Genomic DNA, 56,624 nt, shown 5'->3' with positions numbered 1-56,624 from the left:
CGCCAGGTCGTCTCGGGCGCGCAGATGCTCTTCGTGGCATTCGGCGCGCTGGTGCTGATGCCGCTGATCACCGGCCTCGATCCTAACGTGGCGCTGTTCACCGCCGGCATCGGCACCCTGCTGTTCCAGCTGGTGACCGGCCGGCAGGTCCCGGTGTTCCTGGCATCGAGCTTCGCCTTCATCACCCCGATCATCCTCGCCAAGGGCCAGTTCGGCCTGGCCGAGACCATGGGCGGGGTGATGGCCGCAGGCTTCGTCTACACCTTCATGGGCCTGATGGTGAAGATCAAGGGCACCGGTTTCATCGACCGCATGCTGCCCCCGGTGGTGATCGGCCCGGTGATCATTTCCATCGGCCTTGCCATGGCGCCGATCGCCGCCAACATGGCCATGGGCAAGGGTAGCGACGGTGCGGCGCTGATGCCGTACAAGACTGCGATGCTGATCTCCATGCCGGCGCTGCTGACCACGCTGATCGTGGCGGTGTTCGGCAAGGGCATCTTCCGCCTGGTGCCGATCATCGCCGGCGTGCTGGTGGGCTTTGCCCTGTCGTTCGTCTTTGGCGTGGTCGACACCGCCAAGATCGCTGCCGCGCCGTGGCTGGAACTGCCCAACTTCACCGCACCCGCTTTTAACTGGCAAGCCATCCTGTTCATCGTTCCGGTTGCCCTGGCACCGGCGATCGAGCATATCGGCGGGGTGATCGCAGTGGGCAGCGTGACCGGGCGCGACTACCTGAAAAAACCCGGCCTGCACCGCACCCTGCTGGGTGACGGCCTGGCGACCACTGCTGCCGGCCTGTTCGGCGGCCCGCCCAACACCACCTACGCCGAAGTGACCGGCGCGGTGATGCTGACCAAGAACTACAACCCGAAGATCATGACCTGGGCGGCGATCTTCGCCATCACCCTGGCCTTCATCGGCAAGTTCGGCGCGCTGTTGCAGAGCATCCCGGTACCGGTGATGGGCGGCATCCTGTGCCTGCTGTTCGGTTCGATCGCGGCGGTGGGCATGAACACCATGATCCGCCACAAGATCGACCTGGCCGAGGCGCGTAACCTGGTGATCGTCTCGGTGACGCTGGTGTTCGGTATCGGCGGCGTGCTGATCGGCAGCGGCGACGGCCCGGACGACTGGGGCCTGAAGGGCATCGCCCTGTGCGCCGTGGTGGCCATTGCCCTGAACCTGATCCTGCCGGGCAACGATGGCTGGAAGAACAAGACACTGGATGACCAGTTGCCTTGATCCGGCTCTAGCCTGATCTGACCTCTTCGCGGGCAAGCCCGCTCCCACAGGTTCAGTGAGAACCCTGTGGGAGCGGGCTTGCCCGCGAAGAGGCCGGGACAGGTCAACTAACCATCAGACCTTTTCACACATCCCCGCCAACACCCTCACCCACTCTGGGTGATCGTTCAGGCACGGCACCAGCACCAGCTCCTCTCCCCCCGCCTCGACGAACTGCTCGCTGCCCCGCATGCCGATCTCTTCCAGCGTCTCGATGCAGTCGGCGACGAACGCCGGGCACATCACCAGCAGCTTCTTCACCCCCGCCTTGCCCAGCTCGTCCAACCGGGTTTCGGTGTAGGGCTCGATCCACTTGGCGCGCCCCAGGCGCGACTGGAACGACACCGACCACTTGCCGTCCGGGATACCCATCTTCTGCGCGAATGCCTTGGCCGTGGCCAGGCACTGGCCGCGATAGCACACCGCACGCATCTCGGCGCTGGCGCCCGCGCAGCAATCGGCGGCCTGGAAATCATGGGTGCCAGTGGGGTCGAGCTTCTTCAGGTGGCGCTCGGGCAGGCCGTGGAAGCTCAGCAGCAAGTGATCGTAGCCCTGCTCCAGGTGCGGCCGGGCGCTGGCCACCAAGGCGTCGATGTAGTCCGGGTGGTCATAGAACGGCTGCAGGATACGGGTCTGCAGCGAAAGCTTGCGCTCGGCGATGGTCTGCTTCGCCAGCTCCACCACCGTGGTCACGGTGCTGTCGGCGAATTGTGGATAAAGTGGCGCCAGCGTTACCTTGGTCACGCCCTGCGCAGCCAGGCGCTCAAGTACCTCGGGCAAGGCCGGCTGGCCATAACGCATGGCAATCTCCACCGGGCCATGGGGCCAGTGGGCGGCCATTGCCTGTTGCAAGCGTCGGGTCAGCACCACCAGGGGCGAGCCCTCGTCCCACCAGATCGAGGCGTAGGCGTGCGCCGACTGCTCCGGGCGCTTGACCAGGATCAGCGATACCAGCAAGCGTCGTACCGGCCAGGGCAGATCGATCACGTACGGGTCCATGAGAAACTGGTTGAGGTAACGGCGCACGTCGGCCACCGAGGTGGAAGCCGGCGAGCCCAGGTTGACCAGCAGCAGAGCGTGATCGGTCATGCAGCGTCCTATGTCAGAGGCGGTTGGACAGGTTGTCCAGCGCCGATTGCAAATCGTTGAAGCGGAACGTGAAACCCGCCGCCAGCAGGCGCACCGGGCGCGCGCGCTGGCCACCTAACAGCAGGGTGGACAACTCGCCCAGCCCGGCTTTGAGCAGCAACGCCGGCATTGGCATGAACGCCGGGCGATGCAGGGTGCGGCCCAGACGCCTGGCGAACTCGCGGTTGCGTACTGGCTCCGGGGCGCAGGCATTATAGGGACCGCTGGCCTCGTTGTGCTGCAAGAGAAAATCAATCAGGGCGACCTGGTCGTCTATATGAACCCAGGGCATCCACTGCCGACCGTCACCCAAAGGCCCGCCCAGCCCCAGCTTGAACGGCAGGCGCAGGCGCGACAAAAAGCCGCCGTCGCTGGCCAGCACCAACCCGGTGCGCACCAGCACCACGCGGATGCCCAGCGTCTGGGCGCGCTGGGCGGTTTCTTCCCAGGCAATGCACAACTGGCTGGCGAAATCTTCTTTCACCGGTTGCGAGGCCTCGGTCAGTTCGCGTTCGCCACCATCGCCATACCAACCCACGGCGGAGCCGGAAATCAGTACTTCCGGGCGCTGCTCACGGCTTTCCAGCCAGGCCAGAAGTTGCTCGGTGACGGTGACCCGGCTGTTCCACAGCAACGTGCGCCGGGCACCGGTCCAGGGCCGATCGGCGATGGGGGCGCCTGCCAGGTTGACCACCGCATCGACCGGGTCATCGTTGGCGATATCTTCCAGCCGGGCCACGCCGCGCACGCCGCTGCCGCATTTTTTCGGCACATCCTGGGGCGTGCGGCTCCACACCGTCAGGCGATGGCCCTGGCCCCGCCACAACTGGCAAAGGTGTTGGCCAATCAGGCCGGTACCGCCGGTCAGCAATATATGCATGGCTGTGCCCTCACAGTTGGCGGCGGTGGTCTATTTTTAAGATCAAGGCACTTTTTTGACCGACCGCTCTCGGATTAACCATAGGCGAACCTGCCTTAATCGAGCGGAATAACCTTATACAAACTTTGTGTATTGTACAGGTTTGTCTGGCAGCGTACGCTGCGCCCAGCGAGGTTCAAAGAGGCCATCATGACAGTCCCTATTGCCATCATCGGTGCCGGTATCGCCGGCCTGTCCGCCGCCCAGGCCTTGCAGAAGGCCGGGCAGACCGTCCACCTGTTCGACAAGGGCCACGGCAGCGGTGGCCGCATGGCCAGCAAACGCAGCGACGCTGGCGCACTGGACCTGGGTGCCCAGTACTTCACCGCCCGCGACCGGCGTTTCGTCGAGCAGGTGCAGCATTGGGTGGAAGCCGGCTGGGCCGCACAATGGAAGCCGCAGTTGTACAACTACCGCGATGGCGAACTCACCCCCTCCCCTGACGAACAGACCCGCTGGGTCGGCGTGCCGCGTATGAGCGCCATCACCCGCGGCCTGCTCAAGGACGTGACGGTGAACTTCGGCTGCCGCATCGCCGAAGTGTTCCGTGGCAAGCAGTACTGGCACCTGCAAGACACCGAAGGCTGCAGCCACGGCCCGTTCAGCCGCGTGGTGATCGCCGTGCCGGCCCCTCAGGCCACGCAGCTGCTGACCGCCACCCCAAAGCTTGCCGCCGTCGCCGCCGGCGTGCAGATGGAGCCGACCTGGGCGATCGCAGTGGGCTTCGACACCCCACTCGATACACCAATGCAAGGCTGCTTCGTGCAAGACAACCCGCTCGACTGGCTGGCGCGCAACCGCAGCAAGCCCGGCCGTGACGAACACCTCGACACCTGGGTGCTGCACGCCACTTCCAGCTGGAGCAAGCAGCACATCGACCTGCCCAAGGAAGAGGTCATCGAGCAGTTGTGGGGTGAGTTCGCCGAACTGGTCGGTTGCGTGGTGCCGCCGCCCACATTCGCCCTCGCCCACCGTTGGCTGTATGCCCGCCCGGCAGGCAACCACGAATGGGGCGCGCTGGCCGATGCCGACCTGGGGCTGTACGCCTGCGGCGACTGGTGCCTGTCCGGTCGCGTGGAAGGTGCCTGGTTAAGCGGCCAGGAGGCCGCCAGGCGCTTGCTGGAACATCTGGAATAACGGCCCGACGAAAACCTATACAGAAAAGATTACTTGTATAAGTTTCTATCTGTGCTGGAATACACCTGTACAAAACATGAACCCTGTACAGGTATTCCGGAGTCCTCGATGAACGCGCCCTCCCTCGACGGCAAGCCACGCCTGGCCATCAGCGCCTGCCTGGTCGGCCAGAACGTGCGCTACAACGCCGGCCACAAGCATTCCGACCTGTGCCACGACGTGCTCGGCGAGCATTTCGAGTGGCTGCCGTTGTGCCCGGAAATGGCGATAGGCCTGGGGGTGCCTCGCGACCCCATTCGGTTGGTGGGTAATCCCGACGCGCCCATGGTCACCGGCAGCCGCGATGGCAGCTTCGACCTGAGTGGCCCGTTGCGCGCCTATGGCGAACAGATGGCCGACGAACTCGACGATATCTGTGGCTATGTGTTCATGCAGAAATCACCCTCCTGCGGCCTGGAGCGGGTCAAGGTCTATCAGGAAGACGGTCACCCGGCCCGCCTGGGCGGCCGGGGTGCCTACGCCGCCGCCTTCTGTGCGCAGCGCCCGGACCTGCCGGTCGAAGAAGAGGGGCGCCTGCACGACCCGGTGCTGCGGGAAAACTTCATCAGCCGCGTCTATGCCTACGCCGACTGGCAGCAACTGCTGCGCCAGGGCCTGAGCCGGGGCGCACTGGTGCGCTTCCACTCGCGCTACAAATACCTGCTGATGGCGCACAACCCCCAGGCGTACCGCAGCCTCGGCAAGCTGCTCGGTGGCATGACCCGTGCCGATGACCCCACGACGTTCGGCCCGCGCTACTTCAGCCTGTTGATGCAGGCACTACGCCGCTGTGCCAGCCGTGGCAACCACGGCAACGTGCTGCTGCACCTGAGCGGCTACCTGCGCAACGACCTGGGCCAGGCCGACAAGGCTGAGTTGCGCCAGGTCATCGGCCAGTACCAGCAGGGCGTGGTGCCACTGGTGGTGCCGCTGACCCTGTTCAAGCATCACCTGCGCAAGCACCCCGACCCTTACCTGCTGCAACAGGCCTACTTGCAACCCCATCCAGAGAACCTCGGATTACGCAATGCCATCTGATGACCTGCTGCCCATCGGCGAAGTAGCCCGCCTGACCGGCGTCAACCCGGTCACCCTGCGCGCCTGGGAACGCCGTTACGGCTTGATCAAGCCCCAGCGCACCGCCAAGGGCCATCGCCTTTATCCACAGGACCAGGTGCAGCGCGTGCAAGCCGTATTGCGCTGGCTGGAACGCGGCGCGGCAGTGAGCCAGGTTCGCGCGCTGCTGGACAATGCCGTGGACGTCAGCACACCGGTCGACGGCGAATGGGGGGAGCGCATCGAGCAACTGGTCGAAGCCATCGCTCGCCTCGCCCAGCGCACGCTCGACCAACTATTGAACCAGGCCATGGCCCTGTACCCCGCCGTGACCGTCTGCGAACGCTTGCTCCTGCCGCTGCTCGATGTCCTCGCCCAACGCTGGCAGACGCACTTCGACGCCGACCTGGAACAGGCATTCTTCCACACCTGGCTGCGCAGCAAGCTCGGCGCCCGGGTGTACCACGACAGCCACTCCCTCAGCGGCCCCTGCGTGCTGCTCGCGCGCACCGATGACACCCCCTTCGATGCCGAGTTCTGGTTGTGCGCGTGGTTGCTCAGCAGCAATGGCCAGCCCTTGGAAGTACTGGAGTGGCCCGTGGGCCCAAGCCAGCTGCGCCGCGCCGTCGAGTTGCTGCAACCGTGCGCGCTGCTGCTGCACCTGGGCCGGCGCCCCGACTTCGCCGCCCTGGAGCGTGCCCTGCGTGACACCGACACATTGAAACTGCTGGGCGGCCCCGGCGTCAGTCTTCATGAGCGCGAACTCCAGGCACTGGCATTGCCCGGCCTGGAACTGTTCGACAGCCCCCAGGCGGCCTTGCGCTGCCTTCAACACGCCAAAGGCCACTGATCCATGCAACTGATCTGGCTGCGCAACGACCTGCGCATCGACGACAACACCGCACTGACAGCCGCCAGCCAACGCGGACCGACCGTCGCCCTGTGGATTGCCAGCCCTGGGCAATGGCAGGCCCACGACGATGCCGCCTGCAAGGTCGACTTCTGGCTGCGCAACCTGCGCCAGCTGCGCCCTGCGCTGGAGGCCCTGAACATTCCGTTGCTGGTGCGCACCACCGAAACCTGGGATGAAGTACCCCAGGTGGTGCTGGACGTTTGCCGTCAGCTGCGGATCGAAGCGGTGCACTGGAACGACGAATACGGCGTCAACGAGGCCCGCCGCGACCAAACCACCGCTCGGCGGCTGGAGCAGGCTGGCATCGCCAGCCACGGCTATATCGACCAGTTGCTATTCCAGCCCGGCAGCGTGCTCACCCGTGCCGGCCACTACTTCCAGGTATTCAGCCAGTTCAAGCGCGTCTGCCTGGAACACCTGCACCGCAGCCTGCCGGCCCGAGCTGATCGTGTGCGGGCGCAACAGCCGCTGGCGATCAAGAGCGACCCCATACCGCAGCATTTCCCTGGCTTCGACGGTACACCGCAAACCCTGCGCGAACACTGGCCTGCCGGGGAAGACGAAGCCCACCGGCGCCTGGCCCGCTTTGTCGATGAGCGCATCGATGACTATCCGCAACAACGCGACCTGCCGGCCAAGCCCGGTACCAGCGAGCTATCGCCCTACCTGGCCGCCGGCGTACTCTCACCGCGCCAGTGCCTGCACGCCGCCCTGGCCAGCAACCACGGCGAATTCGACAGCGGCAACCCAGGGGTGCAAACCTGGGTCAACGAGTTGCTTTGGCGTGAGTTCTACAAACACATCCTGGTGGGTTATCCACAGGTCTCGCGGCACCGCGCCTTCCGCGCCCACACTGAAGCCCTGCCGTGGCGCCACGCGCCCGAGGACCTTGAAGCCTGGAAGCAAGGCCGCACCGGTTTCCCGATCATCGACGCGGCGATGCGCCAGTTGCTCCACACCGGTTGGATGCACAACCGCTTGCGCATGATCGTCGCCATGTTCCTCAGCAAGAACCTGCTGATCGACTGGCGCGAAGGTGAGCGGCATTTCATGCGCCATTTGATCGATGGCGACCTGGCCGCAAACAACGGTGGCTGGCAATGGAGCGCGTCCACGGGAACCGACGCGGTGCCCTATTTCCGCATCTTCAACCCGGTCACCCAGGCCCGGCGCTTTGACCCTCACGCAATGTTCATACGCCAGTGGTTGCCAGAACTGCGTGATTTGGATGATAAATACATTCATTACCCGGTGAAAACCGGCGATCTATTTGCTACAAATTATTACGCAAGTCCTATAGTCGATCTCGAAAGCAGTCGCCAGCGGGCACTGGAGGCCTTCAAAGGCTTGTCCAGCTGGCAGGATCAGAGGGCAACAATTTGAGCAATCCGCGTAGTTTCTGGATTACGGGGGCCACCAACGGACTTGGGTTGGCCCTGGTGGAACGTCTGCTCGATCAGGGGCAGCGGGTCGCCGCCAGTGGCATGGACAGCCAGGAACTCGACGATTTGGATGGGCAACTGACGCGCCTGCCCGGGCAACTGCACGAGATGAGCCAGGCCGAAGTCGCCGCCCAGCGCTTACAGGCGCAATGGGGCGCCCTAGATACCCTGATCATCAATGCCGGGACGTGCGATTACCTCACCAACGATGTGGCGGACACCGAACTGTTCGACATGATCGTCAGCAGCAACCTGCGCGCCACCGAGCACTGCCTTGGCGCTGCAGTGCCGCTGCTGGCCAGGGGGCAGAAGCCACAGGTGATGGTGATCCTCAACCGATACTCGGCACTGCAACGCTTCGAGCCAACCCAGCCCCCCAATGGCGAGAACAGCCTGCCGCAGTGGTTGCGCGATCAACGCACGAGCTTGCAGACGCTGGGTATCGACCTGACGGTGGTCGCTCCACAGTCGCTAAGGGATCCGGTAACCCTGGCCCAGGCCGTTCCCGAGGACTGGACACCTCAGACCGCGGCCGCGGCATTGCTGGCCCGCCTGGAGCAGCGCCAGCCGGAACTGGTGCTCGAGGCCTTGAGCCTGAACAGCCTCTGGCCGCTTTCGCGCTGAACAGCACAGCCCCGTTCGCCGGCAAGCCGGCTCCTACAGTTGAGGATCTGTAGGAGCCGGCTTGCCGGCGAACGGGACCTGCACCGCCTATACACAGTGAAACGCCCGCCCTGGCTACAGCGCCATTCGGTAGTGCAACGAATAGCTTTCCACCCCATCGTTGGGCTGCTTGAGGCCGGCATTGGAATAGTGAATCGCGCGGATCCCTACCTCGTGCCCACCGGCAAAGCGCAGGCCGAAACCGATGCGGTCTTCGAACTGGAAGGATGAGCCCAGCTCGTTGTCTTCCAACTCGGTGCTCGAGAATGCCGCCACACCGATGCCGGCCTCGATGTAGGGCTTGACCGACTCGCCAGCAAATTCGTAGACGAACACCGGCGCGAACGAAAGGCTGTGATTGCTGGCCGTCTCGTCGCCCTGCCAGTAGCTGTATGCCCCGTCCCAGTAGCCGGTCAGGCGCCCGACGCGAGTCTGCCACCAGCTCGCATCCCAGTTCGCTTGCAGCCCCAACCGGTAGACCATGGTCGAGTCACCGGTCTGTCCCACCGAAAACGCAATGTCGGCAGCCTGAACAGCCGCCACCGGCCCCCCGCAAACAGCGGCAAACGCCGCCAACGCACAGAGTTTCTTCATGAGAAACACCCTTCTTCCTGATGTTGTTTTCAGTGTTCGCCTGGCCCCCAGGCTGATCGGTAGAAATCGGCGGTGAAACGATAGTTCCAATCGCGACTGCCACTTCTCACACTCTTCTTACATCGGAAAGCTTTGCACGCTGTCGGCGTTATTCCACAGAATCGGCAGGATTTTTTCCAGGCTGGCGGGGTCGGCACTGCTCCAGAAGCGAGCCGGCTGTGCCGGCCCCTCAGCCAAAAGCTTGCGCGCCTCCAACAGCCGCTGCAGCTGCCGCGCCACGGCGGCGCCGGTATCGATGATCGCCACATCCGCCGGGACCATGCCGGCCAACAACGGGCGGAGGAAGGGGTAGTGGGTACAACCCAGGATCAGCGTGTCGCACCCGGCGGCCAGGAGCGGCTGCACATAGCCCTCCAGCAACTGGCGCAAGGCAGGGCTACCGAGGTCACCGGTTTCGATGCATTCGACCAGCCCTGGGCAGGGCCGGGTGATCACCTTCACATCGCTGGCGAAGCGGTCGAGCAAGGCGGCGAACTTGGCGCTTTGCAGCGTGCCGGTGGTGGCCAGCACCCCCACCACCCCGGAGCGGGTGGCCGCAGCCGCCGGCTTGACCGCCGGCTCCATGCCCACCAAGGGCCAGTCCGGGTACAGCTCGCGCAGGTCGGCAACCGCCGCCACGGTGGCGGTATTGCAGGCCAGGACCATGGCCTTGGCACCCTGCTCGCGGAAGAAACCGGCGATATGCCGCAGTCGCTGGCGGATGTAGTCGGGCGACTTTTCGCCGTAGGGCACGTGACCGCTGTCGGCCACGTACAGCAACGACTCGTAGGGCAGCAGGCGTTGGATCTCGGCGAGCACCGACAAACCGCCGACCCCCGAGTCCATCACGCCCACGGGCGCCGCGCGTTCAGCCATGGCGATGGGCGCACACGCTGCAGGCGGGGTCACGCTTGACCCGCAGCTCACGCATGCGCGTGCTCAGCGCATCGATCAGCAGCAGGCGGCCCACCAGCGGCTCGCCGAAGCCCGCCAACAGCTTCAGCGCCTCGAGCGCCTGCAGGCTGCCAACCAGGCCCACCAGCGGGCCGAGCACACCGGCCTCGCTGCAGGTCAGCTCGGCTTCGCTGCCATGGCCGTACAGGCAGTGGTAGCAGGGGCTGTTGTCGCGGCGCGTGTCGAACACCGACAGCTGGCCTTCCAGGCGAATCGCCGCGCCGCTGACCAGCGGTTTGCCCGCCGCGACGCAGGCGGCATTGACCGCCTCGCGGGTGGTGAAGTTGTCTGAGCAGTCCAGCACCACGTCGACCGCCGTGACAGCGGCGGCCAGCGAATCTTCGTCCAGCGCCTGGCGGTGGGCGACCACGGTGACCTCGGGGTTGATCGCCTGCAAGCGCTTGATGGCGGAATCCACCTTGCTCATGCCGACGCTGTCGCTGTCGTGGATGATCTGGCGTTGCAGGTTGGTCAGGTCGACGCTGTCGAAGTCGGCCAGGTGCAGCTCACCGACACCGGCCGCACCCAGATACAGCGCCACCGGCGAGCCGAGCCCGCCGACCCCGACCACCAGCACCTTGCCCTGCTTCAGGCGCAGCTGGCCATCGATGTCCACTTGCGCCAGCAGGATCTGCCGGCTGTAACGCAACAGTTCGAGGTCGGTCAGCATGGCAGGCGCCCTAGGGAGATGCGCTCGTGGCCGCCCAGGTCCTGGCGGCTGGCAACGTCGGTGAAGCCGGTCTGAGTCAGCAGCTCGCGAACGTCAGCGGCCTGGTCGTAACCATGTTCGAGCAGCAGCCAGCCGCCAGGCAGCAGGTGCCGTGGCGCCTGGCCAACGATCACGCGCAGGTCGTCCAAGCCATCCTCACCGGCCACCAGGGCACTGCTCGGCTCGAAGCGTACATCGCCGGCCACCAGATGCGGGTCTTGCGCGCGAATGTACGGCGGGTTGCTGAGGATCAGGTCGAAACGCTCATCGGCGAGGGCGTCGTACCAATGGCTCAGGCGCACCTGGGCATTGCTCAGGCCGAGGCGCTGACGATTGCGTTCGGCCAGGGCCACCGCTTCGTCGATACGGTCAACCGCGGTCACCTGCCACCCCGGGCATTCGCTGGCCAGGGCCAGGGCGATGGCCCCGGTACCGGTGCCCAGGTCGAGCACCCGCGCGGGCTTGGGCGAAACCAGCTCGAGGGCGGTTTCCACCAGCAGCTCGGTGTCCGGGCGCGGGATCAGCGTGTGTGGTGCGACTTCCAGGTCGAGCTTCCAGAAACCCTGCTGGCCGAGGATGTAGGCCACCGGTTCACCGGCGCGACGGCGTTCGAGGTAACCGGCGAAGGTCTCGGCCGCTTCGCTGCTGACGATGCGCTCGGGCCAGGTGTGCAGGTAGCTGCGCGACTTGCCCAGGGCGGCGGCCAGCAGCAGCTCGGCGTCCAGGCGCTCGGTGGGCGACTCCGGCAGCTGCGCGTTGCGCAGCAGGCTGGCGATGATGGTCATTCAATCCCCCAGGGCGGCCAGCTGGTCGGCCTGGTATTCGGCCAGCAAGGGTTCGATCACGGCGTCCACGCCACCGGCGAGGATATCGTCCAGGGAGTAGAGGGTGAGGTTGATACGATGGTCGGTGACCCGGCCCTGTGGATAGTTGTAGGTGCGGATGCGCTCGGAGCGGTCACCCGAACCCACCAGCAGCTTGCGCTCGCTGGCGATGGCGTTCTGCGCGGCACTGGTCTGCATGTCGTTGAGCTTGGCCGACAGCCAGGACATGGCGCGGGCGCGGTTCTTGTGCTGCGAGCGCTCTTCCTGGCACTCGACCACGATGCCGGTGGGCAGGTGGGTAATGCGGATCGCCGAATCGGTCTTGTTGACGTGCTGGCCGCCAGCGCCGGAGGCGCGGTAGGTGTCCACCCGCAGGTCGGCCGGGTTGATCTCGATGGCCACCTGCTCGTCGGGCTCGGGCAGTACCGCCACGGTGCAGGCCGAGGTGTGGATGCGGCCCTGCGATTCGGTCTCGGGCACGCGCTGCACGCGGTGGGCGCCGGACTCGAACTTCAGCTTGCCGTACACGCTGTCGCCCTCGACCCGGGCGATGATCTCTTTGTAGCCGCCGTGCTCACCCTCGTTCTCGGAGAGGATTTCCAGACGCCAGCCGCGTTTTTCGGCATAGCGCGAATACATGCGGAACAGGTCGCCGGAGAAGATCGCCGCTTCGTCACCGCCAGTGCCGGCGCGGATTTCCAGGAACACGTTGCGCCCGTCGTTGGGGTCCTTGGGCAGCAGCATGCGTTGCAGCTGCGACTCCAGCCCCACCAGCGCCTCCTTGGCCTCGCGCACTTCCTCGACCGCCATTTCGCGCAGGTCGGGGTCGGCATCCTTGAGCAGCGCCTGGGCACCCTCCAAGTCGTCCTGGACCTTGCGCCACTCTTTATAGGCGCCGATCACCGGCTCGACTTCAGCGTATTCGCGCGAATAGGCGCGAAAGCGTGTCTGGTCGGAAATGACTTCGGCGTCACCGAGCAGCGCGGTGAGTTCCTCGAAGCGGTCCTGGAGCGTGTCCAGTTTGTTCAGCAGCGACGCTTTCATTGCGGGAATTTGTCCGTCGAGCCCTCATGGAGGGCGAAGAGTTCCTGGGCCATGGCCAGCGCATCGAGGCGGCCTTCGGCGGAGAGCTTTTTCAGTTGCACGCTGGGTGCATGCAGCAATTTGTTGGTCAGGCCCCGGGCCAACTGCATCAGCACGTCTTCGGGGTTGCCGCCGTTGCCCAATGAACGCAGGGCTTTTTGCAGTTCTTCGTCACGCAGGCGCTCGCTCTGCTGGCGGTAGGCCTTGAGCACATCCACCGCGGCCAGCTCGCGCAGGCGCACCATGAAATCGTCGGCACCGGCCGAAACCAGCTCCTCTGCGGCCTGGGCTGCGCCCTGGCGGCTTTTCAGGTTTTCCGCGACCACTTCGTGAAGGTCGTCGACGGTATAGAGGTAGACGTCATCCAGCTCGCCGACCTGCGGCTCGATATCCCGCGGTACGGCGATATCGACCATGAAGATCGGCTTGTGTCGGCGCTGTTTCAGCGCACTTTCCACCGCGCCTTTGCCGAGAATTGGCAGTTGGCTGGCAGTGGAGCTGATCACGATATCGCTGTTGACCAGTTCCTGGGGGATGTCCGACAGCAGCACCGCATGGGCACCGAACTGCTCGGCGAGCATGCTCGCCCGCTCCAGGGTGCGGTTGGCCACGACGATACGGCGCACGCCCTGCTCATGCAGGTGGCGAGCGACCAGGGTGATGGTCTCGCCGGCGCCAATCAGCAAGGCTTGGCTGCGCCCCAGATCGGCGAAGATCTGCTTGGCCAGGCTCACCGCGGCGAACGCCACCGACACCGGGTTCTCGCCGATGGCGGTATCGGTACGCACCTGCTTGGCGGCGCTGAAGGTGGCCTGGAACAGCCGACCCAGCAGGGGGCCGACGGTGCCGGCCTCGCGAGCGACGGCGTAGGCCGACTTCATCTGGCCGAGGATCTGCGGCTCGCCCAGCACCAGCGAGTCCAGGCCGGATGCCACGCGCATCATGTGCCTGACCGCGTCGTGCTCCTCGTGGATGTAGGCGCTGGCACGCAGCTCCTCGAGGCTCAGCTGGTGATAGTCGGCCAGCCATTGCAGCACGGCATCGGCGGCAAGGTGGTCCTGCTCTATATAGAGTTCGCTGCGGTTGCAGGTCGACAGGATCGCCGCCTCGCGGCTGGCGGTCAGTCGGCACAGCTGCTGCAGGGCGTCGACCAGCTGCTCTGGGGTAAACGCCACGCGCTCGCGTACGTCTACCGAGGCAGTCTTATGGTTGATACCAAGTGCAAGAAAGGCCATGCAAGGTCGCTGGTTGGGACGTGAAGCCGATAATTGTCCTACTTCGCAGGTTTTTGAGATGATGAGGCCCGCCTATCGGCCGCCCCGCACCCTTCCCATCCAGGCGTCACTCTTTGCCTTTGCCTATGCCGATCAAGAGATTTTCGTCGAAACCGGTGTGCGACAGCTGCGCCAGTGAAGGCGCCGCCCGTAACTTCGCGACTTCAGGAGGCTGAGCGGAGCTGTCTGTAGGGCCAGGTGCGCAGCACTCCTCGGCGCAGCCGAGGGCGCGCGGGCCCGAAAGACGCCGGAACGTAGCGGAGGGCCGCCAAGTGTTCGACGGGAGTCTTGCAGCGCTCTTGAGATCGAGCGCCGCCCGCGCGGCGCATCGCTGGCAAGCCAGCTCCCACATCTGTTTCGGGCCATTTACTCCTGATCCATCTCCACTGTCCGCTCTGTTTGTACGACGCGGTTTCTGTGGGGACGCTACCGTCACCCCACATGACTCAAGACATACACCAAGGCGGACGGTGGAGACCTCACAGGATGGATTGGCCCGAAACAGATGTGGGAGCTGGCTTGCCGAGCGCCGCAAAGTTTTCGACAAGCGCCTGGTTGCCCTCATGCGATAGCGTTGCCTGCACTATCGCGCGCTTAAGCAAAAACAACGGCAACGGCAGGATGGCGTTAAGCAGGTTGCGAACCACCCACCACCGCGCACTGTCCCTATACTCCGAAGCGCCGCTTCACACCACGACCTTCGCAGGTGGGTTTGCCACTGCGCTTGTGTCATCATGCTCCGACCGCCGGTTAGCCCCCAAAGCCTCTATGAACAAATCCTACGCATTGCTGCTTACCCTCGCCCTGCTCCAAGGCTGTCAGAGCCTTGCGCCGCAGCAGACGGACGCCCAGTCGCCCGCCGATGCCGGCAAGAGCGCGGAAAAGCCCGTGGTGTATGGATCGTTCAAGCAGGACACGCTGTACAGCCTGCTGGTGGCCGAGCTGGCCGGCCAGCGCAACCGCTTCGATATCGCCCTGAAAAACTACGTCGACCAAGCGCAGAAGACCCAGGACCCAGGCGTCTCCGAGCGCGCCTACCGCATCGCCGAGTATCTAGGCGCCGACGAACCGGCCCTGGACACCGCGCTGATCTGGGCCCGCAACGATCCGCAGAACCTCGACGCACAACGCGCCGCCGCCATTCAGCTGGCCCGTGCCGGTCGCTATGACGATTCCATGAGCTACATGGAGAAAGTGCTGCAGGGCCAGGGTGACACCCACTTCGACTTCTTGGCGCTCTCGGCCGCCGAAACCGACCAGAGTACCCGCGACGGCCTGATGCAGAGCTTCGACCGGCTGCTGGTGAAGTACCCTGACAACAGCCAGCTGGTGTTCGGCAAGGCCCTGCTGCTGAACCAGGACAACAAGCCCCAGCAGGCGCTGGACCTGCTCGAAAGCCACCCGCCGCAGAACGGCGAAATCGCCCCGGTGCTACTGCGCGCGCGCCTGCTGCAAGCGCTCGACCGTGGCCCGGAGGCCCTGCCCTTGCTACGCGGGGCGATCCGCGACAACCCCGATGACAAGCGCCTGCGCCTCACCTACGCCCGCACCCTGGTCGAGCAGGACCGCATCGAGGACGCCAAGGCCGAGTTCGAGAACCTGCTCCAGCAATACCCGGAAGACGACGAGATCCGTTACTCGCTCGCCCTGGTGTGCCTGGAAACCAAGCACTGGGACGAGGCCGAAGGTTATCTGCAAGAGATGGTCGAGCGTGACGCCAACGCCGACGCCGCCCACTTCAACCTCGGCCGCATCCGCGAAGAGCGCAGCCAGCCCGCCGCCGCCCTGCGCGAATACGCCTTGGTCGGTGCCGGCCCCGACTACCTGCCGGCGCAGTTGCGCCAGGCCGACATCCTCATTGCCAACGGCCGCAGCGCCGAGGCCTCGCGCCTGCTCGCCGAGGCCCGCGAGGCGCAACCGGACTACGCCATCCAGCTGTACCTGATCGAAGCCGAAAGCCTGGGCAACAACGGCAAGGAAGCCCAAGCCGACCAGGTACTGCAACAAGCGATCAAGCGCTACCCCGACGACCTCAACCTGCTCTACACCCGCGCCATGCTCGCCGAGAAGCGCAATGACCTGCCGCAGATGGAAAAGGACCTGCGCGTCATCATTGCCCGCGAGCCGGACAACGCCATGGCGCTGAACGCCCTGGGCTACACCCTGGCCGACCGCACCACCCGCTACGCCGAGGCCAAGGCCCTGATCGACAAGGCCCACCAGCTCACCCCCGACGACCCGGCGGTGCTCGACAGCCTGGGCTGGGTCGCCTACCGCATGGGTAACCTCGAAGAGGCCGAGCGCCAACTGCGCCTGGCCTTCGAGCGCTTCCCCGACCACGAAGTCGCCGCCCACCTGGGCGAAGTGCTGTGGGCCAACGGCAAGCGCCGCGAAGCCCGCCAAGTCTGGGCCAAGGGCTTCGAAGCCCAGGCCGACAGCCCCATCCTGCGCAAGACCCTCCTGCGCCTGACCGGATCCGAGAGCCTGTAAACCATGTTCCTGCGTCATTGCATCACCTTCTCCCTCATCGCCCTGCTCGCCGGTTGCGCCGGTTTCGGCAGCAAGGAAGCCGTGCAAGGCCAGGGCAACCCGCAGCTGTGGCGTGAACACAAGCAACAGCTGGGCAGCCTCGACGGCTGGCAGATCAACGGCAAGGTCGGCATTCGCGCCCCGCGCGACTCCGGCAGCGGCACGCTGTTCTGGCTGCAACGCCAGGACTACTACGATATCCGCCTGGCCGGCCCGCTGGGCCGTGGCGCCGCGCGCCTGACCGGGCGCCCGGGTGGCGTGGTGCTGGAAGTGGCCAACCAGGGCCGTTATGAGGCCGACAGCCCCGAAGCCCTGCTGGAAGAACAGCTGGGCTGGCGCCTGCCGGTGTCGCACCTGGTGTGGTGGGTGCGCGGCCTGCCCGCCCCGGACAGCAAGAGCAAACTTACCCTCGACGGCGACAGCCGCCTGGCCAGCCTCGACCAGGATGGTTGGCAGGTGCAGTACCTGAGCTATACAGAGCAGAACGGCTACTGGCTGCCCGAGCGCCTGAAGCTGCATGGCGAGAACATCGACGTCACGCTGGTGGTCAAGGACTGGCAGCCACGCCAGCTGGGGCACTGATCCGATGGAAACGTTGGTACTCCCCGCCCCGGCCAAGCTGAACCTGTGGCTGCACATCACCGGCCGCCGCCCGGACGGCTACCACGAGTTGGAAACCGTGTTCCAGTTCCTCGACCACGCCGATGAGCTGAGTTTCGCCGTGCGCGAGGACGGCCAGATTCGCTTGCAGACCGACATCGAAGGCGTGCCCCACGACAGCAACCTGATCGTGCGCGCCGCGCGCAAGCTTCAGGAACAGTCCGGTTGCACGCTGGGCGCCGACATCTGGCTGCACAAGGTGCTGCCCATGGGCGGCGGCATCGGCGGCGGCAGCTCCGACGCGGCCACCACCCTGCTGGCGCTGGCGCACCTGTGGCAGCTGGACTGGGACGAAGACCGCCTGGCCGCCCTGGGCCTGACCCTGGGCGCCGATGTGCCGGTGTTCGTCCGTGGCCACGCGGCGTTCGCCCAGGGCGTTGGTGAACGCCTGGAGCCGGTCGACCCCGTCGAACCCTGGTATGTCGTGTTGGTGCCGCAAGTGTCTGTCAGCACAGCGGAAATTTTTTCGCATCCGGAGTTGACACGTGATTCCCTCCCCCTTAAGATGCGCCCCGTTCCCGAGGGAAACAGTCGAAATGACTGCCAACCGGTAGTAGAGCAACGTTACCCAGAAGTTCGCAATGCGCTGATTTCATTGGGTAAATACACGGAAGCTCGAATGACCGGCACTGGAAGTTGTGTGTTTGGGGCCTTCCCAAGCAAAGCCGAAGCTGATAAAGTTCTGGCCCTTCTTTCAGCGACCCAAACAGGGTTTGTAGCGAAAGGAAGCAATGTTTCGATGTTGCATCGCAAGCTGCAAAGTCTGGTCAAGAAGTCGAGCGCATAAGCGTTCGCAGCAACAGATACAGGGGCGTCGCCAAGCGGTAAGGCAGCAGGTTTTGATCCTGCCATGCGTTGGTTCGAATCCAGCCGCCCCTGCCATTTTCCTTATACTCATCCAGGTATACCCTCAGCCTTCAGGTACTGCGCGTGTCCAAGATGATGGTCTTTACGGGGAACGCTAACCCCGATCTGGCTCGGCGTGTCGTACGTCAGCTGCATATCCCTCTCGGTGACGTCTCTGTCGGTAAATTCTCCGACGGTGAGATCAGCACTGAGATCAATGAAAATGTCCGCGGTAAAGACGTTTTCATTATTCAGCCGACCTGCGCCCCGACCAACGATAACCTGATGGAACTGGTAGTGATGGCCGATGCCTTCCGCCGCTCCTCAGCGTCCCGAATCACTGCCGTGATTCCCTACTTCGGATACGCCCGCCAGGACCGCCGTCCGCGTTCGGCACGTGTAGCCATCAGCGCCAAAGTCGTCGCTGACATGCTCACTGTCGTGGGTATCGACCGTGTACTCACCGTCGACCTGCACGCTGACCAGATCCAGGGTTTCTTCGATATTCCCGTCGACAACATCTACGGCTCGCCCGTACTGGTCGACGACATCGAAGACCAGCGTTTCGAGAACCTGATGATCGTCTCCCCGGACATCGGTGGCGTGGTACGTGCCCGTGCCGTCGCCAAGTCCCTGGGTGTCGATCTCGGGATCATCGACAAACGCCGCGAGAAGGCTAACCACTCCGAGGTTATGCACATCATCGGCGACGTCGAAGGACGCACTTGCATCCTGGTAGACGACATGGTCGACACCGCCGGCACCCTGTGCCACGCGGCCAAGGCCCTGAAAGAACACGGCGCTGCCAAGGTTTACGCCTACTGCACGCACCCGGTTCTGTCGGGCCGCGCGATCGAGAACATCGAGAAGTCGGTACTCGACGAGCTGGTGGTGACCAACACCATCCCGCTGTCCGCCGCTGCTCAAGCCTGTGACCGTATCCGCCAGCTGGATATCGCACCGGTTGTCGCTGAAGCGGTACGCCGCATCAGCAACGAAGAATCGATCAGCGCAATGTTCCGCTAAGCGGAACACTCGCTGACGAAAAGCGCCCCGCCCCGACACTGGTTGTCGGGGCGGGGCTTTTTTGCCATCCCCGTTGGCGCTGGTCGCAAACGCCCTCGGGGGGCTATTTTGGAGAAGCAAAATGACTGATTTCATCCTGAACGCCCAAGCGCGTACTGACCTGGGGAAAGGTGCGAGCCGCCGCCTGCGTCACTCCGCCAACATCCCTGCCGTTGTTTACGGTGGCGATAAAGAAGCCCAATCCCTGACCATCGTGGCCAAGGAAATCGCCAAGCTGTTCGAAAACGAAGCTGCCTTCAGCCACGTGATCGAACTGAACGTCGATGGCGCCAAGCAAAACGTCGTGGTCAAGGCCATGCAGCGTCACCCAGCCAAAGGTTTCATCATGCACGCCGACTTCGTTCGCGTCGTTGCTGGCCAGAAGCTGACCGCCAAGGTTCCAGTTCACTTCGTCGGCGAAGAAGCCCCGATCAAGAAAGGCGGCGAGATCTCGCACGTCGTTTCCGAGATCGAAGTGTCCTGCGAAGCCAAGGACCTGCCAGAGTTCATCGAAGTTGACCTGGCCAAGGCCGAAGTCGGCACCATCATCCACCTGTCGGACCTGAAAGCTCCGAAAGGCGTAGAGTTCGTCGCTCTGGCCCACGGTGATGACAAAGCTGTTGCCAACGTCCACGCCCCGCGCGTTGCCGCTGAAGCTGCTGAAGGCGCTGCCGAGTAATCCACTCGCACGCCGGCGTTGATCGGGTTACAGTGCCGCGCGCACCGTAACCCACCAACTCCAAGGAAGAGCCCCTGACGTGACCGCCATCCAGTTGATCGTCGGCCTGGGTAACCCCGGCCCCGAATACGAACAGACCCGGCATAACGCAGGGGCTCTTTTCGTTGAACGCCTCGCCAGCGCCCAGCGCGTCTCGCTGTCCGCTGACAAAAAATATTTCGGCCTGACGGCTAAGTTCAGCCATCAGGGCAACGATGTTCGCCTGCTGATCCCCACCACCTACATGAACCGCAGCGGCCAGTCCGTGGCGGCCTTGGCCAATTTCTTCCGGATCAAGCCGGAAGCGATCCTGGTGGCCCACGACGAACTCGACCTGCCTCCCGGCGTCGCCAAGCTCAAGCGCGGTGGCGGCCACGGTGGGCACAACGGCCTGCGCGACATCATCGCGCAGCTCGGCAACCAGAACGACTTCCACCGCCTGCGGCTTGGCATTGGCCACCCGGGCGACGCCAAGCTGGTCTCCAACTTCGTCCTCGGCCGCGCACCGCGCAGCGAACAGGAGAAGCTCGACGCCAGCATCGATTTTGCCCTCGGCGTGCTGCCGGACGTGCTTGCCGGCGACTTCGCCAAGGCGATGCGCGAGCTGCACAGCCAGAAGGCCTGACAACTCTAGTAAGGGGAATTCCCATGGGTTTCAATTGCGGCATCGTCGGCCTGCCCAACGTCGGCAAGTCCACCCTGTTCAACGCCCTGACCAAATCCGGTATCGCGGCCGAGAACTTCCCCTTCTGCACCATCGAGCCGAACAGCGGCATCGTGCCGATGCCCGACGTGCGCCTGAATGCGCTGGCCGAGATCGTCAAGCCCAACCGCATCCTGCCGACCACCATGGAATTCGTCGACATCGCGGGCCTTGTGGCCGGCGCTTCGAAAGGTGAAGGCCTGGGCAACAAGTTCCTCGCCAACATCCGCGAGACCGACGCCATCGCCCACGTGGTGCGCTGCTTCGAAGACGAGAACGTGATCCACGTTTCCAACAGCGTCGACCCCAAGCGCGACATCGAGATCATCGACCTCGAACTGATCTTCGCCGACCTCGACAGCTGCGAGAAGCAACTGCAGAAGGTCGCGCGTAACGCCAAGGGCGGCGACAAGGATGCCCTGGCCCAGAAGGCGATCCTGGAAAAACTGATCCCGCACTTCACCGAAGGCAAGCCGGCACGCAGCCTGATGAAAAACATGGCTGACGACGAGAAAGCCGTGATCCGTGGCTTCCACCTGCTGACCAGCAAGCCGGTGATGTACATCGCCAACGTCGCCGAAGACGGCTTCGACAACAACCCGCACCTGGACGTGGTCAAGGCCATCGCCGAGGAAGAAGGCGCGGTGGTGGTGCCGGTGTGCAACAAGATCGAAGCCGAGATCGCCGAGCTGGACGACGGCGAAGAGAAGGACATGTTCCTCGAGGCCCTGGGCCTGGAAGAGCCTGGCCTGAACCGCGTGATCCGCGCCGGTTACGAGCTGCTCAACCTGCAGACCTACTTCACCGCCGGCGTGCAGGAAGTACGCGCCTGGACCGTCCGCGTCGGTGCTACCGCACCGCAGGCTGCAGGCGTGATCCACACCGACTTCGAGAAAGGCTTCATCCGCGCCGAAGTGGTGGCCTATGACGACTTCATCCAGTTCAAGGGTGAAGGCGGCGCCAAAGAGGCTGGCAAGTGGCGCCTGGAAGGCAAGGACTACATCGTCAAAGACGGTGATGTGATGCACTTCCGCTTCAACGTCTGACGACATCCGTGGACATCCACGGCGCTCGATAGATTGCAAAACCCCCGTGTTCGCCAGGCGACACGGGGGTTTTGCGTTCAAGGCGATAGCGTGCCCGCGGATGCCCAAACCCGGCCACAGGCCGTGCCAGACCTGAACCTGACGCATCTGTAATGCCCTGCTCAGTTTGCTGACAGCCCGCCCTGCCTAAGGTGAGCCCAACCCCGCACAACGCAGGCCTCGAACCGATGGCCACAACGTTGTGCGGGCTGGCGAACCTTTTGACTGACGGGACACCACGGCATGCACAGCAAATCCACGCGACGATCCTTCGTCAAAGGCCTGGCCGCCACCGGCATACTGGGTGGGCTGGGCATGTGGCGCACGCCGGCCTGGGCCTTGACCAGCCCAGGCCAGACCACGGTGCTGAGCGGCAGCGACTTCGACCTGTACATCGGTGAGTTGCCGGTCAACATCACCGGTGCCGCCCGCACGGCCATGGCGATCAATGGCTCGTTGCCCGGCCCGACGCTGCGCTGGCGTGAAGGTGACACGGTCACCTTGCGGGTACGCAACAAGCTTGCGCAGGACACCTCGATCCACTGGCACGGCATCATCCTGCCGGCGAACATGGACGGTGTGCCAGGCCTGAGCTTCCATGGCATCGCCCCCGATGGTCTGTACGAGTACCGGTTCAAGGTCCAGCAGAACGGCACTTACTGGTACCACAGCCATTCCGGGCTGCAGGAGCAGGCCGGGGTGTATGGCGCGCTGGTGATCGATGCCCGGGAGCCCGAGCCGTTCACTTACGAGCGCGACTACGTCGTCATGCTCAGCGACTGGACCGATGAGGACCCTGCCCGGGTCCTGGCCAAGCTCAAGAAACAGTCCGACTACTACAACTTCCACAAGCGCACGGTGGCCGACTTCGTCGACGACGTAAGCGAGATGGGGTGGTCGGCCGCGCTGGCGGACCGCACGATGTGGGCGCAGATGAACATGAGCCCCACCGACCTCGCCGACGTGAGTGGCCATACCTACACCTACCTCATGAACGGCCAGGCACCGGACGGCAACTGGACCGGGACTTTCAAACCGGGCGAAAAGATCCGCCTGCGCTTTATCAACGCCTCGGCCATGAGCTACTTCGACGTACGCATCCCTGGCCTGAAAATGACCGTGGTCGCCGCGGACGGGCTGCACGTAAAGCCTGTCTCGGTCGATGAGTTCCGCATCGCGGTCGCCGAAACCTACGATGTCATCGTCGAACCGCAGGACGCTCAGGCGTACACCCTTTTCGCGCAATCCATGGACCGTACCGGCTACGCAAGAGGCACGTTGGCCGTTCGTGAAGGTATGCATGCGCCGGTACCGGCAGTAGATGCCCGGCCACTGATCGCCATGGGCGACATGGGCATGGATCACGGTGGCATGGGCGGGATGGACCACAGCCAGATGGCAGGCATGGACCACAGCAATATGCCCGGCATGGACCACGGCAGCATGGCTGGCATGACGGGCGCCATGCAGTCTCACCCCGCGTCGGAAACCAACAATCCCCTGGTCGACATGCAGACCATGTCCCCCACCCCGAGTTTGAACGACCCGGGCATCGGCCTGCGCGACAACGGCCGCCGCGTACTGACCTATGCCGACCTGAGCAGCACCTTCATCGACCCGGACGGCCGCGAGCCGGGGCGCACCATCGAACTGCACCTCACCGGCCACATGGAAAAGTTCGCCTGGTCCTTCGACGGCATCAAGTTCTCCGATGCCCAGCCCCTGCGCCTGAAGTACGGCGAGCGCCTGCGCATCACCCTGGTCAACGACACCATGATGACCCACCCCATCCACTTGCACGGCATGTGGAGCGACCTGGAGGACGAGCACGGCAACTTCATGGTGCGCAAGCACACCATCGACATGCCGCCCGGCGCCAAGCGCAGCTACCGCGTGACCGCCGATGCCCTGGGCCGCTGGGCCTATCACTGCCACCTGCTGTTCCACATGGAAATGGGCATGTTCCGCGAAGTGCGTGTGGACGAATGAACCGGAGATCCAAGATGAGCCAATCGATGAAACCGAACGCCTTTATCCTTTCTGCCGCCATGGCAGGCCTGCTGGCCGTGCAGGCCGTGCTGGCCCCCAACGCATGGTCCGACGAACAGCCTGCCCCGCAAGCCACGACACCCAACGCCCCTCACAAGCCTGCCCAAGCCGAAGGCATGCAACACCCGGGCATGGATCACAGCACCATGAAAGGCATGGACCATGGTTCGATGAAGGGCATGGACCACAGCAAGATGATGGGTTCGCAAGGTGCCGACAAGGCCAAGGAAGGCCACGATGGTCACTAGGTTGGCACCCCCATCGCTGCTGGCGTTGGCAGTGTCCCTCGGCGCAATGTACGCAGCGCCGAGCGCTGCGGCCGAAACGATGGACCACTCAGCGATGGGCCATGGGAGCATGGCGGGCATGGATCATTCAGGGATGAACCATGGCGCGGCTGACAGTGCCACGACGACCAGTCGCACACCGATTCCCGTACTGACCGATGCCGACCGCGAAGCAGCGTTCCCGCCATTGGCGGGCCATCAGGTCCACGATAGCGCCATCAACAGCTTCTTCCTGCTGGACCAGCTCGAATACCAGGATGCGGACGAAGGCAGCACCCTGGCCTGGGATGCCACGGGATGGATTGGCGGCGACATCGATCGCCTGTGGATCCGCACCGAGGGTGAACGCACCAACGGCGTTACCGAGGATGCCGAGTTGCAACTGCTGTACGGGCATGCCATCGGCCCCTGGTGGGATGTGGTCGCCGGCGTTCGCCAGGACTTCAAACCTGAATCACCGCAGACATGGGCCGCGTTCGGAGTCCAGGGCATGGCGCTGTACGACTTCGAAGCCGAAGCCACCGCCTTCATTGGCGAGAACGGCCAGACTGCCGCGCGGCTGGAAGGTGAGTACGACATCCTCCTGACCAATCGGTTGATCCTGCAGCCCACCGCCGAAGCCAACTTCTATGGCAAGAACGACCCACAGCGTGGCATTGGCTCGGGGCTGGCCAATACCGAAGTCGGGCTGCGCCTGCGCTATGAAATCGTCCGTCAGTTCGCGCCCTACATCGGGGTTACCTGGAGCCGTTCCTACGGCAATACCGCCGACCTGATTCGCGACGACGGCGGGAATGTGGACGAAGCGCGTTTCGTTGCGGGCATTCGAATGTGGTTTTGAGTAGCTGATATGAAAACAACAATAAAGACAGTGGTGGCGACAAGCGCGGTAGCGGGCGCGGCGGTCCTGGCGACCGCCTATTTCGGCCTGGTCAACGTCGGCGCCGATGATCCGCATTTCCCGGCCGTGCATGCCTTTCTCGCCATGGCACGGGAGCGCTCCATCGAGGTGCGCGCCAGGGATATCGAGGTGCCGAACCTGAAGGATGAGGCCCTGATTATTGCCGGTGCCGGCAACTACAACGCCATGTGCATGGGTTGCCACCTCGCCCCCGGGGTTGAAAGGACCGAACTCAGCCAGGCGCTCTATCCCGCTCCCCCCGACCTCACCAGAACAGGCGTGGGCGGTAACCCCGCCGCCGCGTTCTGGACCATCAAGCACGGCATCAAGGCCACCGGCATGCCTGCCTGGGGCAAGAGCATGGATGACCCGTACATCTGGGGCATCGTCGCTTTCCTCGATCAGCTGCCGCGGATGAACGCCGAGCAATATGCCGGGCTGGTGGCCAGCAGCGGCGGCCACCAGCATGGCGGCGGGGAAAGCCAGCCACACGATCATGCAGGCCAACCCGCTGCGAAGACGCACACGCACAAGGATGCAAAGGCGCATCGCCATTGAAGCTGGCCATCAGGTAAGCAATCACGCGACTGACTGCCAGCAAACCTGCATTTATTTCCCTGCCACACCGGCCCAGGCTGGGTGCTTTTTCCGTGAGCAGGAGCCGCCGATGACCCAGCAAACCGCACGCCCCCAGGCAGTCCCCACCGTGCAGGTGGACACCGACGAGGTGATCGTCACCGAATGGCGCTTCGCCCCTGGCGCCGAAACCGGGCGCCATCTGCATGGCCGTGACTACGTGGTGGTGCCCATGACCGACGGCGTGTTGCTGCTGGAAACGCCCGAGGGCGAAAAGCGCGCAGCGCTGGTGGCGGGCCAGAGTTACTTCCGCAAGGCTGGGGTCGAGCACAATGTGATCAATGCCAGCGACCATGAGATCGTGTTCATCGAGACCGAGTTGAAGTAGCCCACTGCCCGCCCCTTCGCTGCACTCCCCGCGTGGGAGCCACTGCGTTGAGTTGCTCGCTCTGGCCTCATCGCCGGCAAGCCGGCTTCCACCCAAAACCTTGCACGGCACCGTGTAGGAGCGGCCTTGTGTCGCGAATGGGCCGCAGAGCGGCCCCAGCGATCTTGGGAGTACTCGAGATCCTGGGGGCGCTGTGCGCCCCTTTCGCGACACAAGGCCGCTCCTACAAATCGCATGGGCCCAAGCAACACGCTGTACCTGTGGGAGCCGGCTTGCCGGCGATGGGGCGCGAAGGTTGCGCGCGGACTTCTCCCACCACCCCTTAACGTCTACAATCCCCTCTGCTTGAACCGGGATAACCGAAGCACTGCCTCGAAACCCGATGGACCTGACCACTGCCGGTCAACCGTCGGGACAAATGGGTCCGGACCACGGCCGGCCTGTTTATCGGAGGCAACACATGACCCCGCGTATCTGGCTATTGGCCCTGGCGACGTTCGTCACCGGCATGGCCGAAAACATCACCGTCGGCATCCTGCCGGCACTGACCGACGGCCTTGCCGTACCGCTCGGTGTGGCCCAGCTGACCACGGTCTTCTCCTTGAGCTTCGCCCTCGCCGCCCCTTTCGCCCCCTTGCTGACCACACGCCTGCCGCTGCGTGGCCTGCTGTGCGCCACCCTGGCGCTGTTCGCCCTGTGCAACCTGGCGGCGGCACTGGCACCGGGCTACACGGCGCTGATGATCGCCCGCGTCGGCATGGCGGCCACCAGCGCGCTGACCTGCCTGACCTGCACCTTGATGGCCACGCGCATGGTCCCCGAAGCCCTGCGCGGGCGCGCCATCGGGGTGATCTTCATGGGTATCTGCAGCTCGCTGGTGCTCGGCGTGCCGGCGGGCATGCTGCTGTGCGATGCGCTCGGCTGGCGGGGTGTGTTCGTCGGCTTGAGCCTGCTGGCGGTAGCCGTGCTGCTGCTGGCCTGGCGCGGGCTGCCGCCGGCGCGCAGCAGCGAGCGCATCGCCTTTGGCAGCTACCTGCGCCACCTGCGTGACAGCCGCCTGATGGCGGCCCAGGGGGTGTCGCTGTTGATGATCGCCGGGCATTTCACCGTGTTCGCCTACCTGGCGCCCTATGCCCAGCACGTGGCCGCTATGCCTGCCGCCTGGCTGGCGGCGGTATTCGCGGCATTCGGCATCGCCGGGGTCTCGGGTGGCTACGTGGGCGGCTGGATGGCCGACCGCCTGGGCACCGGCCAGGCGATCCGGCTGGCCCCTTTGCTGTACCTGGCCAGCCTGCTGGTGCTGCCGTTGAGCGCAGGCACGCCGTGGTTGTTCCTGCCGGTGATGATGCTCTGGGGTGGCCTGAGCTGGACCACCTCGCCCGTGGTGCAGAGCTACCTAGCCCAGCGCGGGCCGGACACCTTCCCGGCGGGGATGAGCCTGAACATGTCGGCCATGCACCTGGGCGTGGGGTTGGGTTCGGCCATTGGTGGTGCGGTCATCAGCGGCGCGACACTGGCGGCCACGCCCTGGGCAGGCGCCGTCCTGACGACGCTGGCGGCGGGCCTGGCACTGTGGTCGGCGAGCACCCCCGCCCCACCGGGTTTTAGCGAGCGCGAACTGGCGTAGCGGCGGCCTGTTCCTGCTCGAAGGCGTCGGCGAGAAAGTCGATCAGCTTGCGCACTGCCGGCATCAGCCCGCGCCGGGAGGGGAACAGTGCCACCACCTCCCCTTCCCGTGGCGCCCAGCCGTCGAGGACGTGGACCAACCGCCCACTGGCGAGGTCGGCAGCGACCACCTCCTCCGGTAGCAGCACCACGCCGACCCCGGCCAGGGCGCCCTGGTGCAGCACCGCCAGGTCATCCGACACCACCCGCGGGCGGATCACCACGGCGGCTTCGGCGCCCTGCGGGCCTTCCAGCAGCCAGGTGAAGTCCTGCACATTGATGCCCCAGCACAGGCTCGGCAGCGCCTGCAGCTGGGCCGGCGTCTGCGGGCGGCCATGTTCGGCCAGCAAGCCTGGGGACGCCACCAGGCACTGCCGGCTCGGCGCCAACCGGCGCATGATCAGCTCGCTGCTTTCAAGCGGCTGGTGGTGCACGCTGAGCACCAGGTCGAAGCCTTCGCCGATCACATCGACGCGGCGGTTGTAGCTCTTGACCAGCAACTCGACCACCGGGCACTGCGCCATGAACCGCGCCAGCATCGGCGCCAGGCGCGAATCGAGCAACGCCGTGCTGCTGGCCAGGCGCACGATGCCGCGCGGTTCGGCGCGATTGCGTTCGACGGCGTCTTCGGCGGCGATGGCCTGTTCGAGCATGCTCAGGCAATGGCGGTAGTACTCCAGCCCCACCTCGGTGACCTGGAACTGGCGTGTCGAGCGCTGGATCAGGCGTACCCCCAGCCGCTCTTCGAGGCGCGCCACGCGCCGGCTCAGGCGCGACTTGGGCAAGTCCAGGATGCGCCCGGCCGGGGCGAAGCCGCCGTGCTCCACCACCTTGGCGTAGAGGTACAGGTCATTCAGGTCGAACATCGGCAACACTCGTCTGCGACTCACCGCCACATCATCCGTCATTCTTCGAGGATCGTCACAGTGGCGGTGGTGCCGGCACGCAGCACCTGGCCGTCCTGCGGGTCGAGGCGTAGGCGCACCGGCACGCGCTGGGCCAGCTTGACCCAGGTGTAGTTCGGGTTGACGTTGGCCAGCAGGCGGCTGCCAGGCTGGTTCTCGCGGTCGGTGATGGCGTAGGCGATGCTTTCCACCGTGCCCTGCAACGCCTCGCCGCTCATCAGCACCACCCGCGCCCGGCTGCCGACCTTGATACGCGGCAGCTTGGTTTCCTCGAAATAGCCACTGACGTGGAACGAGTCGCTGTCCACCAACGCCAACAACGCCGCACCCGGCTGGGCGAAGTCACCCTGGCGGGTCAGCAGGTTGGTGACATGGCCGTTGACCGGCGCCAGCACCTGGGTGCGTTGCAAGTCGTGGCGAGCCTGCTCGAGGGTGGCTTCGGCCAGTTGCACATTGGCCTGGGCCAGGCCCAGGCTGGATTGCTCGCGCAGCAGGTCGGCCTGGGCCACCGCCACTTCGGTGCGGGATTTCTCCCATTCTTCGGCGGAGATCGCCGACAGCGATTGCAGCTTGCGGCGCCGCTGCTCCTCGCTGCCGCGTTGCCGGAGCAACGCCTGGTTGGCGACGATGTTCGCCTGCGACTGGCCCAGGGCGGCGCGCGCCACCTCGACCGCGCGCTGGGCATGCAACACCGCCAGTTGGTAACGGGCAGGGTCGATCTGCAGCAGCACGTCGCCCTTGTGCACGAACTGGTTGTCATGCACCGGCAGGGCGATGATCGGGCCGCCGACTTCCGCTGCCAGGGTCACCACGTCGGCCCGCACCCGGGCGTCGCGGGTCCAGGGCGCACGGGTGTAATGCTGCCAGGCGAGGACTCCCAGCACGATGGCCACGGCCACCACCAGCAGGGTCAGCCCGCGCGACAGCAAGGGTTTGATCGACGGCATCTACACACTCACTCCCATCCACAACAGCAAGGCCGCACAGATCGCGGCGTACAGAGCGCCCTGGAACAGCGCCGGGTGCCAGACGAGCGCCAATACGCCCACCCGGCGCAACAGCGCATCCAGCAGCAGGAACACCGGCAGCGCCAACAGCAGTGCCTGGGCAATGGGCGGCAGGTAGACCCCACCCACTTCGAAATCAATGGGCACGGGCCACCTCCGGTACTACGGCGGGTTGCTCGCCTTCGAGTACGCCGCGATAGCGCGCCAGCAATTGCCCCGCAACCGCCAGCGCCACCCTCAAGATGAACAGCTGGCGCAATCGATCACGCCCAGCCGGCCCTGGCTCGCCGTGCAGGCCATCGAGCACATTGCCCAGCACATCGAGCTCGTGCAGCAGCGCATCGAGTTCGACATCACGTTGACCGCCGATGATGCCGGCCATGCCCCGCAGCCCCTCCAACAGCCGCTCCCGGATCGGCGCCGGCAATTCGCGTTCGCGTTCGCACAAGGTGCGCGCCTGCGTAAGGGCAATGGCCAGGGCCGGGCACACCAGGGCGCAGTCGAAGCGCTCGTGCGATGCGCTGTCGGTCGCCACCGGCAACAGGGCGATCATCGCCGACAGGCGATCGAGCTGGCGGCTTTCGAAGGCGAACTGGCCAGCCAGCGTCGTGGGGCCGGTCACCTGCCGGTGCACATCCTCGCGGGTCAGGCGGAACAGCCTGGCGATGCGCTTTTGCGGGTTGAACGGAAACACCAGGGCGAACACCGTGCTCGCCAGCACCCCGGCCAGCAGATAGCCGCCTGCGAATTCGAACCACTGGATATCGGTGTTGTGGTAAAGCCCGACGTTCTGCGGCCCGATCATCAACAAACCAATCAGGCCGATGCCCATGCCGATGCCGGCAGTCATTGGGCTGGCCAAGCCCACGGCGGCCAGGTACAGCAGCGGTGCCAGGCACACGGCCAGCATTTCGAAATCGGTGAACAGCGGCAACAGGGCGAACTGGTACAGCGCCGACAGGCCCAGGCCCACCAGCAGCCCGCGGTTGTAGTTCTGGCTGGCCAGCAAGGGCCGCGGCAAGGTCGCCATCAACGAACACATCACCCCGACCAGGATCACCGCCGAGCGGGCTCCGTCCCAGGCGCTCTCGATCCACAGCCAGCCAACCAACAGCAAGGCCAGGCAGGCGCGCACGGCGTTCATCGCCGCCAGCGGCCAGTCCAGGTGCAGGGCACTGGCGCGGCCTTGGCGCTGCGCGCAGCTGGCCAGGCGCCCTTGCTGGATCGCTTCGTTGAGCTCGATCAGCTCGTCCAGTTGCTGCAGCAACCGCGCCTGCTCCCAGCGCAGGGCCCAGGCCAGGGCACGCAGGTTCGGCGCTAAGGGCTCATTGAGGAATTCCGCGCGCTCGGCGGCGGCATCGAAGCCTTTGTGCAGGGTGCGCAAGGATTCACGGTCAGTGCCTGACAACGCCATGCCGTCCCGGGCCAGGGCCTCGAGGCTATCCAGTTCGGTGTCGCGCAGCAGTTGGATATCCGCTGGCAGCGGCCCCTGCCAGTGCGCCTTGACCAGCTCGCGCTGCTGGCGCAGCACCAGCAGCCGCGACACCAGCAGCACCAACTGGTTGGCGAACAGTTGCACCAACCCATCGCCACTGCGCAAGTGCGGGGCATCGAAGTACAGGTGCCGACGCAACCCCTCCAGGGCGCTGATCTCGACAATCAACTGGGCCTGGCGTTGACGGAACGCGGCGTCATCCTCTTCGGTGCGCACCACCTCGGCGGCATGCCGGGCGATCAGTTTGAGCAGGCTGTCGACCTTGGCGAAATAGCTGTCGGCGACCGCCTGCGGGCGCGCCGTCAACAGGCTGACCACCGCCACGCAGGCCACCGCCAGCAGGGTTTCGGTCACCCGCGTGACCGCCAGCATGAAAGTACCTTCGGGGTCCGGCACGGCCAGCATGGCCACCACCACCGCGGTGAAACCGCTGAGCACGAAGGCATGGGAATCGGTGTAGCGCAGCAACGTGCCACCAGCTGTGCACACGCCCAGCCACAGCGACAGGGCGAGCACCAGGGTGTTCGGCATCTGCGCGAACAACGCCATGGCCAGCACTGCCACTGCCGCCCCGACCACCGTGCCCAGCACCTGGGCCAGGCTGCGCTTGAGGGTCATGCCGGCCAGCGGCAGGCTGATGATGATCACCGTCATCAGCGCCCATTTCGGTTGTTCAAGATCGAACACGAACGCCAGGTAAAGACAAAGCAGCCCCGCCACCACCGTGCGCAGGGCAAACAGCAATACCTCGCGCCCGGGACGCAACGCCAGCCGCAAGTAGGCAATCAGTGGGGCCATCCGCTACCTCGCGACCGATGGAACAAACCCGAGCCCCGCCAGCGGGGCCCGGGCTCGGCGTCACTTGGCCAGCTTGCTGTAGCTGGTCATCAGGTTACGGTAGTCGGGAATGTGGTTGGAGAACAGCGTGCCCAGCCCTTCGATGTCGTTGCGCCAGTCGCGGTGCAGCTCGCAGGCCACGCCGAACCAGGTCATCAGCTGGGCGCCGGCAGCCTCCATGCGGCGCCAGGCCGAGTCGCGGGTCAGCTCGTTGAAGGTGCCGGAGGCATCCGTGACCACAAACACATCGAAGCCCTCCTCCAGCGCCGACAGTGCCGGGAAAGCCACGCACACTTCGGTGACCACGCCAGCGATGATCAACTGCTTCTTGCCGGTGGCTTTCACCGCCTTGACGAAGTCCTCGTTGTCCCAGGCGTTGATGTTGCCGGGGCGGGCAATGTACGGCGCGTCGGGGAACTGCTCCTTGAGCTCGGGCACCAGCGGGCCGTTGGGGCCGGTCTCGAAACTGGTGGTGAGGATGGTCGGCAGCTTGAAGTACTTGGCCAGGTCGGACAGCGCCAGCACATTGTTCTTGAAGCGATCCGGGTCGATGTCGCGTACCAGCGACAGCAGCCCGGTCTGGTGGTCGACCAGCAGGACGGCGGCGTTGTTCTTGTCCAGACGCTTGTATTGGAATGCCATGGTGGATCTCCTTGCGTGGATGGAAAAGCGTGGCTCAGCTGCGTTGCGAATCCAGTTGTTCGTGCTCGGTGACGACGGCCTGGGCCTTCATGTAGCTCTCGATCAGCAGTTGGTAGTGCGGGAACACCGCGCTGTAGGCCTCGGCCCATTGGGCGGCGTCCGGGCGGTTCCAGGTGCGCTGCACTTCCGAGCACACCGCGGCGGTATCCATCGGCACCACGCCAGCCTGCACCACCCGCGCCAGGGTCACTTCCTGGGCCATCTTGGAGTAGGTGCCTGACGCGTCGATGACAGCGAACACCTGGTAGCCGGCGTTCACCGCGCTGATGCTGGGGAAGGCCATGCACACACTGGTGATGGTGCCGGCGATGATCAGTTGCTTGCGCCCGGTGGCCTTCACCGCGGCGACGAACTCGGGATTGTCCCAGGCGTTGATCTCCCCCTTGCGGGCCACGTACTGCGCATGGGGCGCGGCTTCGTGGATTTCCGGGATCAGCGGGCCGTTGGGGCCTTGCGGGACCGAGGCGGTGGTGATCACCGGGATCTTCGCCAGGCTGGCGACCTTGGCCAGGGTGATGGCGTTGGCCCGCAGTTCGGTCATGGGCATGTCCTTGACCGTCTGGAACAGGCCGCTCTGGTGGTCGATCAGCAGCATCGCGGCGTTGTCGGGGTCGATGCGCGGTACCTGGCCGTCGAAGTTGGCGGTTTGCGAGAAATTGCTCATCGTTCTCTCCTCTTGGTTGGAGAACTGGCCATCCTGGCCGCTGCGGTCGAACCGCGACCCACGCATCCGCAGTGGGGATTATCAGAGTAGGCAACGCAGGCGGTGCGACACGACCATCAGTCGGTGAAGCGGCGAATCGGCCTGCGTCGAGACGAGCCCGCGCAAGCTGCTGCCTGGCGGGCGACAGCGACCACGGTAGAGGCAGGGGAGATGGGCCGGTAGGCCCAACGGTGAACCCTCAGCGTTCCACTGGGGGAACGATGCGCCAGGGATGTGTTCTCCGCCTTTCGGGCAGCGCTACCGCGCAGAGAACTGAACTCTTGAACGCCCCGCACCTTGTGGGAGCGGGTTTACCCGCGAATCAGGCGACGCGGTGGATGGCACCAGCGCCATGACATCCAGCAATCACGCTACTTGATCGGTTACTTGGTCGGTATGGCGCGCCTCATCAATGGCAAATGAAAACCGCAGTTCGAGGATCTCGCGGGGTAAAGCGAACCGTCCCATTGGTTCACAAATTCCTGAACTGATTATTTGCCCGCAGCGATTCTTCCCCTCGCCCGCCCCCACCAGAATCGCTTCACCCACAATCACAAAAACCGTGAGGCCACTCCCGTGGACCATACACATCAGGTACGGCAGGCCGCCGCCGACCTCGTCGCCGCCTTCGCCAGCAACGACACCGCCCGCTACTTCGCCTGCTTCAGCGAAGACGCCACCTTCCTCTTCCACACCTTGCCAACACCGCTGCTGTCGCGCCGCGCCTACGAAACACTCTGGGCATCCTGGCAGGCTGACGGCTTCGCCGTGCTCGGCTGCGCGTCCAGCAACGTGCAGGTGAGCCTGCAGGGTGACGTGGCGATTTTCATGCACGACGTGGCCACGCGCCTGCGCGTCGCCGGCGAGGAACTGGCGCTGAACGAGCGCGAGACCATCGTCTTTCGCCTGCACGGCGACCGCTGGCTGGCCTGCCACGAGCACCTGTCGGTGGTTTCACCCGCCTGATCACCTTTGAAGCGGCCTTGCCGCCCTGCCATCGCACCCACAACAAGGCCCGCCAAGGGCCGACAACATTCGCGCTGGAGCATCACCATGAGCCACTCGACCGGTATCGAGACCAATGGCGTCGAACAGATCCCCGACGATCAACGCGACGCCGCCCCGCTTGACCTGTTCCGCCTGATCTTCGGCGGTGCCAACACCTTCGCCACCGCCGTGCTGGGCAGCTTCCCGGTGCTGTTCGGGCTGTCGTTCCAGGCCGGGGTCTGGGCGATCCTGCTGGGCGTCGGCGTGGGCGCGCTGATCCTCGCCCCCATGGGCCTGTTCGGCGCCCTCAACGGCACCAACAACGCCGTGTCGTCCGGCGCGCATTTCGGCGTGCACGGGCGCATCGTCGGTTCGTTCCTGTCGCTGCTCACCGCCGTGGCGTTCTTCTCGCTGTCGGTGTGGAGCTCGGGCGATGCCCTGGTCGGCGGTGCCAAGCGCCTGGCTGGCTTGCCGGAAACCGACCTGACCCTGGGCCTGGCCTACGGCCTGTTCGCCGTGCTGGTGCTGGTGGTGTGCATCTTTGGTTTTCGCTTCATGCTGTGGGTCAACAAGATCGCGGTGTGGGCCTCGAGCCTGCTGTTCCTGCTGGGCATCTTCGCCTTCGCCGGGCCGTTCGACGCCGGCTTCGCCGGCAGCGTCAACCTTGGCCAGCCCGGCTTCTGGGCGGCGTTCGTGGGCGCTGCAATCCTGGCCATGAGCAACCCGGTGTCGTTCGGCGCCTTCCTCGGTGACTGGTCGCGCTATATCCCGCGCGCCACGCCCAAGTCGCGGATCATGCTGGCGGTGATCCTGGCCCAGGTGGCCACGTTGATCCCGTTCCTGTTCGGCCTGTGCACCGCCACCCTGGTGGCCAGCCAGGCGCCGGACTACATCGCCGCCAACAACTACGTCGGCGGCCTGCTGGCGATCTCGCCGGGCTGGTTCTTCCTGCCGGTGTGCCTGATTGCGGTGATCGGCGGCATGTCCACCGGCACCACCGCGCTGTACGGCACCGGCCTGGACATGTCCAGCGTGTTCCCGCGCCTGCTCAGCCGCGCCGCCGCTACCCTGCTGATTGGCGTGCTGGCCATCGGCTTCATCTTCATCGGCCGCTTCACCTTCAACCTGGTGCAAAGCGTGTCGACCTTCGCCGTGCTGATCATCACCTGCACCAGCCCGTGGATGGTGATCATGATCCTCGGCCTGATCACCCGTCGTGGCTTCTACCACGCCGATGACCTGCAGGTGTTCACCCGCGGCCAGCAGGGTGGCCACTACTGGTTCTGCCACGGCTGGAACTGGCGCGGCATGGGCGCATGGATCCCCAGCGCGGCCATCGGCCTGTGCTTCGTCAACCTGCCAGGGCAGTTCGTCGGCCCGCTGGGCGAGCTGGCTGGTGGTATCGACCTGAGCCTGCCGGTAACCCTCGGTATCGCCGGGCTGCTGTACCTGATCCTGCTCAACCTGTTCCCTGAACCGGCTGGCGTGTACGGCCCGCAAGGCCCGCGCTGGGTGCGCTGCAAAAGTACGCCCGTGAAGCCCGTGACCACTGCCGAAATGGCCTGATTGGAAAACGACCATGACCACTCCTCACTACATCGACGGCCGCTGGGTCGAAGGCCAAGGCAGCGACTGCATCGTTGTCCACAACCCGTCCGACGGCCTGCCGTTCAGCGAACTGATGGCCGCCAGCACCCGCCAGGTCGACCAGGCCGTGGCCGCCGCGCGCCGGGCGCTGACCGGCTGGAAAGCCGTATCCGCCAATGAGCGCGCCAACTACCTGCGCGGTTTCGCCGAACAGCTTGGCCAACGCCGCGACGAACTGATCGCCCTGCAGATGCGCAACAACGGCAAGCCGCGCCACGAGGCCGAGATCGACCTGGACGATGCCATCGCGACCTTTGCCTACTACGCCGACCTGGCCGATCAACTGCCGGGGAAAAACCGTGACGTGTCGCTGGCCGCCCCGGGCTTCACCGCCCGCACCCGCCTTGAGCCGGTGGGCGTGGTCGGCCTGATCGTGCCGTGGAACTTCCCGCTGGTGACCAGTGCCTGGAAGCTCGCCCCGGCCCTGGCTGCCGGCTGCACCGTGGTACTCAAGCCGTCCGAGGTCACCCCGCTGATCGAGCAGGCCTACGGCCAGATCGCCGAGCAGTTGGACCTCCCGGCTGGCGTGTTGAACATCGTCAACGGCAAGGCCGAGACTGGCGCTGCCCTGAGCAGCCACAGCGGGCTGGACAAACTGTCGTTCACCGGCAGCAACGGTGTCGGCAGCCAGGTGATGCGTGCCGCCGCCAGCCAGTGCCGGCCGGTCACCCTGGAGCTGGGTGGCAAGTCGGCCATCGTGGTGTTCGATGATTGCGACGTGGACCAGGCGGTGGAGTGGATCGTCGCCGGCATCACCTGGAACGCCGGGCAGATGTGCTCGGCCACCTCGCGCCTACTGGTCCAGGAGGGCATCGCCGATACGCTGCTGCCACGTCTGCAAGAGGCCTTGGAGAAACTGCGTGTGGGCAACCCGCTGAGCGAGGAGGTCGACATGGGGCCGCTGACCAGCCAGGCCCAGTGGCTCAAGGTCGCCGGCTATTTCGCTACCGCCCGCGAGGAGGGGCTCAAGTGCCTGGCCGGTGGCAAGCCGCTGGACCGCGAAGGCTGGTTCGTCAGCCCGACACTGTACGTGGACGTACCCGACAACAGCCGCCTGTGGGTTGAGGAAATTTTCGGCCCGGTGCTGTGCGCCCGGCGTTTCGGCAGTGAAGCAGAAGCCATCCACCAGGCCAACGACAGCCGCTTCGGGCTGGTCGCCACCGTCTGCTCGGCCGACCTGCAACGCGCCGAGCGCGTGGCCGATGCACTGGAGGTGGGGCATGTGTGGATCAACTCGGTGCAGGCGGTGTTCGTCGAGACTTCGTGGGGCGGCACCAAGGGCAGCGGGATCGGGCGCGAGCTTGGGCCCTGGGGGTTGTCGGGGTACCTGTCGGTGAAGCATGTGACGCGGTGTTTGGGGTGATTTTTTAAGCGCCCCTTTTAAAGAAAGGGGGAGGCAGGCAGGTGTTCGACGACTGCCTTGCAGCGCCTGTCAGATCGAGCGCCGTCCACACGGCGCATCGCTGGCAAGCCAGCTCCCACATTTGTTTCGGGCCAGTCTCTCCTGTGAGGTTATCGCTGCCCGCCTTGGTGCATGTCTTGAGAAAGGTGGAGCGCCGTGGTGCCCACACTGAAACCGCGTCGTACTCACAAGGCGTACAGCCGCGGCGGCGCAGGCATAACTGGCCCGAAACAAATGTGGGAGCTGCGGTTCGCCGCTGCGACTTGCCAGCGATGCGCCGCGCGGGCGGCGCTCGATCTCATAAGCGCTGCAAGACTATCGGCGAACACATGGTCGCCTTTTTGCGATATCACTTAGAACACTATCGCGGGGCCAGTCGCGTCGGCGGTACGTCGATGCGCATGGCCCCGCGATTGGCCTTATGCCGGTTCGTCGGCCTGGCGCGCGCTTTCCTGCACCAGCACCATGCTCGCCGGCGACGACAGGGCGATGCCCTCGTCGCGCAAACGCCCAAGGATGGTGAACAGCAGGTCGCTGCGGGTCCCCGACACCTGCCGTGGCGAGGCCACGTAACCGCTCACGCCGATCACCATGCCGCTGCTGGTCAGGTCCTTGAACGTCACCGAAGTGGCCGGCGCATCGAGGATCGATTCATGCTCGTGGTAGGCCGCCAACAACACTTCGCGCACCTTCGCCGGGTCGGTCTCCAATGGCAGCGTCAGGGTGATGCCCACCACCCCCAGGGCATTGGCCATGGTCACGTTGCGTACGTTCTGCGAGATGAACTGCGAGTTGGGCACGATCACCGTCGAGCGGTCGGACATCTGGATCTCGGTGGCGCGCACGTTGATCCGCCGAATGTCGCCTTCCACGCCCGCCAGGCTGACCCAGTCGCCCACCTTCACCGGGCGCTCGGTCAGCAGGATCAGGCCGGAGATGAAGTTCTGCACGATCTGCTGCAAACCAAAACCGATACCCACCGACAGCGCACTCACCACCCAGGTCAGGCTGGTGAGGTTGATGTGCAGGGTGGACATCACCAGCATGGCCAGGAACAGGAAGCCCAGGTAACCGACCAGGGTCACCAGGGAGGCGCGCATGCCGGCGTCCATGTCGGTCTCGGGCAGCAGGCGCTCGCTCAGCCAGCGCTTGACCACGCGGATGGCGAACCAGCCACCGATGAAGATGGCCACCGCCAGCAGGATGTCCTGGGGCACGATGTTCAGGTTGCCCAGCACCTTGCCACCGGTACCGTCCCAGTCCGCCAGGCTCAGCAGCAGCTCGCCGGGGCTGGTGCCCGAGGGCATGAACACCAGCAGCGCGGCGGCGAACAGCAACAGGGTGCGGCCGATACCGGCCAGGATGGTGCTGGCCTGGGCCTGGTGACGTTGCTGCAAACCGAGCGCCGAGGCCAGCGCCAGGCCACCGGGCTGGCGCGGTGACAGCAGGGTCTCGCAGAGGTCACCGAACACCGTCACCAGCAGGTAGGCGCAGGTGGTGACCACGCTGATCCACAACAGCTTGGCGGTGAGGAAGTAGGCCAGCGTCAGGTAGCCGGCCAGCAGGGTCAGCAGGATCGCCACCACCCACACCACGATCACGAACGGTATCAGCCCGGTCAGCCCCTTGGGCCGCTCCAGGTCATGCAGGCGGTGGGCGCGGCGGTAGCGAACCAGCGCGGCGACGAACAGCAGCGACACCACCAGCGCGGTCAGGCCGTTGGTGGCCAGGGTCAACGCCAGGCTGGTGCCGATCACGCTGTTGATGCGCTCCTGGGTGAGCAGCACCATCAATGTCAGGGCCAGTACCTTGGGGAACCAGCCCAGGGCGCTGGCCACTTCGTCGGCGATCGGCGGCAGGCGCCAGGACGGCCGTTGCAACATCAGCATGGCGCGGCCCAGGCCGGAAATGAAGGCACTGAACACCACCAGGGCGAGCACATGGTTGGTCAGGCTGGCCAGGTCGGTGCCCAGCTCGGCACTGCTCTCCAGGCCCCAGCGCAGCAACGATACCGAACCTGAGATGGTGCCCAGGGTCGCCAGGCTCACGCTCAAGGCCAGTGCGCTGCGGCGCAGGCGGCCTTCGGGCAGCCAGCGCACCATGGCATAGGCCAACAGCCGCTCCAGCAACCGCCGGACCAGTGTCCACACCAGCACCGCAGCCACCAGGGCACTGATGAACAGCCAGCGGTGTTCGGCGCTGAAGGCACTGGCCATGGCATCCGCCGCCTCGCCCCGCAGGTCGCGCAGGCGCGCCACGTCGTCGTCGGTCGGGCGGATCAGGCTCGACCAGAACGCCGGGCTCAGCGGGCTGGCGGCACGGCTGGTGATCTGCGAGTTGAACAGGCTGCGGCGCAGGTTGACGATCTGCGTGGACAGGTCGCGGGCCGACTGGGTCAGCGTGGTGGCGTCCTGCTGCTCGGCGAGCACCGCCTTCTTCTGGTCGGTGAGCTGCTTGCGCTGGCGCGTCAGGGTATCCGCCTCTTCGGGCATCTGCGGGCCGAGCACGTTGAGCTGGTCGTCCAGGCGCTGCACATCGGCGGTGCGCGCGGTGACCAGCACATCGGCCTGGCGCTGCACCTGCAGGGCCGACTGGCGTAGCTGGGCGAGCAGATCATCGTTGGCGTTGCTGGTGACGCCCTGGCGGATCTGGTCGAGCCGTTCGCTCAGCTCTTCCAGGCTGGCGTTCTCGTCCAGCACCTGCTGCTCGGCCACGGCCAGGCGCGACACCGGCGTGGCCGGTGCGGCCCAGGCCGGCACGGCTGCCGATAGCAGCAAAGCAAGCACCACCACATAGAATCGGTCAAGGCTGACACGCCTCATCGAATTTTCCTCTATACAACTCGATAGGGCGTGAATTCTACGCGGTCCGGGCGCTCAGGAGGGTGCCGTCTCTCGGTCCAACAGCTGGCGTTTGCGTTCAATGCCCCAGCGGTAGCCACTCAAGTCGCCGTCGCGGCGCACCACCCGGTGACAAGGGATGGCCACCGCGATCGAATTGGCCGCGCAGGCCTGGGCCACCGCCCTCACGGCCTTGGGTGCGCCAATGCGCTCGGCGATGTCGGTGTAGCTGACCCGGCAACCCGCCGGCACTTCGCGCAGGGCCTGCCAGACCCGCTCCTGGAACGCTGTGCCCTGCACGTCCAGTGGCAACGCCAGGCCCAGGGCGGGCGCCTCGACAAAACCGATCACCTGCGCGACCAGGCGTTCGAAGGCCGCATCGCCACCGATCAGGCGGGCCTTGGGAAACTTGTCTTGAAGGTCGTGCAGCAAGGGCTCGGGCTCATCACCCAACAGAATCGCGCAGATGCCGCGTTCGCTTTGAGCCACCAGAATCGCCCCTAGCGAACACTGGGCCAGGGCAAAGCGGATGGTCGCCCCTTCACCGCCCACCCGGTACTCGCGCGGGCGCATGCCCAGGCGCTCGGCGGCGCTTTCGTAGAAGCGGCTGTTGGAGTTGTAGCCAGCGTCGTAGATAGCCTCGGTGACGGTGGTGGCGGCTTCCAGCCCCTCGCGCAGGCGCCGGGCGCGGAAGGCCGAGGCATAGGCCTTGGGGGTCAGCCCGGTTTCGGCCTTGAACTGGCGGTGCAGATGGAAGGCGCTGATGTTGAGCGCGGCGCCCAGCTGGTCGAGGTTGGGGGCCGTGTCGCCGGCTTCGATCAGGCGGCAGGCGCGGGCCACCAGCTCGCTGCGGCGCGCGGCCTGGGTGCCACCTGCGCACCGTTTGCAGGCACGGTAGCCGGCGGCCTCGGCCTGGGCGGCATCGCTGAAGAACGCGACGTTCTCGCGCTTGGCCAGGCGTGACTTGCAGGCCGGCTGGCAGTACACCCCGGTGGTGCGCACGGCATAGACGAAGTGGCCGGTGGCGTTGCCATCGCGCGACAGCACGGCTTGCCAGCGCTCGGCGTCAGTGATGTAGGTGGGCTTCATGGCGCCTCTCCTGGAGTCGATGGCTTGAGCCTGACAGCGACAGCCTGTGCGATCACTCCGAATCTTGCAGGTAATCCGCTATCGACGGGATACCTCAGTGCCCCCATCGCCGGCAAGCCGGCTCCCATATCTTGCGCGGTCTCTGTAGGAGCGGTCTTGTGCCGCGAAAGGGGTGCGCAGCGCCCCCAGGGCCTCGACTACACCTCAAGATCGTCGGGGCCGCTATGCGGCCCTTTCGCGGCACAAGGCCGCTCCTACAGAGGCCCGCGCAAGACAGTTGCTCCCACAATAGGTCAGCGAAGCCCTGTGGGAGGCGGCTTGCCGGAGATAGGGCCGTCGTAACAGCACAGGGCTCACGCCCGCCACAGGTACCAGGCCGCCACTGTCCGGTGCGGGCGCCAGGCTTCACCCAGCGCCCGCATCCGCGCGGGTGTCGGCGCCTTCTCGAGGCCTTTCATCCGGCGATACCCCTCGCGCACGCCGAAATCATCCACCGGCAGGATATCCGAGCGCTCCAGGCAATAGATCAACAACATCTCCACGGTCCAGCGCCCAACCCCGCGCAGGCTCACCAGCCGTTCGACCAGCGCGTCGTCACTCATGTCCAACGCCGCCTGGCGACTCGGCACCAGGCCTTCCAGGCGGGCCTGGGCAATGCCCTGGATCGTCGCCGTCTTGTTCGCGGAAAATCCGCAGCTACGCATGGCCTCCGGCGTGACCAGCAGCAATTGCTCTGGCGCCGGAAAGCCCTGCCCGGGAAACAGCGCCAGCAACCGCCCGAGAATCGCCTCCGCTGCCCTGGCATGCAGTTGCTGGTAGGCGATCGCCCGCACCAATGCCTCATAGGGCTCGCGACCGGGCGTGGCCGCGTGCAGGCAGGGCCCGGTCGCGGCGATATGCCGCGCCCAGTCCGAGTCAAGGCTGGCGAGAAACCCAGCGGCCTGCTCGAAGGCCCGGGGCGTAAGGTCGGCAAGGATCATCGTCATCCACGAAACAGGTTGAAAATGCCCAGCCTAGCGCAACCGCTCATCGCCGCAACGCCCAATCTTGCGCAATGAGTCGCTGGTATACCATTGATTTGACAGCATCGCCTTACATAGAATTGAGAACAATTAACAATCACATTCAACCCGTAAGGCTCTCCAGACGATGCAGCTCGATGACACGCTGAAACCGGCCGAGGTCGATCTGCTCTACCAAGCCCATCACCGTTGGTTGCGCAGCTGGCTCAACGCCCGCATGGGCTGCCGGGAGAATGCCGCCGACCTGGCCCAGGACACCTTCGTGCGCCTGCTCAAGGCCCGCCAGGTTTCGCCGCTCAAGGAACCCCGCGCCTACCTGAGCAGCATCGCCCGCGGCCTGATGATCGACCAGTTCCGCCGCCGCGCCCTGGAAAAGGCCTACCTCGAAAGCCTGGCCAGCCTGCCTGAGCAGGAAGCGCCCAGCGAAGAGCAGCGCCTGGTCATCCTCGACACCCTCGAACGCCTGGACGACGCCCTGCATCGCCTCAAACCACGCGCCCGCCAAGCCTTCCTGATGGCCCAGCTCGACGGCCTGCCTCTCGCCCAGATCGCCCTGCGCCTGGACGTGTCGCGGGCCACCGTCGAGCGCGACCTGGCCAAGGCCCTGGGCGTCTGCTACCGGTTGCGCTATGCCGACGCCTGAACAGCGGCCTACCCAGGCCCAGGTCGACCAGGCCATCGAATGGCTGGTGAAGCTGCGCTACGACAGCCCCGGCCCACGCACCGAGCAGCAGTTCCAACGCTGGCTGGCCAGCCACCCGCAGCATGCCGAGGCCTGGCAGCGGGTCAGCAGCCTCGGCGACGAACTGGCCAGCCTGCCTGCCGAACTGAGCCGGCGCACGCTGGCGGGCAGCGAGCGCCAACGCATGAGCCGGCGTGACCACCTAAAGCTGCTCTCAGTGCTTGCCATCACGGGCACTGCCGGCTGGATCGCCCGCGAGCCACTGGGCCTGCCGGCCTTGATGGCCGACAACCGCACAGCCACCGGTGAACGTCGCGAGCTGCTGGGCAACGACGGCAGCCAGATCCGCCTCAACACCGCCAGTGCCATCGACCTGCGCTACAGCGCCGACTTGCGCAGGCTGACCCTGCTGCGCGGCGAAGTCAGCCTGGACGCCAATGCCAATGACAACCGCCCCTTCAGCATCGACACCCGCGTCGGCCCGCTGAGCACCCAGGGTGCCCAGTTGCTACTGCGGGAGAACGCCCAGGGCCTGCTGCTGGCGGTGCGCCGGGGCGAGGTGACGCTGTTCCCCGCCTCGGCTGCTGCGCACCGGATCAAGCCCGGTGACGTCTTGCAGGTGTCCAGCTCAGGCGACTATCAACCTGCCCGCTTGCATGGCGACCCTTGGGGCTGGACCGATGGCGTGCTCAGCGTGCAGCAGATGCCGCTCGGCGAGTTCGTCGACGAACTGTCGCGCTATCGCCCGGGCTTGTTGCGTTGCGCCCCGGACGTGGCCGGGCTGAAGGTATCCGGCACCTACCAGCTGGCCGACACCGACCAGATCCTGCTGCTGCTCGCCCGCAGCCTGCCGGTGCGCATCGACTACCGCACGCGTTACTGGGTGAGCATCGGGGCGGCGTGAAAAAAACGTGAAAATAAATGAGGTGGAATCTCATTCTCGTTCGACCTGTAGGAATTGAAGCCTCAAATCTGGTCATCTTTTCCTTCAGGAGCGGTCCATGATTCACCCGTGTTCCCCCCGCAACGACAGCCTGCGCAATGCCGTGCGCGCCGCCGTGCTTGGCCTGGGCCTGGCCACCACCAGCCTGCTGGCTGTGCCGGCCAACGCTGCCCCCGCCAGCCAGGGCCAGCAGCGCGACTGGGATATCCCGGCCGGCCCACTGGCCGCCGCGCTGGACCAGATGGCCCGCCAGGGCGGCCTGAACCTGTCGTTCGACGCGGGTAGCCTGAAGGGCAAGACCACCCAGGGTGTGCACGGCCACTACGACAGCACCCAGGCCCTGCAACGGCTGCTCCAGGGCAGCGATGTGCAGGTGCAGCAGGAAAGTGACAAGAGCTTCCTGCTGATCCCCGCCCTCGATACCGGCGACGCACTGCAACTGGGCGCCACCAGCATTTCCAGCAATCGCCTGGGCGAGACCACCGAGCACAGCGGCTCCTATACCACCGGCGCGGTCACCATCGGCAAGACCCCGCAAAGCCTGCGTCACACCCCGCAGTCGGTGACCGTGGTCACCCGCCAGCGCATCGACGACCAGAACATCACCAACCTCACCAACCTGCTGGAGCAGACCCCCGGCGTGGTGGTGAACCTCACCGACAGCGAGCGGGTGCAGTACTACTCGCGCGGCTACCAGATCGACGCGATCCAGTACGACGGCGCTACCGTGGTGCAGAGCAGTGGCGGCGGCTCGTTCATCCAGAGCGACTCGGCGATCATCGACCGCGCCGAAATCCTGCGTGGCGCCACCGGCATGTTGCGCGGCGCCGGCAACCCATCGGGCACGGTGAACCTGGTGCGCAAACGCCCCACCTATGAGTTCCAGGGCGAAGGCAGCGTCACCCTGGGCACCTGGGATGCCCAGCGCTATGTGGCGGACATTTCCGGGCCGCTGACCGAAACCGGCAACGTGCGCGGCCGGGTGATCGCGGTGCACGACGAGAAGGACCACTTCCAGGAATCGCGCCAGGAGCGCAAGGATGTGCTGTACGGTGTGATGGCGTTCGACCTGAGCGACAGCACCACCCTCACAACCGGCCTTGAATGGACCCAGCTGGACGCCACGGGCGCCTGGGGCAACCTGCCCGCCAACTACGACGGCTCGCCCCTGCCCTTCGGCCGCAGCACCTACCTGGGTGCCGACTGGAACCGTTGGAACCGCAGCAACCTGCAAACCTTCGCCGAGCTCGAGCACCGCTTCGACAATGACTGGACCCTCAAGCTGATGGCCCAGCGCACCCACTTCGAGCTCGACGACAACGGCTTCAAGCAGACCTACTTCACCCGCGCCACCGGCAGGGCCAACCCGACCAACAACCCTTACCTGATGAACTACCAGGTCACCGAGGGCGATGGTGGCGAGAGCCTGCAGAACAACCTCAGCGCCACCCTCAACGGCCCGTTCGAGCTGCTGGGGCGCAGCCACGAGCTGATGCTGGGCGTCGAGCGCATCCGCAACGACTCCTATGCCTCGGCCACCAACTTCGTCACCTCTGGCCTGTTCGACATCCGCACCTGGGACCCGAAGACCAGCCTGGCCAACCCGGACATCAACATCACCGCCCACCCGGTGCGCACCCGCACCACCCAGGAAGGTGCCTACGCCACCTGGCGCATTTCCCTGGCCGACCCGCTCACCGCGATCATCGGCGCCCGCGCCAACTGGTACGACTACGAGCAGGAGAACAACACCAAGGCCAACGGCAAGTTCAGCGTCGACAACGAGATCGTGCCGTATGCGGCGCTGATCTATGACTTGAACGAAAACTTCAGCACCTACGCCAGCTACACCGAGATCTTCAACCCGCAGACCAACACCGATGCCGCAGGCTCGGTGCTCGAACCGGTCACCGGCGAGGCCTACGAAACCGGGATCAAGGGCGAGTTCTACGATGGGCGGCTGAACACGTCGCTGGCATTCTTCCGCATCTACCAGGTGGGCAATGCGCTGGACGACATCAGCGGCCCCAACCCGTGCCTGCCCAACTACACCAGCGGCTACTGCAAGGTGGCGGCGGGCAAGAACCGCAGCCAGGGCTTCGAGCTGGAAATTTCCGGCGAGGTGCTGCCGGGCTGGAATGTCAGCGGTGGCTACACCTACAACACCACCGAGTACCTGAAGGACACCACCGGCAACAACGGCAACCCGATCCGCACCACCGACCCCAAGCGCCTGCTGCGCCTGTTCACCAGCTACCGCCTGCCAGGCGAGTTGCAGGCCTGGACCGTAGGGGGCGGGGTGCAGGCGCAGAGCGATATCTATAACCGCAGCGGCACTGCCGAGGCGTCGCAGTCGGGGTATGCGGTGTACAACGCGATGGTCAACTACCGCTTCAACGACAACTATTCGCTGCAGTTGAACGCCAACAATATCTTCGACAAGAAGTACTACCGCCAGGTGGCACCGACGCCGACCGGGTACTACTGGGGTGATCCGCGCAATGTGTCGGTGACCCTGCGCGGGACCTTCTGATTTCGGCCGTCTGAGCGATCGTATTCGCGGCTAAAGCTCCCGCCCTGGAGTTTGCACGTCACCTGTAGGAGCGGCCTTGTGCCGCGAAAGGGCTGCGGAGCAGCCCCAGGATTTCAAGTACGCTTAAAGACTGCCGGGGCCGCTTTGCGGCCCTTTCCGGCCGGTCCGGCGCTCCGGCAAGGCCGCTCCTACAGAAACCTGAGCAAGACAGTTGCTTCCACAATGCCTGCACACAACCTGTGGGAGCGGCTTCAGCCGCGAAGAAGCCGGCACAAGAGGATCAGTCCGCCACAGCCTGCAACCGCCCCACTCGCTTGTAAGCCTGCCGCGCAAAACACACGAACAACCCCGCCATCAACGCCAACGCCATCGGCAACCCATGGGGCGCCACATCCATCGCCGCGCCACTGATCAGTGGCCCGATCAGGCTGCCCACACCCCACAACAGGCCGACGCTGGCATTGGCCGTGACCAGGTCCTGGCCCTTGAAGCGCTGCCCGATCAGCACCAGCGCCAGGGTGTAGATCCCCCCTGCCACCGCGCCCAGCACCACCAGCAGCGGCCATAGCAGCCAGGTCATCTGCAGCAGCCACGGCAGGGCGATACCGATGCCCATCGCCACCAGCCCGCACACCAGGTGCAGCCCGGTGCGTTCGACCCGGTCGGCCAGCCAGCCCAGCGGCAGCTGGAAGATCATGTCGCCGGCGAACACCACGGTCACCATCAGCGCCGCCACACCCACGGCAAAACCGTGGCTGCTGGCATACACCGGCAGCAGCGACAGCACCACGGCATCGAAGAACGAAAAGAACAGCACCGCCACGCACAGCGCCGGGGCGACGCGGAAGAAGCCGGCCAGGCCAAAGCTCTTCTCGCCCTCTTCGTGCTCGACATGGTCGTTGGGCACGGTAAACAGGATGCACAGCAGGGCCAGGCCATAGCAGGCGGTGACGATGTAGGTGAGCCACGGGCTGTCGGCGCCGAGCAGTGCCAGCAGCGCCGGGCCCAGCACCTGGAAGCCGGTGAAGCTGGTGGCGTACAGGGCCATGATCTTGCCGCGGTTGTGGTCCGGGCACAGCTCGTTGACCCACGACTCGCCGAGAATGATCGCGATCCCCATGCCGATCCCCAGGCCCAGGCGCAGCAGCGCCAACCACAGCATCGAGTCGAACGCCCACTCCAGCAGGGCGATGCTCAGGGTGCACAGGCTGAAGCTGAGCAGGTAGATGGTGCGCCGGGTCAGGTGCTTGCAGCAGGCGTCGACCATGAAGGCCGAGAGCATCATGCCCGCAGCGGGGATCGCCGAGATGATGCCGATTTCCAGTGTCCCCGCCCCGCCCTCGTGTAGGCGCAACGACACCAGCGGCAGGCTCGCCCCGAGGCTGAAACCGACCACCGACACGGCGAACAACAGGCCCGCCAGCAAACGCATGTTCATGTACCACTCCTTGCAAACCGGCGCGCAGGGGCTCTGGCCCTGGCCGGCTGGAAATTCCGCTGAAAGATGTTCGAACGCAAAACGCCCGCCATCACGCCGGGAAGGCGCGAAACGCAGGGGCGCGAATCAGTTCAGGGCAAGGTGTGGCGAGAAGGTGAAGGCGAACAGCACGCTGCGCCGACGCTTGAGCACCGTGTCGCTCGGCCACGCGCGGCGCGCTGTCGGGGCGACAGGCTGGCGGGGGGAGCACAAGACATCGGTACGGCGCATCACGGGAACTACGCAGGTAAATGAAAGGAGGCGGCACTCTAGGCCAAGGTGGATGAAGTAGTCAACGCCGGGGCTACGCTCCGGCAAGCTCCCACAGGGTTCGCACAAACCCTGTGGGAGCAATTGTCTTGCTCAGATTCTAAAAAGCCTACGCGATCGATGTGGGAGCGGCGGTTCGCCGCTGCGACTTGCCCGCGAACACCGGCGCAGCCGGTGCCAGCCAGCGCGGTGGTTGCTTCGCGGGCAAGCCCGCTCCCACATCGATCGTGGCAACGAACTCAGCGTTTACCGGTGGACGGCAGGAACACCGCCAGCAAACCGAACAATGGCAGGTACGAGCAAACCCCATACACGTACTCAATCCCGCGCAGGTCAGCCACATACCCCAGCAGCGCCGCGCCAATCCCGCCGAAACCGAACATCAGGCCGAAGAAGATCCCGGCGATCATCCCCACGTTGCCCGGCACCAGCTCTTGGGCATACACCACGATGGCCGAGAACGCAGAGGCGAGGATGAAGCCGATCACCACACTGAGCACAGTGGTCCAGAACAGGTCGGCATAAGGCAGCACCAGGGTGAACGGCGCTACGCCCAGGATCGAGAACCAGATCACCGCCTTGCGCCCGATGCGGTCGCCGATTGGCCCACCGAAGAAGGTGCCGGCGGCCACCGCGCCAAGGAACAGGAACAGGTGCAGCTGGGAGCTGGCCACCGACAGCTGGAACTTCTCGATAAGGTAGAAAGTGAAGTAGCTGGTGAAACTGGACATGTAGAAGTACTTGGAGAACACCAGCAGCCCCAGTACCACCAACGCCAGGATCACCCGCTGGCGCGAAATGCCGTGGGTGGCCTGCACCGCCTTGCGGGCCTTGGCCTGGTTCAGGTGTTCCTTGTACCAGCCGCGCAGCATCAGGGTGACCGCGAAGAACAGCAGCCCCGCCACGCCAAACCAGGCCACATGACTTTGGCCGAACGGAATGACGATGGCCGCCGCCAGCAATGGCCCGAAGGCGGAACCAGCGTTGCCACCAACCTGGAACGTCGATTGCGCCAGGCCGAAACGCCCCCCCGAAGCCAGGCGGGCGATGCGCGAGGTTTCCGGGTGGAAGGTCGACGAACCGATGCCCACCAGCGCCGAGGCCAGCAGGATCATGGGGAAACTACCGACGAACGCCAGCATCACAATGCCCACCAGGGTGCACAGGGTGCCGAGTGGCAGCAGGTTCGGTGTCGGCCGCTTGTCGGTGAAGAAGCCCACCCAGGGTTGCAACAGCGAGGCGGTGATCTGGAAGGTCAGGGTGATCAGGCCGATCTGGGCGAAGCTCAGGTCGTAGTTGGCCTTGAGCATCGGATAGATCGACGGCAACACCGACTGGATCAGGTCGTTGATCAGGTGCGCCAGGGCGCAGAAGGTGATGATGCGCATCACCAGCGGGTTGGCCTGGCTGGCCGTGCTGCTGGTGCTGGAGGTCTGGGTGCTGCTGATGGCCATGGGCTGGATTTCCGTCCGCAGGTTGGGATCCGATTATCGTGAAACAAATAGATACGAAGCTAGCTTTTTATTTTGCTTCTTCTATTGGCGCTGGCTTGCTGGCCATGCAGGCACGGCGAAGACAGGACTGGCTGACGCAAGGCCCTCCTCACCCGGAACAGACGGCAGATACCGCTCACACCTGCGTACTTGCAAATGGTTCTCAATATATTTAGCATCATTGGCTCTCCCCCGTAGACGCTGGGTACAACGCCCCGCCCTTGCGAGCAGAACGATCCCATGAGCCCGATGCCCGCCTTGCAGCCCCAACCCGACCCCGAGCAGGAAGCCTTGGAATGGTTCTCCCGCCTGCGCCAGCCCGGTTGCGACGAGGCGCTGCGCCAGGCCTTCGCCGCCTGGTGCCAGGAGCCGCTCAACGCCCGGGCCTATGCTCAACTGGAGGCCTATTGGCAACAGTTGCAGGCACCGCCAGCGCGGCCAAGGCCACGGGTCGCCAAAGTGCGCCGCAACCGGGCCGGGCTGTGGCTGGCACTGGTATTCCTCAGCGCACTGGCCGCCTTGGCCTACCTCTACTGGCCCCTGCTGCAACGCTTGAGCAGCGAACTGCACACCGACGGTGGCGAGCGCCGCAGCGTGCGCCTGGCCGACGGCTCGACCCTGCACCTGGACGGCGCCAGCGCCATGAATGTCGACCTGCGCGGCCGCACCCGCCTGCTGCATCTGGTGCAGGGGCAGGTCTACCTGGAAGTGATGCTCGATGGCCGGGCCATGGAAGTGCAGGTCGATGACACGCGCATCCAGGTGTTCGGCACGCGTTTATTGATCACCCGCTTCGGTGACCATGATGAGCTGCAAGTGCTAAACGGCAAGGCTGCCGTGCTGCAGGGGGGCGACCAGCGCCTAGTCAGCGCCGGTGAGCGGGTGACCTTCACTGACAGCCACCTCAACCCTGTGGAAAAGATCGACGGCAAGGCAGCAGATGCCTGGCGCACTGGCCGCCTGCAGGTCAGCGATCGGCCCCTGGCCGAAGTGCTGGAGCGCCTGGCGGCTTATCAGGGGCAGCGGTTGTGGCTACTCGACGAACAGGTTGGCTACCGGCGCGTCAGCGGCGATTTCGACCTCGACCACCCCGCGCAGGGCCTTGAACTTCTCGCCCGCGACCAGCAACTGCGCCTGTACAACGTACTCGGGCAAGGCTTGATCGTCCGCTGAAGCACGCTCCCCGGCTAAGTTTTTGAAAGGTTGGCAATTTTTTTTGAAAACGTTGTTGACAGGATCGCGATTCACGCTAATAATGCGCGCCAAGTTGGCTACATAGCTCAGTTGGTTAGAGCATAGCATTCATAATGCTGGGGTCCGGGGTTCAAGTCCCTGTGTAGCCACCACCTTTTAAAAGGGCTTATCGAAAGATAAGCCCTTTTTCTTTGCCTGCGAAAAACCCGTTATCGCACCCCCGCCACCGCGACGGCCAACCCCAGGCCGATCAAGGCCACGCCAATCACCCGATCCACCATCACCTGCCGCTCGATCATCGCCCGGCGCAAGCTGCTGCTGGAAAAGAACACCGCCACCAGGCTGAACCACAGCCAGTGGGCGAACGACATGAACGCGCCATAGGCGAAGTCCAGCGCCAGCGGGGTTCCCGGCTGCACCACCTGGGTGTAGGCGCTGATCACGAAGAGCATGGTCTTGGGGTTCAGGGCGTTGATCAAAAAGCCTGTGCGCAGCGCGGTCGCCACGCTTGTCTCGCCATGCGCCAGGCCATCGAGGGTGATGCGCGAGGTGTTGGTCAGGGACTTGTAGCCGAGGTAGATCAAGTAACCCGCCCCCACCCCCTTCATCGCCAGGAACAGCCCTGGACTCTGACTGATGATCACCGCAATACCGAACACGGTGTACAGCACATGCACCTGCACCCCCAAGGCGATACCCACGGCAGCGGCCAGGCCGGCCTTGCGACCCTGTGCATAACTGCTGCGGGTGACCATGGCGAAGTCGGCGCCTGGGCTGATGACGGCCAAGATGGTGAACAGGGCAATGGCTAGAAGTTCGCTCACGATAATCCTCGATGCAAATTCACTGAAAGCTGGATTATCCAGGCGATAAAAACTGGTAAAAATCGATTTATAGTGGCGTTGATCTGATAGTTTTCATCACATATCAGCGCTAGCATCACGGACCCTATCGCCGGCAAGCCGGCTCCCACAACGATCACTCATTCCCGTGGGACCGACCATGAAACTACCCCCACTCACCGCCTTCCGATATTTCGACGTTGCCGCCCGCACCGAAAGCTTCGTGCGCGCCGCCGAACAGCTGCACGTCACCCACGGTGCCGTCAGCCGCCAGATACGCTTGCTGGAAGAAAGCCTCGGGATGGAACTGTTCGAGCGGCGCAACCGGGCGATCTTCCTGACCCACGCCGGCCGCGAACTGCACAGCACCACCCAGGCGATCTTCGACCAGTTGCAGGCCACGGTGCAGCGCCTGCAACAACAGCCGCCCGACAATGTGCTGGTCGTGTCCTGCGAGCCGACCATCGCCATGCGCTGGCTGATCCCTCGCCTGCCGCTTTTTCACGCCGCCCACCCTGACCTGCAACTGCACCTGGTGGCCGCTGGTGGCCCGCTGGACTTTGCCCGCAGCGGTGTGGACCTGGCACTCAGGCGCGACGACTTCACCTGGGACCGCCAGTTGCACAGCGTGAAGATCTGCGATGAGTGGATCGGCCCGGTCGGTGCGCCGGGCAGCAGGAGCCCGCGCCTGCTGCACAGCGCCACCCGCCTCAGTGCCTGGCCAACCTGGCTACGCCTGAGTGGCCAGGCCATCGAGCAGCGCGAACGCAGTGATTTCGAACATTTCTACCTGTCGATCCAGGCCGCCAGCGCCGGCCTGGGGCTGGCCATGGCCTCTGCCTTGATGGTCCGCGACGAGCTGGACAGCGGCCAGTTGCAGGCGCCGTTCGGCTTCCTGCGCGATGGTTCCAGCTATCACCTGCTAAGCCCGCAGCCGCTGGACGAGGGTGGCAAGCGCCAGCGTTTCGCCGAGTGGGTCAGCGCGCAATGCCAGGCCTGCCTGGCTCATCTGGGCCTGGTGCAGAACGACGAGCCGGAACTGCCATCGCCGCCCCAGGTGCGGTAGCCGGCGGTATCGATATGGATACGCCCTGACGGGTAGCGCCCCAGCCCCATGTTCCAGGCCTGACCATGCTGCTGCCAGAAGCCGCACAGCGGGTTGGGATCGGCCCAGGCCGGCAGCAGCAGGTCGACGGCGAAGGCGCGCATGTGCGCACTGCTGGGCGCACCACCCGCGCAGGCATTCAGGGCGGGATCGCGATAGGCCGATACCACCTCGAACTGCCGCAGGGCGCCCTGCTCGTTAAGCGTCTTGAGCAGTGTCAGGGTCGAGCGCACCGCTGGCCAGTGGCTGGGCGGCGGTACCGCGAACGGCGACGCCCGGCACTGACGCCAGTCCGATGCCGAACGCAGCAACTGGTGGATCGGCACCACCCCGTAGAGCCGCGCATCCACCAGCATTTCCCGGAACCTGCGGTTCTCGTGATCCCCGGCCCATTGGGCAAACATCCACACATCGCGCTCGTCCGCCTGGGCTGCGCCCGCACCGAGCAAGCCGATGGCCAGTAGCCATGCTCTGCCGCTTTTCATTCCCCCACCTCTTCATCCACCATGGGCGCGCCCGCCGTCCTGGCGGCCACTGACATGGAGTTAAGCATGCACAAGATTGCACTCTCGGGCCTGGCCGCCCTCGCCTTCAGCGGCCTGGCCCTGGCCGACGCGCAGATCGACCTGGGCGATACCCAGCGCGTGACCCGGCTGTTCGCCTACCCCAACAACTGCAACGTGATCTGCTACCGCGACTGGACCCTGGAACAGACCGTCGAGCACTACCTCACCCAGAGCGTACAGCGCGACGGTTATGCCAACGCCAAGGTGCGAGTGACCCGCGACAACCACACGCTGCATGCCCATATCACCGAGGTGCCGGCCGGCTACAGCGAGCCGCTGCGCAAACTGCTCGACAACGGCGAGCTGGCCTACCAGGGCGCCACTCGGCTCAACCAGAAAGGCGGCTGGGACTTCAGCTGGTACCTGTTCCTGCCCCTGGGGATGGCCCTGGAGAACCGCCGCAGCATCGAGCTGCTGCACTTCCCGCCGGATTACTCGCTGACTCATTTCCAGGACTACCTGCAGTCCAACACCACCGACCGCTGGGCCGAGCTTCTGACCTTCAACGGCATAGAAGCCAACCAGACCCCGGCCTACCAGACCATCGTCGACATCGCCCCGATCGCCGCACCGTCCGATGCCGGTGGCGCCCTGGCCGGGGTCTACGATTATTTCCACGACTACCAAGTGAACATGGTCAAGGACATGACCGTCAGCAAGCACGGCAAGGCGCTGCCCATGGTCGCCTTTGGCTCGCCGGTGCGCGCCTGGATCGAGCAGCAGTATGGCCCGAAGGTCAACGTGCTGGGGCTGGTCAGCATCACCCCGCAGGCCGGTGGCGCCAAGGTGCCTGTACTGGGTTCCAACCACCCCAGCGCCATCTGGTACGCCGCCGACCCGAAAGGCTATGACGGCGACCAGGACAAGGCCGACGCCGCCGGCTTGAAGATGATGGGCCAGGACCTTTCTGCCGCCTGCTGGCAGGCAGGTATGGGCCGCAACCCGCAGGCCGACGCCAAGCTCACCCTCGATGCCTGCACCAGCAAATGGCAGGTGACGCAGAAGAAACAGACCTGCGAGCTGTTCTACCGCACCATCCGCAAGCTGACGCCGGAGCAGGCGGCGGCCAAGTGCAATACCGGGGCAGTGACGCGCAGCTTGCGGGATTTGCGTAAACCTTTGGAAACGAATGGGGTGGATTCGGCGCTTTGATGCCTCTCTTGCACACGACATAATCCGTCCACCGCACAGCCCCGCAATGACTCGCTTCATTGGCTACTGGGGTGAAGAAACCGGCCTTGTGCCGGTTTCTTCGTTTTTGCACACGACAGGAAGTCGGCCATGCACAAAACGCCTACCCAATTGGGAGACGAAAGCCTCGCTGAGGCGTTCAGCAGATTGCTGAACCAGGTAGTCGCCTTGCAGGAAGCAGGCGTTTCTCTGCATCAAGCGCAACAGGCAGCCGAGTTCACTTACCTGCTGACCAACAAGCAACTCGACCGCATTCGTCGTATCTGCAAACAAATGAGCTGGCCGACGCCACAGAGCCGAGGTATTCGAATCGATCTACAAGCCATCGCACATCCTTTGCACGCAAGGGGAACGAAGGACCGATGCACAGCGCAGGAGACGCTGCAGATTCTGGTCAGCGCCTATAGCGCCTACAGCCAGGTCGGGCTCAACAAGCCCAAGCATGCCCAAGGCATCCTGTTCAACACGGGCCGCAAGGTGATGATCGGCACAGGTAGCTACTACGCCGTGGCCGTCGTGAAAGTCTGTAGTGAGGGAGGCAAAACGTACTTGGCCCCCGTCACGGCGTATCACGCGACGGAGGCCAAGATTCGGAATATTTCATGACTACGGAGGAAGGACGGCCTCGAAGGCAAGTCTCCCGCACTGAAGCGGAACAACCCATGCGCCTGCGAATTCCCTTCATATGACCCTGTCTGACCAGGGTCTACGCAGCACCGCCGACAAATTTTCTGCTGTCTACGTAGTCGGGGTTCATCCTATGTGCGCTCAGCCCGATTTGCAAACCCGCCTGACGGGCTACACGCCCGTCAGTCTTCCAGCAGCGTACAGGCCATCACCAATGCATCTTCACGCCCACCCGCCACCGGGTAATAGTCGCGGCGCCGGCCGATTTCGTTGAAGCCGTAGCGCTCGTACAACCGATAGGCCGACTGGTTGCTGGCGCGCACTTCGAGGAAGCACTCACGACCATTGAGCTGATAGGCCCGTGCCATCAGATGCTCGAGCAGGCGCAGGCCCATGCCACGGCCCTGGCTCTCCGGCTTGACGGTGATATTGAGCAGGTGCGCCTCGTCAATGATCACGTTGATCACACCATGGCCAACCTGCTGCTGGCCGTCGAACATCAGCCACACTTCGTACGACTTCAGCGCATCCTGGAAAATGCCGCGGGTCCAGGGGTGGCTAAAGGCGGCGTACTCGATCTTCAGCACGGCATCCAGATCCGCCTCGGTCATCGGGCGGAAACTGATCGACTCACTCATTCAACGCTCTTCCAGCGCGCCATCAGCTGGCGCATGGCTTTCCAGACGTCCGCCTTGCGCTGCGGCTCGTCCATCAACAGTTCAAGGCCGGGCAAGGCCCAGGCATCGCCGAGCAGGTCGACCTTGAGTTCTTGGTAGTAGGCTTCGCCGTCGGCCTGGCCGGCGAAGCGAATGGCCGGCAGGCCGATCAACCACAGGCACGTGCTGGGCGCCTCTTCCAGGCGGGCGGCGATAAAGCCCTGGACGAAGTCACGGGCGGCGTCCGGGCCCTGGTCCATGTTGCCGCGCATCAGCAGCGGCCAGCGCACCGGCTCGCCGATGATCTGCGGGGCGTCCGGCAGGCCGGCGGCGCGAAGCATGTCCTTGAGCAGCAGGTACGAAGGGTCGCGGCTCTGGAATGGCTGGCCGGTGGCCAGCTCCACCAACAGCAGGCAGCTGCCGGCGCGCAGCAGTTGCAGCGCAAAACGTGGCGGGGGTACCGGGGCCGGGCGCGGCGCGGGGGCTTCTTGCTCGGTTTCGACCGCCTTGATGGCCGGTTTCGGCGTGCTGCCCGGGCGGGGGATCTCGATCTTTGGCCGCTCGGTCCGCGCCTGGGGAACCGTCGGGGCTTCGCTGGGCACTGGCCTGGAGGCCGCCGGGCGCACGTCGAACTCGATGTCCTCGACGGGTGCCACCGGCAACAGCAATTCCGGGCGCGACGGCGCGGCGAACGGCAGTTCGGCGCGCGGCAGCCAGTGCACCACTTGCATGGCGGACAGGTAGGCGCGGCGGCGGGACTCGATCAACAAGGCGCGGGCATCCGGGGAGAAATCAGTCGCGCATTCTAACGCCGTTGGGGAGATCGCGCTGCAACAGGCTGGCGGAATTTATCGCCTGTACCGGCCCAATCGCAGGCAA

At 64.9% G+C, this 56,624-nt stretch carries 52 protein-coding genes, 2 tRNA genes and 1 pseudogene (1 of these 55 running past the window's edge); 32 read left to right on the top strand and 23 right to left on the bottom strand.

The window, feature by feature from the left end; all coding sequences use genetic code 11:
• Positions 1–1,245 carry the 3' portion of a uracil-xanthine permease family protein gene (locus tag IX761_RS12510; RefSeq protein WP_194789897.1) on the top strand. 30 nt of this gene lie to the left of the window's left edge, so the window shows 1,245 of its 1,275 coding nt (coding positions 31–1,275); the start codon falls outside the window, past its left edge; the stop codon is at positions 1,243–1,245.
• A 114-nt stretch (positions 1,246–1,359) separates the two neighbouring features.
• On the opposite strand, the gene hemH is transcribed toward IX761_RS12510, so the two are convergent.
• Together hemH and IX761_RS12500 are read right to left on the bottom strand one after the other, a co-directional pair.
• Positions 1,360–2,373 (bottom strand): ferrochelatase, encoded by a 1,014-nt coding sequence (gene hemH / locus IX761_RS12505; protein WP_194789896.1) that lies wholly within the window; start codon positions 2,371–2,373, stop codon positions 1,360–1,362.
• Between the two features lie 13 nt (positions 2,374–2,386).
• Positions 2,387–3,292 carry a TIGR01777 family oxidoreductase gene (locus IX761_RS12500; protein ID WP_194789895.1) on the bottom strand — a complete coding sequence of 302 codons (906 nt, stop codon included), beginning with the start codon at positions 3,290–3,292 and terminating at the stop codon, positions 2,387–2,389.
• Between the two features lie 189 nt (positions 3,293–3,481).
• Between IX761_RS12500 and IX761_RS12495 the strand changes: the two genes are divergently transcribed.
• From IX761_RS12495 to IX761_RS12475, 5 genes are all read left to right on the top strand, one after another.
• Entirely contained in the window at positions 3,482–4,468 is a 987-nt protein-coding gene (locus IX761_RS12495) for an NAD(P)/FAD-dependent oxidoreductase (RefSeq protein WP_194789894.1), read from the top strand.
• Between the two features lie 108 nt (positions 4,469–4,576).
• Positions 4,577–5,545 (top strand): YbgA family protein, encoded by a 969-nt coding sequence (locus IX761_RS12490; RefSeq protein WP_194789893.1) that lies wholly within the window; start codon positions 4,577–4,579, stop codon positions 5,543–5,545.
• A complete protein-coding gene (locus IX761_RS12485; RefSeq protein ID WP_194789892.1) occupies positions 5,535–6,413 on the top strand; it encodes a MerR family transcriptional regulator in 879 nt (292 codons plus the stop codon). Before IX761_RS12490 ends, IX761_RS12485 begins: the two co-directional genes overlap by 11 nt.
• A gap of 3 nt (positions 6,414–6,416) precedes the next feature.
• Positions 6,417–7,859: a deoxyribodipyrimidine photo-lyase gene (gene phrB / locus IX761_RS12480; protein ID WP_194789891.1), complete on the top strand. Its 1,443-nt coding sequence runs from the start codon at positions 6,417–6,419 to the stop codon at positions 7,857–7,859.
• A complete protein-coding gene (locus tag IX761_RS12475; protein ID WP_194789890.1) occupies positions 7,856–8,542 on the top strand; it encodes an SDR family oxidoreductase in 687 nt (228 codons plus the stop codon). The genes phrB and IX761_RS12475 overlap by 4 nt, the downstream gene beginning before the upstream one ends.
• Positions 8,543–8,656: 114 nt before the next feature.
• Here IX761_RS12475 and IX761_RS12470 read toward each other — a convergent pair whose 3' ends face one another.
• The 6 genes from IX761_RS12470 to hemA form a co-directional block, all read right to left on the bottom strand.
• Entirely contained in the window at positions 8,657–9,175 is a 519-nt protein-coding gene (locus tag IX761_RS12470; RefSeq protein WP_194789889.1) for an acyloxyacyl hydrolase, read from the bottom strand.
• A 117-nt stretch (positions 9,176–9,292) separates the two neighbouring features.
• Positions 9,293–10,090 (bottom strand): glutamate racemase, encoded by a 798-nt coding sequence (murI, locus tag IX761_RS12465; protein WP_194789888.1) that lies wholly within the window; start codon positions 10,088–10,090, stop codon positions 9,293–9,295.
• Positions 10,083–10,838, bottom strand: coding sequence for a molybdopterin-synthase adenylyltransferase MoeB (locus IX761_RS12460; RefSeq protein ID WP_194789887.1), 756 nt, complete (start codon positions 10,836–10,838; stop codon positions 10,083–10,085). Before IX761_RS12460 ends, murI begins: the two co-directional genes overlap by 8 nt.
• Complete coding sequence (gene prmC / locus IX761_RS12455) at positions 10,832–11,662, bottom strand: peptide chain release factor N(5)-glutamine methyltransferase (protein WP_194789886.1); 831 nt, start codon at positions 11,660–11,662, stop codon at positions 10,832–10,834. Before prmC ends, IX761_RS12460 begins: the two co-directional genes overlap by 7 nt.
• Positions 11,663–12,745, bottom strand: coding sequence for a peptide chain release factor 1 (prfA, locus tag IX761_RS12450; RefSeq protein ID WP_194789885.1), 1,083 nt, complete (start codon positions 12,743–12,745; stop codon positions 11,663–11,665).
• Positions 12,742–14,019, bottom strand: a complete 1,278-nt coding sequence (gene hemA, locus IX761_RS12445; RefSeq protein ID WP_194789884.1) for a glutamyl-tRNA reductase — start codon at positions 14,017–14,019, stop codon at positions 12,742–12,744. The genes prfA and hemA overlap by 4 nt, the downstream gene beginning before the upstream one ends.
• On the opposite strand from hemA, the gene IX761_RS12440 reads away from it, so the two are divergent.
• The 15 genes and pseudogenes from IX761_RS12440 (at position 14,018) to IX761_RS12370 (ending at position 27,492) form a co-directional block, all read left to right on the top strand.
• Positions 14,018–14,197 carry a hypothetical protein gene (locus tag IX761_RS12440; RefSeq protein WP_194789883.1) on the top strand — a complete coding sequence of 60 codons (180 nt, stop codon included), beginning with the start codon at positions 14,018–14,020 and terminating at the stop codon, positions 14,195–14,197. The genes hemA and IX761_RS12440 overlap by 2 nt on opposite strands.
• A gap of 629 nt (positions 14,198–14,826) precedes the next feature.
• The gene (locus IX761_RS12435; RefSeq protein ID WP_194789882.1) at positions 14,827–16,548 is read left to right on the top strand and encodes a tetratricopeptide repeat protein; all 1,722 of its coding nucleotides are present in this window, start codon (positions 14,827–14,829) and stop codon (positions 16,546–16,548) included.
• Positions 16,549–16,551: 3 nt separating this feature from the next.
• Positions 16,552–17,169, top strand: a complete 618-nt coding sequence (gene lolB / locus IX761_RS12430) for a lipoprotein insertase outer membrane protein LolB (protein WP_194789881.1) — start codon at positions 16,552–16,554, stop codon at positions 17,167–17,169.
• 4 nt (positions 17,170–17,173) lie between these two features.
• Positions 17,174–18,034 (top strand): 4-(cytidine 5'-diphospho)-2-C-methyl-D-erythritol kinase, encoded by an 861-nt coding sequence (gene ispE, locus IX761_RS12425; protein WP_194789880.1) that lies wholly within the window; start codon positions 17,174–17,176, stop codon positions 18,032–18,034.
• A 20-nt stretch (positions 18,035–18,054) separates the two neighbouring features.
• Positions 18,055–18,129 (top strand) — tRNA-Gln (locus tag IX761_RS12420).
• A gap of 48 nt (positions 18,130–18,177) precedes the next feature.
• On the top strand, positions 18,178–19,119 hold the full coding sequence (locus tag IX761_RS12415; RefSeq protein WP_099773531.1) for a ribose-phosphate pyrophosphokinase: 942 nt from the start codon (positions 18,178–18,180) through the stop codon (positions 19,117–19,119).
• A 121-nt stretch (positions 19,120–19,240) separates the two neighbouring features.
• The gene (locus IX761_RS12410) at positions 19,241–19,837 is read left to right on the top strand and encodes a 50S ribosomal protein L25/general stress protein Ctc (protein ID WP_194789879.1); all 597 of its coding nucleotides are present in this window, start codon (positions 19,241–19,243) and stop codon (positions 19,835–19,837) included.
• A 79-nt stretch (positions 19,838–19,916) separates the two neighbouring features.
• Positions 19,917–20,501, top strand: a complete 585-nt coding sequence (gene pth, locus IX761_RS12405; protein ID WP_194789878.1) for an aminoacyl-tRNA hydrolase — start codon at positions 19,917–19,919, stop codon at positions 20,499–20,501.
• 23 nt (positions 20,502–20,524) lie between these two features.
• Positions 20,525–21,625, top strand: coding sequence for a redox-regulated ATPase YchF (ychF, locus tag IX761_RS12400; RefSeq protein WP_194789877.1), 1,101 nt, complete (start codon positions 20,525–20,527; stop codon positions 21,623–21,625).
• Positions 21,626–21,907: 282 nt separating this feature from the next.
• Positions 21,908–23,653 carry a copper resistance system multicopper oxidase gene (locus IX761_RS12395; RefSeq protein ID WP_194789876.1) on the top strand — a complete coding sequence of 582 codons (1,746 nt, stop codon included), beginning with the start codon at positions 21,908–21,910 and terminating at the stop codon, positions 23,651–23,653.
• A gap of 14 nt (positions 23,654–23,667) precedes the next feature.
• Positions 23,668–23,961, top strand: coding sequence for a hypothetical protein (locus tag IX761_RS12390; RefSeq protein ID WP_228533494.1), 294 nt, complete (start codon positions 23,668–23,670; stop codon positions 23,959–23,961).
• Positions 23,951–24,841: a copper resistance protein B gene (locus tag IX761_RS12385; RefSeq protein WP_194789874.1), complete on the top strand. Its 891-nt coding sequence runs from the start codon at positions 23,951–23,953 to the stop codon at positions 24,839–24,841. Before IX761_RS12390 ends, IX761_RS12385 begins: the two co-directional genes overlap by 11 nt.
• 9 nt (positions 24,842–24,850) lie before the next feature.
• Positions 24,851–25,432, top strand: a pseudogene (locus IX761_RS12380) (c-type cytochrome); the annotation flags it as partial.
• A 136-nt stretch (positions 25,433–25,568) separates the two neighbouring features.
• On the top strand, positions 25,569–25,865 hold the full coding sequence (locus IX761_RS12375; protein WP_194789872.1) for a cupin domain-containing protein: 297 nt from the start codon (positions 25,569–25,571) through the stop codon (positions 25,863–25,865).
• Positions 25,866–26,325: 460 nt separating this feature from the next.
• Positions 26,326–27,492, top strand: coding sequence for an MFS transporter (locus IX761_RS12370; RefSeq protein ID WP_194789871.1), 1,167 nt, complete (start codon positions 26,326–26,328; stop codon positions 27,490–27,492).
• Here the strand turns inward: IX761_RS12370 and IX761_RS12365 are convergent.
• From IX761_RS12365 to IX761_RS12340, 6 genes are read right to left on the bottom strand one after another with little or no spacing between them, the layout of a single operon-like run.
• A complete protein-coding gene (locus IX761_RS12365; protein ID WP_194789870.1) occupies positions 27,470–28,396 on the bottom strand; it encodes a LysR substrate-binding domain-containing protein in 927 nt (308 codons plus the stop codon). The genes IX761_RS12370 and IX761_RS12365 overlap by 23 nt on opposite strands.
• Positions 28,397–28,434: 38 nt before the next feature.
• Positions 28,435–29,373: an HlyD family efflux transporter periplasmic adaptor subunit gene (locus tag IX761_RS12360; protein WP_194789951.1), complete on the bottom strand. Its 939-nt coding sequence runs from the start codon at positions 29,371–29,373 to the stop codon at positions 28,435–28,437.
• Between the two features lie 9 nt (positions 29,374–29,382).
• On the bottom strand, positions 29,383–29,589 hold the full coding sequence (locus IX761_RS12355) for a DUF1656 domain-containing protein (RefSeq protein WP_194789869.1): 207 nt from the start codon (positions 29,587–29,589) through the stop codon (positions 29,383–29,385).
• On the bottom strand, positions 29,579–31,735 hold the full coding sequence (locus IX761_RS12350; RefSeq protein WP_194789868.1) for an FUSC family protein: 2,157 nt from the start codon (positions 31,733–31,735) through the stop codon (positions 29,579–29,581). The genes IX761_RS12355 and IX761_RS12350 overlap by 11 nt, the downstream gene beginning before the upstream one ends.
• 60 nt (positions 31,736–31,795) lie before the next feature.
• Positions 31,796–32,416 carry an isochorismate family cysteine hydrolase YcaC gene (ycaC, locus tag IX761_RS12345; protein WP_062572799.1) on the bottom strand — a complete coding sequence of 207 codons (621 nt, stop codon included), beginning with the start codon at positions 32,414–32,416 and terminating at the stop codon, positions 31,796–31,798.
• Between the two features lie 34 nt (positions 32,417–32,450).
• Positions 32,451–33,140: a hydrolase gene (locus IX761_RS12340; RefSeq protein ID WP_194789867.1), complete on the bottom strand. Its 690-nt coding sequence runs from the start codon at positions 33,138–33,140 to the stop codon at positions 32,451–32,453.
• 615 nt (positions 33,141–33,755) lie between these two features.
• On the opposite strand from IX761_RS12340, the gene IX761_RS12335 reads away from it, so the two are divergent.
• From IX761_RS12335 to IX761_RS12325, 3 genes are all read left to right on the top strand, one after another.
• Positions 33,756–34,145, top strand: coding sequence for a YybH family protein (locus IX761_RS12335; RefSeq protein WP_194789866.1), 390 nt, complete (start codon positions 33,756–33,758; stop codon positions 34,143–34,145).
• 87 nt (positions 34,146–34,232) lie between these two features.
• A complete protein-coding gene (locus IX761_RS12330; RefSeq protein ID WP_194789865.1) occupies positions 34,233–35,732 on the top strand; it encodes a purine-cytosine permease family protein in 1,500 nt (499 codons plus the stop codon).
• Positions 35,733–35,745: 13 nt separating this feature from the next.
• Positions 35,746–37,176 (top strand): aldehyde dehydrogenase family protein, encoded by a 1,431-nt coding sequence (locus IX761_RS12325; RefSeq protein WP_194789864.1) that lies wholly within the window; start codon positions 35,746–35,748, stop codon positions 37,174–37,176.
• Between the two features lie 458 nt (positions 37,177–37,634).
• On the opposite strand, the gene IX761_RS12320 is transcribed toward IX761_RS12325, so the two are convergent.
• From IX761_RS12320 to IX761_RS12310, 3 genes are all read right to left on the bottom strand, one after another.
• Positions 37,635–40,037 (bottom strand): DUF3772 domain-containing protein, encoded by a 2,403-nt coding sequence (locus IX761_RS12320; RefSeq protein WP_194789863.1) that lies wholly within the window; start codon positions 40,035–40,037, stop codon positions 37,635–37,637.
• Positions 40,038–40,091: 54 nt separating this feature from the next.
• Positions 40,092–41,144, bottom strand: a complete 1,053-nt coding sequence (gene ada, locus IX761_RS12315) for a bifunctional DNA-binding transcriptional regulator/O6-methylguanine-DNA methyltransferase Ada (protein WP_194789862.1) — start codon at positions 41,142–41,144, stop codon at positions 40,092–40,094.
• A gap of 353 nt (positions 41,145–41,497) precedes the next feature.
• Entirely contained in the window at positions 41,498–42,124 is a 627-nt protein-coding gene (locus IX761_RS12310; RefSeq protein ID WP_194789950.1) for a DNA-3-methyladenine glycosylase family protein, read from the bottom strand.
• A gap of 169 nt (positions 42,125–42,293) precedes the next feature.
• Between IX761_RS12310 and IX761_RS12305 the strand changes: the two genes are divergently transcribed.
• The 3 genes from IX761_RS12305 (at position 42,294) to IX761_RS12295 (ending at position 46,324) form a co-directional block, all read left to right on the top strand.
• Positions 42,294–42,809 (top strand): sigma-70 family RNA polymerase sigma factor, encoded by a 516-nt coding sequence (locus IX761_RS12305; RefSeq protein ID WP_194789861.1) that lies wholly within the window; start codon positions 42,294–42,296, stop codon positions 42,807–42,809.
• Entirely contained in the window at positions 42,796–43,752 is a 957-nt protein-coding gene (locus tag IX761_RS12300) for a FecR domain-containing protein (protein ID WP_194789860.1), read from the top strand. The genes IX761_RS12305 and IX761_RS12300 overlap by 14 nt, the downstream gene beginning before the upstream one ends.
• A 97-nt stretch (positions 43,753–43,849) precedes the next feature.
• Positions 43,850–46,324 carry a TonB-dependent siderophore receptor gene (locus IX761_RS12295; RefSeq protein ID WP_194789859.1) on the top strand — a complete coding sequence of 825 codons (2,475 nt, stop codon included), beginning with the start codon at positions 43,850–43,852 and terminating at the stop codon, positions 46,322–46,324.
• Between the two features lie 280 nt (positions 46,325–46,604).
• Here IX761_RS12295 and IX761_RS12290 read toward each other — a convergent pair whose 3' ends face one another.
• Both IX761_RS12290 and IX761_RS12285 read right to left on the bottom strand, forming a co-directional pair.
• On the bottom strand, positions 46,605–47,762 hold the full coding sequence (locus tag IX761_RS12290) for an MFS transporter (RefSeq protein ID WP_194789858.1): 1,158 nt from the start codon (positions 47,760–47,762) through the stop codon (positions 46,605–46,607).
• Between the two features lie 548 nt (positions 47,763–48,310).
• Positions 48,311–49,525 (bottom strand): MFS transporter, encoded by a 1,215-nt coding sequence (locus IX761_RS12285; RefSeq protein ID WP_194789857.1) that lies wholly within the window; start codon positions 49,523–49,525, stop codon positions 48,311–48,313.
• Positions 49,526–49,804: 279 nt separating this feature from the next.
• On the opposite strand from IX761_RS12285, the gene IX761_RS12280 reads away from it, so the two are divergent.
• The gene (locus tag IX761_RS12280; RefSeq protein WP_228533490.1) at positions 49,805–50,737 is read left to right on the top strand and encodes a FecR family protein; all 933 of its coding nucleotides are present in this window, start codon (positions 49,805–49,807) and stop codon (positions 50,735–50,737) included.
• Positions 50,738–50,833: 96 nt separating this feature from the next.
• Positions 50,834–50,910, top strand: a tRNA-Met gene (locus IX761_RS12275).
• Between the two features lie 57 nt (positions 50,911–50,967).
• On the opposite strand, the gene IX761_RS12270 is transcribed toward IX761_RS12275, so the two are convergent.
• Positions 50,968–51,582, bottom strand: a complete 615-nt coding sequence (locus IX761_RS12270) for a LysE family translocator (protein ID WP_194789856.1) — start codon at positions 51,580–51,582, stop codon at positions 50,968–50,970.
• A gap of 178 nt (positions 51,583–51,760) precedes the next feature.
• Between IX761_RS12270 and IX761_RS12265 the strand changes: the two genes are divergently transcribed.
• Positions 51,761–52,666 (top strand): LysR substrate-binding domain-containing protein, encoded by a 906-nt coding sequence (locus IX761_RS12265; protein WP_194789855.1) that lies wholly within the window; start codon positions 51,761–51,763, stop codon positions 52,664–52,666.
• Here the strand turns inward: IX761_RS12265 and IX761_RS12260 are convergent.
• On the bottom strand, positions 52,606–53,190 hold the full coding sequence (locus tag IX761_RS12260; protein WP_194789854.1) for a D-Ala-D-Ala carboxypeptidase family metallohydrolase: 585 nt from the start codon (positions 53,188–53,190) through the stop codon (positions 52,606–52,608). The two genes, IX761_RS12265 and IX761_RS12260, sit on opposite strands and share 61 nt — an antisense overlap.
• A 66-nt stretch (positions 53,191–53,256) precedes the next feature.
• On the opposite strand from IX761_RS12260, the gene IX761_RS12255 reads away from it, so the two are divergent.
• Together IX761_RS12255 and IX761_RS12250 are read left to right on the top strand one after the other, a co-directional pair.
• Positions 53,257–54,423: a hypothetical protein gene (locus IX761_RS12255; RefSeq protein ID WP_194789853.1), complete on the top strand. Its 1,167-nt coding sequence runs from the start codon at positions 53,257–53,259 to the stop codon at positions 54,421–54,423.
• Positions 54,424–54,552: 129 nt separating this feature from the next.
• Positions 54,553–55,068 (top strand): hypothetical protein, encoded by a 516-nt coding sequence (locus IX761_RS12250; RefSeq protein ID WP_194789852.1) that lies wholly within the window; start codon positions 54,553–54,555, stop codon positions 55,066–55,068.
• A 203-nt stretch (positions 55,069–55,271) separates the two neighbouring features.
• Here IX761_RS12250 and rimI read toward each other — a convergent pair whose 3' ends face one another.
• On the bottom strand, positions 55,272–55,727 hold the full coding sequence (gene rimI, locus IX761_RS12245; protein WP_110996186.1) for a ribosomal protein S18-alanine N-acetyltransferase: 456 nt from the start codon (positions 55,725–55,727) through the stop codon (positions 55,272–55,274).
• Positions 55,724–56,515, bottom strand: coding sequence for an energy transducer TonB (locus tag IX761_RS12240; RefSeq protein ID WP_194789851.1), 792 nt, complete (start codon positions 56,513–56,515; stop codon positions 55,724–55,726). The genes rimI and IX761_RS12240 overlap by 4 nt, the downstream gene beginning before the upstream one ends.
• Positions 56,516–56,624 lie beyond the last annotated feature (109 nt).

The sequence above is a fragment of the Pseudomonas sp. UFMG81 genome (genome assembly GCF_015354575.1).
GTDB lineage: Bacteria > Pseudomonadota > Gammaproteobacteria > Pseudomonadales > Pseudomonadaceae > Aquipseudomonas.
This window is presented reverse-complemented; position numbering and strand designations above follow the sequence as displayed.

Coding starts and splice junctions, on each gene's coding strand:
- IX761_RS12395 (WP_194789876.1), top strand. CDS start 21,908: ATGCACAGCAAATCCACGCGACGATCCTTCGTCAAAGGCCTGGCCGCC.
- IX761_RS12375 (WP_194789872.1), top strand. CDS start 25,569: ATGACCCAGCAAACCGCACGCCCCCAGGCAGTCCCCACCGTGCAGGTG.
- IX761_RS12490 (WP_194789893.1), top strand. CDS start 4,577: ATGAACGCGCCCTCCCTCGACGGCAAGCCACGCCTGGCCATCAGCGCC.
- hemA (WP_194789884.1), bottom strand. CDS start 14,019: ATGGCCTTTCTTGCACTTGGTATCAACCATAAGACTGCCTCGGTAGAC.
- prfA (WP_194789885.1), bottom strand. CDS start 12,745: ATGAAAGCGTCGCTGCTGAACAAACTGGACACGCTCCAGGACCGCTTC.
- ychF (WP_194789877.1), top strand. CDS start 20,525: ATGGGTTTCAATTGCGGCATCGTCGGCCTGCCCAACGTCGGCAAGTCC.
- IX761_RS12485 (WP_194789892.1), top strand. CDS start 5,535: ATGCCATCTGATGACCTGCTGCCCATCGGCGAAGTAGCCCGCCTGACC.
- IX761_RS12290 (WP_194789858.1), bottom strand. CDS start 47,762: ATGAACATGCGTTTGCTGGCGGGCCTGTTGTTCGCCGTGTCGGTGGTC.
- murI (WP_194789888.1), bottom strand. CDS start 10,090: ATGGCTGAACGCGCGGCGCCCGTGGGCGTGATGGACTCGGGGGTCGGC.
- IX761_RS12385 (WP_194789874.1), top strand. CDS start 23,951: ATGGTCACTAGGTTGGCACCCCCATCGCTGCTGGCGTTGGCAGTGTCC.
- IX761_RS12325 (WP_194789864.1), top strand. CDS start 35,746: ATGACCACTCCTCACTACATCGACGGCCGCTGGGTCGAAGGCCAAGGC.
- IX761_RS12255 (WP_194789853.1), top strand. CDS start 53,257: ATGCACAAGATTGCACTCTCGGGCCTGGCCGCCCTCGCCTTCAGCGGC.
- IX761_RS12300 (WP_194789860.1), top strand. CDS start 42,796: ATGCCGACGCCTGAACAGCGGCCTACCCAGGCCCAGGTCGACCAGGCC.
- rimI (WP_110996186.1), bottom strand. CDS start 55,727: ATGAGTGAGTCGATCAGTTTCCGCCCGATGACCGAGGCGGATCTGGAT.
- IX761_RS12440 (WP_194789883.1), top strand. CDS start 14,018: ATGCAAGGTCGCTGGTTGGGACGTGAAGCCGATAATTGTCCTACTTCG.
- ycaC (WP_062572799.1), bottom strand. CDS start 32,416: ATGGCATTCCAATACAAGCGTCTGGACAAGAACAACGCCGCCGTCCTG.
- ispE (WP_194789880.1), top strand. CDS start 17,174: ATGGAAACGTTGGTACTCCCCGCCCCGGCCAAGCTGAACCTGTGGCTG.
- prmC (WP_194789886.1), bottom strand. CDS start 11,662: ATGACCATCATCGCCAGCCTGCTGCGCAACGCGCAGCTGCCGGAGTCG.
- IX761_RS12285 (WP_194789857.1), bottom strand. CDS start 49,525: ATGGCCATCAGCAGCACCCAGACCTCCAGCACCAGCAGCACGGCCAGC.
- IX761_RS12500 (WP_194789895.1), bottom strand. CDS start 3,292: ATGCATATATTGCTGACCGGCGGTACCGGCCTGATTGGCCAACACCTT.
- IX761_RS12495 (WP_194789894.1), top strand. CDS start 3,482: ATGACAGTCCCTATTGCCATCATCGGTGCCGGTATCGCCGGCCTGTCC.
- IX761_RS12410 (WP_194789879.1), top strand. CDS start 19,241: ATGACTGATTTCATCCTGAACGCCCAAGCGCGTACTGACCTGGGGAAA.
- IX761_RS12280 (WP_228533490.1), top strand. CDS start 49,805: ATGAGCCCGATGCCCGCCTTGCAGCCCCAACCCGACCCCGAGCAGGAA.
- IX761_RS12250 (WP_194789852.1), top strand. CDS start 54,553: ATGCACAAAACGCCTACCCAATTGGGAGACGAAAGCCTCGCTGAGGCG.
- IX761_RS12310 (WP_194789950.1), bottom strand. CDS start 42,124: ATGATCCTTGCCGACCTTACGCCCCGGGCCTTCGAGCAGGCCGCTGGG.
- IX761_RS12435 (WP_194789882.1), top strand. CDS start 14,827: ATGAACAAATCCTACGCATTGCTGCTTACCCTCGCCCTGCTCCAAGGC.
- IX761_RS12390 (WP_228533494.1), top strand. CDS start 23,668: ATGAGCCAATCGATGAAACCGAACGCCTTTATCCTTTCTGCCGCCATG.
- IX761_RS12260 (WP_194789854.1), bottom strand. CDS start 53,190: ATGAAAAGCGGCAGAGCATGGCTACTGGCCATCGGCTTGCTCGGTGCG.
- IX761_RS12265 (WP_194789855.1), top strand. CDS start 51,761: ATGAAACTACCCCCACTCACCGCCTTCCGATATTTCGACGTTGCCGCC.
- IX761_RS12305 (WP_194789861.1), top strand. CDS start 42,294: ATGCAGCTCGATGACACGCTGAAACCGGCCGAGGTCGATCTGCTCTAC.
- IX761_RS12295 (WP_194789859.1), top strand. CDS start 43,850: ATGATTCACCCGTGTTCCCCCCGCAACGACAGCCTGCGCAATGCCGTG.
- IX761_RS12460 (WP_194789887.1), bottom strand. CDS start 10,838: ATGCTGACCGACCTCGAACTGTTGCGTTACAGCCGGCAGATCCTGCTG.
- lolB (WP_194789881.1), top strand. CDS start 16,552: ATGTTCCTGCGTCATTGCATCACCTTCTCCCTCATCGCCCTGCTCGCC.
- ada (WP_194789862.1), bottom strand. CDS start 41,144: ATGAAGCCCACCTACATCACTGACGCCGAGCGCTGGCAAGCCGTGCTG.
- IX761_RS12470 (WP_194789889.1), bottom strand. CDS start 9,175: ATGAAGAAACTCTGTGCGTTGGCGGCGTTTGCCGCTGTTTGCGGGGGG.
- IX761_RS12340 (WP_194789867.1), bottom strand. CDS start 33,140: ATGAGCAATTTCTCGCAAACCGCCAACTTCGACGGCCAGGTACCGCGC.
- hemH (WP_194789896.1), bottom strand. CDS start 2,373: ATGACCGATCACGCTCTGCTGCTGGTCAACCTGGGCTCGCCGGCTTCC.
- IX761_RS12350 (WP_194789868.1), bottom strand. CDS start 31,735: ATGGCCCCACTGATTGCCTACTTGCGGCTGGCGTTGCGTCCCGGGCGC.
- IX761_RS12370 (WP_194789871.1), top strand. CDS start 26,326: ATGACCCCGCGTATCTGGCTATTGGCCCTGGCGACGTTCGTCACCGGC.
- IX761_RS12330 (WP_194789865.1), top strand. CDS start 34,233: ATGAGCCACTCGACCGGTATCGAGACCAATGGCGTCGAACAGATCCCC.
- IX761_RS12320 (WP_194789863.1), bottom strand. CDS start 40,037: ATGAGGCGTGTCAGCCTTGACCGATTCTATGTGGTGGTGCTTGCTTTG.
- IX761_RS12365 (WP_194789870.1), bottom strand. CDS start 28,396: ATGTTCGACCTGAATGACCTGTACCTCTACGCCAAGGTGGTGGAGCAC.
- phrB (WP_194789891.1), top strand. CDS start 6,417: ATGCAACTGATCTGGCTGCGCAACGACCTGCGCATCGACGACAACACC.